General features: G+C 43.5%; 56 protein-coding genes, 2 tRNA genes, 3 rRNA genes, 1 other RNA gene and 1 other annotated feature (2 of these 63 running past the window's edge). Of the genes, 5 read left to right on the forward strand and 57 right to left on the reverse strand.

Annotated features, from left to right (window positions below):
* Positions 1–1039, reverse strand: the 5' portion of a protein-coding gene (spoIIE, locus tag MHB50_RS19700) for a stage II sporulation protein E (RefSeq protein ID WP_077111853.1). Its footprint begins 1451 nt before the window's first position; only the first 1039 of its 2490 coding nucleotides appear in the window; the start codon lies at positions 1037–1039; its stop codon lies beyond the left edge, outside the window.
* A 314-nt stretch (positions 1040–1353) separates the two neighbouring features.
* Here spoIIE and MHB50_RS19705 point away from each other — a divergent pair, with 314 nt between their 5' ends.
* Positions 1354–1476: a hypothetical protein gene (locus MHB50_RS19705; protein WP_268921005.1), complete on the forward strand. Its 123-nt coding sequence runs from the start codon at positions 1354–1356 to the stop codon at positions 1474–1476.
* A gap of 164 nt (positions 1477–1640) precedes the next feature.
* A complete protein-coding gene (locus MHB50_RS19710) occupies positions 1641–2354 on the forward strand; it encodes a DUF308 domain-containing protein (RefSeq protein ID WP_339160582.1) in 714 nt (237 codons plus the stop codon).
* A gap of 269 nt (positions 2355–2623) precedes the next feature.
* On the opposite strand, the gene MHB50_RS19715 is transcribed toward MHB50_RS19710, so the two are convergent.
* The 26 genes from MHB50_RS19715 to metG form a co-directional block, all read right to left on the reverse strand.
* Positions 2624–3040: a S1 domain-containing RNA-binding protein gene (locus MHB50_RS19715; protein WP_077111855.1), complete on the reverse strand. Its 417-nt coding sequence runs from the start codon at positions 3038–3040 to the stop codon at positions 2624–2626.
* A 77-nt stretch (positions 3041–3117) separates the two neighbouring features.
* The gene (locus tag MHB50_RS19720; RefSeq protein ID WP_077111856.1) at positions 3118–3522 is read right to left on the reverse strand and encodes a septum formation initiator family protein; all 405 of its coding nucleotides are present in this window, start codon (positions 3520–3522) and stop codon (positions 3118–3120) included.
* A gap of 17 nt (positions 3523–3539) precedes the next feature.
* Entirely contained in the window at positions 3540–4160 is a 621-nt protein-coding gene (gene yabQ, locus MHB50_RS19725; protein ID WP_339160585.1) for a spore cortex biosynthesis protein YabQ, read from the reverse strand.
* Positions 4157–4462 (reverse strand): sporulation protein YabP, encoded by a 306-nt coding sequence (gene yabP, locus MHB50_RS19730; protein WP_077111858.1) that lies wholly within the window; start codon positions 4460–4462, stop codon positions 4157–4159. Before yabP ends, yabQ begins: the two co-directional genes overlap by 4 nt.
* Before the next feature lie 92 nt (positions 4463–4554).
* Entirely contained in the window at positions 4555–4815 is a 261-nt protein-coding gene (locus MHB50_RS19735; RefSeq protein ID WP_077111904.1) for an RNA-binding S4 domain-containing protein, read from the reverse strand.
* Positions 4816–4829: 14 nt separating this feature from the next.
* Complete coding sequence (mazG, locus tag MHB50_RS19740) at positions 4830–6293, reverse strand: nucleoside triphosphate pyrophosphohydrolase (protein ID WP_339160587.1); 1464 nt, start codon at positions 6291–6293, stop codon at positions 4830–4832.
* Positions 6290–7891 carry a polysaccharide biosynthesis protein gene (locus tag MHB50_RS19745; RefSeq protein ID WP_171973902.1) on the reverse strand — a complete coding sequence of 534 codons (1602 nt, stop codon included), beginning with the start codon at positions 7889–7891 and terminating at the stop codon, positions 6290–6292. The genes mazG and MHB50_RS19745 overlap by 4 nt, the downstream gene beginning before the upstream one ends.
* Before the next feature lie 98 nt (positions 7892–7989).
* Entirely contained in the window at positions 7990–8526 is a 537-nt protein-coding gene (gene spoVT / locus MHB50_RS19750) for a stage V sporulation protein T (protein WP_077111905.1), read from the reverse strand.
* A gap of 197 nt (positions 8527–8723) precedes the next feature.
* On the reverse strand, positions 8724–12245 hold the full coding sequence (gene mfd / locus MHB50_RS19755) for a transcription-repair coupling factor (protein WP_077111861.1): 3522 nt from the start codon (positions 12243–12245) through the stop codon (positions 8724–8726).
* Positions 12246–12300: 55 nt separating this feature from the next.
* Entirely contained in the window at positions 12301–12531 is a 231-nt protein-coding gene (locus MHB50_RS19760; protein WP_077111862.1) for an anti-sigma-F factor Fin family protein, read from the reverse strand.
* Positions 12532–12593: 62 nt separating this feature from the next.
* Positions 12594–13160 (reverse strand): aminoacyl-tRNA hydrolase, encoded by a 567-nt coding sequence (pth, locus tag MHB50_RS19765; RefSeq protein ID WP_077111863.1) that lies wholly within the window; start codon positions 13158–13160, stop codon positions 12594–12596.
* A 91-nt stretch (positions 13161–13251) separates the two neighbouring features.
* The gene (locus MHB50_RS19770; protein WP_340084610.1) at positions 13252–13884 is read right to left on the reverse strand and encodes a 50S ribosomal protein L25/general stress protein Ctc; all 633 of its coding nucleotides are present in this window, start codon (positions 13882–13884) and stop codon (positions 13252–13254) included.
* A 101-nt stretch (positions 13885–13985) separates the two neighbouring features.
* Positions 13986–14945, reverse strand: coding sequence for a ribose-phosphate diphosphokinase (locus MHB50_RS19775; protein ID WP_077111865.1), 960 nt, complete (start codon positions 14943–14945; stop codon positions 13986–13988).
* 12 nt (positions 14946–14957) lie between these two features.
* Positions 14958–16331, reverse strand: coding sequence for a bifunctional UDP-N-acetylglucosamine diphosphorylase/glucosamine-1-phosphate N-acetyltransferase GlmU (gene glmU / locus MHB50_RS19780; protein WP_339160588.1), 1374 nt, complete (start codon positions 16329–16331; stop codon positions 14958–14960).
* 342 nt (positions 16332–16673) lie between these two features.
* Positions 16674–16967, reverse strand: coding sequence for a septation regulator SpoVG (spoVG, locus tag MHB50_RS19785; RefSeq protein ID WP_077111867.1), 294 nt, complete (start codon positions 16965–16967; stop codon positions 16674–16676).
* 181 nt (positions 16968–17148) lie between these two features.
* Positions 17149–17523 carry a RidA family protein gene (locus tag MHB50_RS19790; protein ID WP_077111868.1) on the reverse strand — a complete coding sequence of 125 codons (375 nt, stop codon included), beginning with the start codon at positions 17521–17523 and terminating at the stop codon, positions 17149–17151.
* Between the two features lie 14 nt (positions 17524–17537).
* Positions 17538–18371: a pur operon repressor gene (gene purR / locus MHB50_RS19795; protein WP_339160590.1), complete on the reverse strand. Its 834-nt coding sequence runs from the start codon at positions 18369–18371 to the stop codon at positions 17538–17540.
* A 78-nt stretch (positions 18372–18449) separates the two neighbouring features.
* Positions 18450–19307 (reverse strand): 4-(cytidine 5'-diphospho)-2-C-methyl-D-erythritol kinase, encoded by an 858-nt coding sequence (ispE, locus tag MHB50_RS19800; RefSeq protein ID WP_077111870.1) that lies wholly within the window; start codon positions 19305–19307, stop codon positions 18450–18452.
* 236 nt (positions 19308–19543) lie between these two features.
* A complete protein-coding gene (locus tag MHB50_RS19805) occupies positions 19544–19726 on the reverse strand; it encodes a small, acid-soluble spore protein, alpha/beta type (protein ID WP_077111871.1) in 183 nt (60 codons plus the stop codon).
* Between the two features lie 211 nt (positions 19727–19937).
* Positions 19938–20207 (reverse strand): Veg family protein, encoded by a 270-nt coding sequence (locus tag MHB50_RS19810; protein WP_077111872.1) that lies wholly within the window; start codon positions 20205–20207, stop codon positions 19938–19940.
* Positions 20208–20468: 261 nt separating this feature from the next.
* Positions 20469–21359, reverse strand: coding sequence for a sporulation peptidase YabG (gene yabG / locus MHB50_RS19815; protein ID WP_171973903.1), 891 nt, complete (start codon positions 21357–21359; stop codon positions 20469–20471).
* Between the two features lie 62 nt (positions 21360–21421).
* Positions 21422–22315, reverse strand: coding sequence for a 16S rRNA (adenine(1518)-N(6)/adenine(1519)-N(6))-dimethyltransferase RsmA (gene rsmA / locus MHB50_RS19820; RefSeq protein ID WP_339160592.1), 894 nt, complete (start codon positions 22313–22315; stop codon positions 21422–21424).
* Positions 22312–22869 carry a ribonuclease M5 gene (gene rnmV, locus MHB50_RS19825; protein WP_339160593.1) on the reverse strand — a complete coding sequence of 186 codons (558 nt, stop codon included), beginning with the start codon at positions 22867–22869 and terminating at the stop codon, positions 22312–22314. Before rnmV ends, rsmA begins: the two co-directional genes overlap by 4 nt.
* Before the next feature lie 100 nt (positions 22870–22969).
* Positions 22970–24202 (reverse strand): ubiquitin-like domain-containing protein, encoded by a 1233-nt coding sequence (locus tag MHB50_RS19830; RefSeq protein WP_339160595.1) that lies wholly within the window; start codon positions 24200–24202, stop codon positions 22970–22972.
* Positions 24203–24335: 133 nt separating this feature from the next.
* On the reverse strand, positions 24336–25106 hold the full coding sequence (locus MHB50_RS19835; protein ID WP_339160598.1) for a TatD family hydrolase: 771 nt from the start codon (positions 25104–25106) through the stop codon (positions 24336–24338).
* Between the two features lie 179 nt (positions 25107–25285).
* Complete coding sequence (gene metG / locus MHB50_RS19840) at positions 25286–27238, reverse strand: methionine--tRNA ligase (protein WP_077111876.1); 1953 nt, start codon at positions 27236–27238, stop codon at positions 25286–25288.
* A 345-nt stretch (positions 27239–27583) separates the two neighbouring features.
* Here metG and MHB50_RS19845 point away from each other — a divergent pair, with 345 nt between their 5' ends.
* Complete coding sequence (locus tag MHB50_RS19845; protein ID WP_077111877.1) at positions 27584–27877, forward strand: AbrB/MazE/SpoVT family DNA-binding domain-containing protein; 294 nt, start codon at positions 27584–27586, stop codon at positions 27875–27877.
* Positions 27878–27926: 49 nt separating this feature from the next.
* Here MHB50_RS19845 and MHB50_RS19850 read toward each other — a convergent pair whose 3' ends face one another.
* The 20 genes from MHB50_RS19850 to tadA all read right to left on the reverse strand — a co-directional run bounded on the left by MHB50_RS19850 (position 27927) and on the right by tadA (position 42327).
* A complete protein-coding gene (locus tag MHB50_RS19850; RefSeq protein WP_077111878.1) occupies positions 27927–28394 on the reverse strand; it encodes an S-ribosylhomocysteine lyase in 468 nt (155 codons plus the stop codon).
* Between the two features lie 3 nt (positions 28395–28397).
* On the reverse strand, positions 28398–29039 hold the full coding sequence (locus tag MHB50_RS19855) for a class I SAM-dependent methyltransferase (RefSeq protein ID WP_077111879.1): 642 nt from the start codon (positions 29037–29039) through the stop codon (positions 28398–28400).
* 677 nt (positions 29040–29716) lie between these two features.
* Entirely contained in the window at positions 29717–30592 is an 876-nt protein-coding gene (gene rsmI, locus MHB50_RS19860) for a 16S rRNA (cytidine(1402)-2'-O)-methyltransferase (protein ID WP_077111880.1), read from the reverse strand.
* Positions 30567–30854, reverse strand: a complete 288-nt coding sequence (locus tag MHB50_RS19865) for a GIY-YIG nuclease family protein (RefSeq protein ID WP_339160601.1) — start codon at positions 30852–30854, stop codon at positions 30567–30569. Before MHB50_RS19865 ends, rsmI begins: the two co-directional genes overlap by 26 nt.
* A complete protein-coding gene (locus tag MHB50_RS19870; RefSeq protein WP_339160602.1) occupies positions 30841–31584 on the reverse strand; it encodes a tRNA1(Val) (adenine(37)-N6)-methyltransferase in 744 nt (247 codons plus the stop codon). The genes MHB50_RS19865 and MHB50_RS19870 overlap by 14 nt, the downstream gene beginning before the upstream one ends.
* A gap of 80 nt (positions 31585–31664) precedes the next feature.
* Positions 31665–32033, reverse strand: coding sequence for a DNA replication initiation control protein YabA (yabA, locus tag MHB50_RS19875; RefSeq protein WP_077111883.1), 369 nt, complete (start codon positions 32031–32033; stop codon positions 31665–31667).
* 12 nt (positions 32034–32045) lie between these two features.
* Positions 32046–32873: a stage 0 sporulation family protein gene (locus MHB50_RS19880; protein WP_077111884.1), complete on the reverse strand. Its 828-nt coding sequence runs from the start codon at positions 32871–32873 to the stop codon at positions 32046–32048.
* Positions 32866–33873, reverse strand: coding sequence for a DNA polymerase III subunit delta' (gene holB, locus MHB50_RS19885; protein WP_077111885.1), 1008 nt, complete (start codon positions 33871–33873; stop codon positions 32866–32868). Before holB ends, MHB50_RS19880 begins: the two co-directional genes overlap by 8 nt.
* A 13-nt stretch (positions 33874–33886) precedes the next feature.
* The gene (locus MHB50_RS19890; protein WP_339160603.1) at positions 33887–34327 is read right to left on the reverse strand and encodes a YaaR family protein; all 441 of its coding nucleotides are present in this window, start codon (positions 34325–34327) and stop codon (positions 33887–33889) included.
* 8 nt (positions 34328–34335) lie between these two features.
* On the reverse strand, positions 34336–34665 hold the full coding sequence (locus MHB50_RS19895; RefSeq protein ID WP_077111887.1) for a cyclic-di-AMP receptor: 330 nt from the start codon (positions 34663–34665) through the stop codon (positions 34336–34338).
* 178 nt (positions 34666–34843) lie between these two features.
* Entirely contained in the window at positions 34844–35485 is a 642-nt protein-coding gene (gene tmk, locus MHB50_RS19900) for a dTMP kinase (protein ID WP_077111888.1), read from the reverse strand.
* A 334-nt stretch (positions 35486–35819) separates the two neighbouring features.
* Positions 35820–35993: a sigma factor G inhibitor Gin gene (locus MHB50_RS19905; protein WP_339160606.1), complete on the reverse strand. Its 174-nt coding sequence runs from the start codon at positions 35991–35993 to the stop codon at positions 35820–35822.
* Between the two features lie 177 nt (positions 35994–36170).
* On the reverse strand, positions 36171–36437 hold the full coding sequence (locus MHB50_RS19910; protein ID WP_077111890.1) for a pro-sigmaK processing inhibitor BofA family protein: 267 nt from the start codon (positions 36435–36437) through the stop codon (positions 36171–36173).
* Between the two features lie 81 nt (positions 36438–36518).
* On the reverse strand, positions 36519–36731 hold the full coding sequence (locus tag MHB50_RS19915) for a YaaL family protein (protein WP_077111891.1): 213 nt from the start codon (positions 36729–36731) through the stop codon (positions 36519–36521).
* Between the two features lie 13 nt (positions 36732–36744).
* Positions 36745–37344: a recombination mediator RecR gene (recR, locus tag MHB50_RS19920; RefSeq protein ID WP_077111892.1), complete on the reverse strand. Its 600-nt coding sequence runs from the start codon at positions 37342–37344 to the stop codon at positions 36745–36747.
* 12 nt (positions 37345–37356) lie between these two features.
* A complete protein-coding gene (locus MHB50_RS19925) occupies positions 37357–37677 on the reverse strand; it encodes a YbaB/EbfC family nucleoid-associated protein (protein ID WP_171973904.1) in 321 nt (106 codons plus the stop codon).
* A gap of 22 nt (positions 37678–37699) precedes the next feature.
* Positions 37700–39391 carry a DNA polymerase III subunit gamma/tau gene (gene dnaX, locus MHB50_RS19930; RefSeq protein ID WP_339160609.1) on the reverse strand — a complete coding sequence of 564 codons (1692 nt, stop codon included), beginning with the start codon at positions 39389–39391 and terminating at the stop codon, positions 37700–37702.
* A gap of 101 nt (positions 39392–39492) precedes the next feature.
* Positions 39493–41178 (reverse strand): DUF2207 domain-containing protein, encoded by a 1686-nt coding sequence (locus tag MHB50_RS19935; RefSeq protein WP_339160611.1) that lies wholly within the window; start codon positions 41176–41178, stop codon positions 39493–39495.
* Between the two features lie 160 nt (positions 41179–41338).
* An RNA gene (ffs, locus tag MHB50_RS19940) (signal recognition particle sRNA large type) lies at positions 41339–41604 on the reverse strand.
* Positions 41605–41862: 258 nt separating this feature from the next.
* Positions 41863–42327: a tRNA adenosine(34) deaminase TadA gene (tadA, locus tag MHB50_RS19945; RefSeq protein WP_077111895.1), complete on the reverse strand. Its 465-nt coding sequence runs from the start codon at positions 42325–42327 to the stop codon at positions 41863–41865.
* A gap of 127 nt (positions 42328–42454) precedes the next feature.
* Between tadA and MHB50_RS19950 the strand changes: the two genes are divergently transcribed.
* The gene (locus tag MHB50_RS19950; RefSeq protein WP_077111896.1) at positions 42455–43741 is read left to right on the forward strand and encodes a glycoside hydrolase family 18 protein; all 1287 of its coding nucleotides are present in this window, start codon (positions 42455–42457) and stop codon (positions 43739–43741) included.
* Positions 43742–43766: 25 nt separating this feature from the next.
* On the opposite strand, the gene serS is transcribed toward MHB50_RS19950, so the two are convergent.
* The 3 genes from serS to guaB all read right to left on the reverse strand — a co-directional run bounded on the left by serS (position 43767) and on the right by guaB (position 48368).
* Positions 43767–45041: a serine--tRNA ligase gene (gene serS / locus MHB50_RS19955; protein WP_077111897.1), complete on the reverse strand. Its 1275-nt coding sequence runs from the start codon at positions 45039–45041 to the stop codon at positions 43767–43769.
* Between the two features lie 48 nt (positions 45042–45089).
* Positions 45090–45312 (reverse strand) — a binding site (T-box leader).
* Positions 45313–45416: 104 nt separating this feature from the next.
* The gene (locus MHB50_RS19960; RefSeq protein WP_077111909.1) at positions 45417–46709 is read right to left on the reverse strand and encodes a serine hydrolase; all 1293 of its coding nucleotides are present in this window, start codon (positions 46707–46709) and stop codon (positions 45417–45419) included.
* Between the two features lie 192 nt (positions 46710–46901).
* Entirely contained in the window at positions 46902–48368 is a 1467-nt protein-coding gene (guaB, locus tag MHB50_RS19965) for an IMP dehydrogenase (RefSeq protein ID WP_077111898.1), read from the reverse strand.
* A gap of 135 nt (positions 48369–48503) precedes the next feature.
* On the opposite strand from guaB, the gene MHB50_RS19970 reads away from it, so the two are divergent.
* A complete protein-coding gene (locus MHB50_RS19970; RefSeq protein WP_077111899.1) occupies positions 48504–49445 on the forward strand; it encodes a YaaC family protein in 942 nt (313 codons plus the stop codon).
* Positions 49446–49750: 305 nt separating this feature from the next.
* Here MHB50_RS19970 and rrf read toward each other — a convergent pair.
* The 7 genes from rrf to gyrA all read right to left on the reverse strand — a co-directional run.
* A 5S ribosomal RNA gene (rrf, locus tag MHB50_RS19975) occupies positions 49751–49866 on the reverse strand.
* Positions 49867–50066: 200 nt separating this feature from the next.
* Positions 50067–52997 (reverse strand): 23S ribosomal RNA (locus tag MHB50_RS19980).
* A gap of 359 nt (positions 52998–53356) precedes the next feature.
* Positions 53357–53432: transfer RNA gene (locus tag MHB50_RS19985), tRNA-Ala, on the reverse strand.
* 41 nt (positions 53433–53473) lie between these two features.
* Positions 53474–53550: transfer RNA gene (locus MHB50_RS19990), tRNA-Ile, on the reverse strand.
* 200 nt (positions 53551–53750) lie between these two features.
* Positions 53751–55301, reverse strand: a 16S ribosomal RNA gene (locus MHB50_RS19995).
* The 16S, 23S and 5S rRNA genes sit together here with 2 tRNA genes alongside, the layout of an rRNA operon.
* 569 nt (positions 55302–55870) lie before the next feature.
* Positions 55871–56050 (reverse strand): hypothetical protein, encoded by a 180-nt coding sequence (locus tag MHB50_RS20000; protein WP_340084611.1) that lies wholly within the window; start codon positions 56048–56050, stop codon positions 55871–55873.
* Positions 56051–56672: 622 nt separating this feature from the next.
* A protein-coding gene (gyrA, locus tag MHB50_RS20005; protein ID WP_077109412.1) for a DNA gyrase subunit A crosses the window boundary here: on the reverse strand, positions 56673–57671 show its final stretch. It continues 1497 nt past the right edge of the window; 999 of the gene's 2496 nt are visible here — the last part of the coding sequence; its start codon lies off the right edge, out of view; it ends in the stop codon at positions 56673–56675.

Raw genomic sequence — 57671 nt, forward strand, 5'->3', positions numbered from 1 at the left:
CGTATTGTTGTTGATGAAGCGCATGTTCCGCAGTACCGGGGATATGGCGCGCCAATCGTTCTGTGAAAGGCAAAGGGGTTAAAAATAACAACAGCACAGCTAGAATGGACTCATACATGGAAATGCTTAACGCGCCTCCTTGGCTTCCGTACATTCCTAGAAGCAACGTGGCAATCATGAGACCAATGGCGGTTCCAGCCCGTTTCCCTTCCTTCAAAAGGCCGCCGAGCAGACCGGCAAAAGCAAGCAAACTCATCTGATAAAAGCTGGACATGTCCGCCAAGCTGAAAATCAGCCCTGTTACAACACCGACGGTCGATCCTACCGCTGCCCCCGCGGTAAAAGCAAAAACCAAAACAAGATAACGCGACATAATATGTTCAATGGACAAGTCATATATCGTCCAGCCAATCGTCCCGGTCATCACAGAAGCAAGCATAATCATCAAGCTGATCACTTCTTCCGTTTTTAAAGCTTTCGTCTTCCTTAGTGTCGTCAAAAATGGAATGCTTTGCATGAATATAAAAACGAGCACAAAGGCTAATCCCGCTTCCACGCCAGCCATCATGAGATCATAATTTTGTAAAATTTGTCCGTTCTGGAAATATGTAACTGAGCATTTGATCAAAAAAGAAATACAGAACACATAGTAAGGAACAGCCTTTATAGGTGCTTCGTGGATTTTTTCCATCATTCTGAATGAAATTAAAAATAGAATACTTGCTGTAAAAATAAAGATCACATTGCTGAGGGATATGGTCAATGCCCCGGCCATCAATCCCAGCAGGACAAGCGGCGATCTTCGCCTTCGCAACATATAGGCACAAGCGAAAAACGGGAGGGCAAATGGGCTGAGCTGCGATAATATTAAAGCTCGTCCAAGCAAAAAGCCGACCAGCACCATAGCAATCCCTTTATCCAAAAAAACGTATTCCAGCTTTTTCCGAACATTTCTTAGTCCTTTAAAAAGATCGAAGTCCGCTTTCTCCAATTCCATATTTCCAACAGTTCCGATCAGCATCTGTTCTCCCTTACCCATCTTCATCTCCCCCGATTCCAAATATTGAAGCCCATTATATAGCGGCGATGAATAAAAGTTTGTCATTTTTATGGATAACAAAGACAGAATCGTTCGACTCTTTCAGATACAAATATCCGACATTATAAAAAACCCTTTTGTCTTCTTAATGGCGCGGTTTTTTGGCTGATTTTCCCATCAAGTTTCATACGATCCTTCCGTTGTTCCGCCAAAATATGTTGTACTTTTGCCGATAATGAACACGAATTATTAAAAATAAGCAAGAAAGCAAGACAACCTTTGCCGAGTGAGATAAAGAGGAGTCGAAACAGGTTATGGAACGTAGCCGCTCACCTGGACTTCACGCCGGCATTCCACCGCCAGGCTTTCTTCAAGGGTTAAAAGGCATGATCGCAACACATGAAAGTGAATGGTCGTGGGTGAATGGGCATTGGTGAATGGATTTGAGTGGAACATATTCCAGTGTCAAAACCTATCCTCAGAATGAAAACATTTAAAAAATTTCTGGAGCATGGGGATCCAATATCGATTGGATTGAAACTCTTCGCTTTCATGTTCGTATAAGTTACTAAGATGGAAAGTGACAAGGGGATTGAAAATATTGCGAGATACAAGAGAAACAGTGATCAGTATGTCTATGGCGGAAAAGATCATATGGTACGTTATTTTCTCTGTCGGAGGTATGACGTTAGGCTATTTTTTCACTAGAATTGTACATTGGCTGATAGATTTAGAATGGTTTATGAAATGGATCGGTGATTCTAATACATTTGTGTTCCTGATGAACCTTCTTGAAAAAATACAAAGCTTTACGGGAGATTGGTCCAGTGTATTGCTGTCCGTCATAGGTTTATTATGTGGTTTGTTTCTTGTTCATTGGCTAATGGAACAGAACATTTCAATTAAGATGACAGATGCAACAGTCACTGTTCAAAATAAGTTACTGAATATGGAAATCCTTCGAAAAGACATCCAGCATGTTTTCCTTGATAATGGAGAATTGGTTATTGTCGGATTTTCGGGACATGAACTTTTACGTGAGCCGCATGATACGAGCAAACACAAGATTGAACAAGCTTTTAACAAGCATGGCTATCCTTGGAGAAGTGAGGGAGATCCGTATAAAGATCACTATCAATTATGGTTTGAGGATTCTCCAGATTTATTAATACCTGAAAACGCGCTTATGAAAGCGAGAGAAAAAGCGATTGAAAACGACGATGAAGAAGCAATGAGAGATTTGAAAAGTGAGCTGGCAAAACTAAATATCGTTGTTCGCGATGAAGATGGTTTACAATACTGGCGCAATGTTTGAGGAAGATATCGTAGATGAGCGCTTGATAAAATCAAGCGGGAGCATCCGATCAGAACCGTTGCCGTTTCTCCTTCAATTGATCGGCCAAAATGGATTGGAATGGCTTGAACAATATTCATTAGCGGAACAGGGATAACAAAAAACCCCATGGATATTATTTACATAGATCATGCTTCGCTCCAATATTTACCATAAAAAAATAGGAGGATCTCCAAGAGATTCTCCCATTTAACGTCCGTACCTGCTATATGGAAAGTGACAGCAAGTTATTAGCCACGCCTTGAGCCACGGCCGCCCCGTTTGGACTCAGTATGGCGTTTTAACGATGATAAACGATCTTCACTTTCTTTCAAAAAGCGATTCATTTTTTGTTCAAAACTTTCTTTGGTGCGAAAATCATTCATCCTGCCATGACGCGGGCGTTGACCGGAGTGAGATTGTGACTGGGGCTGATCTTTCGCTTTGCGGATAGATAATCCAATCTTTCCGTCCTTCTCAACATTTAAAACCCTGACAAGTACTTCATCACCGACTTTTAAATGCTCATTAATGTCCTTCACATAATTATCGGCCACTTCACTTATGTGGACAAGTCCGGTTGAGCCTTCGGGCAACTCCACAAAAGCCCCAAAATGAGTAATGCCTGTTACCTTACCTTGTAACTTGCTGCCTACCTCGATCGACATAAAAAAATTTTTCCTCCTTAAAGTGTATAAAAAAATAAAGCTTTACTTTATATTATAGCTAACTGCAAAAAAAAGTGTCAATATGAGCTCTTTTTCTCTTTTTCTTTCTTTTCGGAATTTGGGATATTAAAGATGATTTCTCCTTTATCAGAGAGGAAGTATTCGCTTCTGGCGAGCTTGGCAATATATTCGTCATCATTCAATTTGGCAATTTCATTTTCAAGTATGAGTTGCTCTTTTTCCAACTTGGCCAATTTTTCTTCCATTTGCACCTTTTCCATTTTTTTTTCCGCTAAACTTTCTTCTCGTGACATCAGCGTAGAAATTAATAAGGCGCTGACTGCGATGGCCATGACAAAGAAAACGGTAAGCCGCCGAAACAATAACTTTCTCCTTCTAGCTGCCGAACGGGCTGCAACCTCCTGCTGTTTTGTATAACTGTTTTCAAGAGAAGCAATAGCCTGTCTTTGCTTGGTTCCCATCCTGTCTCTGTCGCCTCCTATCTCTTTCTACGAAGAAATTCTATGATTTTACTTACTTTATTCTTCGTGTTTTGAAAAAACCCTTCTAAAGAGCTTCCCATTTTCACGACAAACTTTTCCACTTTTTTTGGAACGATCATCTTTCCGATCCATAATATTGGTCGAAAGACAGTCGTTACCAACCATTTTAACACTTTCCCAACTGTTTTTACAAGCGCTAATCCAACTGAAAGGAGAGAGATCACGATATATTTGATCAGTAAAAACAGGCCCCTGACCGGTTGATAGATGAGGAGATGAACAAGCTTTTTTATGATGTGAACGGCTGCTTTGACAAGGCGAATGACCCATTCAAGCAAACGTTCATAACTCTGCTTGAACAAAGCCTGGTAAGCGGCAAACCCAAGACAAAGGGCGAGGAGCAAATAAATCCTCAATTCACCCGAATTGACCAAAAAAAGAATGTAAAAAATAAGGATGCCTTGAATAAACCAAAATAGCAAATCATTAATAAATACGATCCAACGCTTGCGGTTTACACGGTTTAAAAAGCGCTGGTACGTATCAAGCATGGCTCCAAATAGACTTCCCATGACAATCATGGCAAGTAATGTTTGGAATTGGACGGATAAACTCATTTGAATAACTTGCCAAAGAACCCTTTAGCTTTTCCTCCGTCGTGATCATCAAGATATACGATGTCATACACTTTGCCCTTGATGGATACGACCCCTTTGGTCACATCGAGATTTTTCATTTGCAAGTTTTGACCCCGAATGGCCAGAAATCCCATGACGGTTTCCAGCAAAAATTCCTCATTATCAAAGCTTTCAACTTGCTTTACACCCGTTATATCAATCAATCTGCGGCCGCGCATAATCAAATCATGCTCTGGAGCCGGCTTCGTTCCGGTTTGCGTTGAATCATAATATTGGCTCATCTTCATCCCCTCTTTTTCATACCGTTTGTGATAAATGTATGTATCGGGGGAATGAAATAGAACAAGCCTTCTTTCCAGTTTCTACAGGTTTTTTATTGTTCCAGCCGTTCTTCATTTACCAATGTGTACATGGCGGCGGCATCTTCTTTTTTCGTAGAATCCTTTAATTCTTTCACTTTGACAGTGACAAGCTTCTGCCCGAAACGGATCGTCAGTTCATCACCCGCTTTTACGCTTGAACTTGCTTTTGCCTGCTGATCATTGATGTGGATCCTGCCCTTATCGGCCATTTCTTTCGCTACAGGCCTTCTTTTGATAAGTCGGGAAACTTTAAGAAATTTATCTAAACGCATCTCGGTCAAACCATTCACCTGCCTTGTTTTTTGGCTTCATCCCAATACTGGTCAAGTTGTTCGAGTGATACATCACTATGTGGACGCCCGCTCTCTTTCACTTTGGACTCCACATACGTAAACCGGCGATAAAACTTTTCGTTTGCCTGCTGAAGGGCTTCTTCCGGATGAATGCCGGCCAGCCTTGCTGCATTGACAACCGCAAAAAGCACATCTCCCATTTCATCAAGCTGAGCCTCTTTGTTTTCTTTCGCCAATTCATCCGCAAATTCCTGCACTTCTTCCTTTACTTTTGTTAAGGCATCTTCAGCACATTCCCAGTCAAAACCGATTTTTGCTGCCAGTTTTTGATATGTATAAGCGCGAAGCAAGGCGGGAATTCCCTTTTCAGCATGATCGAGCAAGGAAGCCCCTTCGTCCTGAGCGTTTTTTTCAGCAGCTTTAATTTGCTCCCAGTTGGCTGCAACAGCTTCAGATGTTTCTGCGTGGACATGACCAAAGACATGTGGATGGCGGCGAATCATTTTCTTGGAAATACTTTCAATGACATCTTCAATGGAAAACATTCCATCATCTTCCCCTATTTGAGCATGCAGCATCACTTGGAGCAATACATCACCAAGTTCCTCCACCATGTCATCTATATGATCGCGGTCAATCGCATCGAGCAGTTCATATGCTTCTTCAATCAAGTATTTCTTTAAAGACTTGTTTGTCTGCTTTTTATCCCATGGACAGCCATTTGGACCTCGAAGTTCGGCTATTATCTCCCTTAATGACGAAAATTCTTTTAATGTTTCCTCCCGGCACGTCAGCGGAGGGACATAAAGACTCGTCAAGTTGTCCACGGCTGCCTGCCTGTCCAATTCGTAAAGAGGAATCTCTTTGAGACTTTCCCGGCTGCTGCCCCCTGCTGTAACAATAATCACGCTATGATCATCCGGGTATTTTTCCATAAGGGTCAGTTTAACTTCGGAAGCAACGAACTGGTCGTATACTTGAGCGATGATGACATGCTGCCCGATGTTAATATCATCCCGGCGAAGCATTGTCGCATCAAGCAACTGAAATCCTGTAATCGGGTCGATTTTAACAGCTGAAAAAAGGCTATCAAGAAAGCTTTGCCCGCCGCCGATCGTAATTTGAATCCCTTGTTGCGGACCGTTTTGAAGCAACATTTGGACAGTCTTTTCGGCCACAAGCGGATGTCCCGGCACAGCATACACCAGTTCTTTTTTCCGGGCTTCATCCAGCAGCTTTTCGGTGATTTCTTCATAAACCGCCTCAAAGGTGTCATGTTTTTCATATACGTCATCAAATGCTTGAAAAACGATTCCTTCCGCTTTCAATTCATTTACAACGGGATGCTCCTTTGTTCGAAAGAAAAGCCGGTCTGTTTCTTTCAACTTTTTATAGACACCGAGCGGAAGCTGGTCAAGCTCTCCCGCTCCCAAGCCAACGACAAATATTTCGTTCATTTCCTTCTCCCTTCTTCTGTTGTTCTCCATCGGAAAGCAGTTGCTTTCGCATAAAACGGAACATGCTTTAATTCCTCATTGTCGAACAGGTTACTGTAAAGTAAAAACGATATATAAATGAATCCGCCGACTAACACTCCGCCAAGTGCCGCTACAGTACTCCACAGCCTTCCTTCAAGCCCACATACTTCAAAAAGAAACAGCCATACCTGAAGTACAGCGGTCATGGCGGTACAGGCCATCAACAATCGGGGCAAGGTTTTGAATATGACCATGTGTACAGGAAACCGTTTTTTTAACTCGTTTAACAGTAAAATGAAAATGACGCCCATCCCTATATTGGTAGCCAAAGCGGCGCCAAATGCTCCATATTGTGGAACAAGCCATGTGTTTAATACATATTTGCACGCAATTCCTACGAGTAAATACTTTGCCGGAACGAGCGCCGCTCCCATCCCTTGCAATATTCCGGTAAACGTCATAACCATAGATGCGAAGAAAATGGCGGCGGCAAGTATACCAAGTGTTAAGGAGCCATCCTGGTTTTTAAAAAGCATCATGTTGGTTGGCTTAATAATGTTCATTAACCCGATTGCCGCCCCTGCCCCTATAACAGCACTCAGTTTTATAGTTGATTCCATCTTTTTTTGGAGGATTCCTATATTTCCTTGGGACCAGGCGGCGGCTATGGCTGGAACAAGGGCTAACGACATTGCCCCTACGATAGTCGTTCCAAGCTGTATAAGCGGCTGCCCCCGGTCAAAAACGCCTTTTAACACTTTTGCATCCACACTCTCCATACCGGAATGGAGCAAAAGAGAATACATATTCAACGAATCAACAAGTTGAAATAAAATAAGCAGAAGGCCGCTAAAACAAATCGCCGTCCCGTGTACAAGAACCAATTTTCCCACCGCAACAAACTCATGAAAAGGAAGGCGGACGGCATTTATGAAGATTCTGATGTTCCTTCCGGCAAATATAGCCAGTAAGACAGCACCCGCCGCACTTCCTACAACTGCGCCTGCCCAAGTACCCCGCCCCACTTCATAAAAGGAATATCCTTTATCCACTAAAAGAAAGGAGATGAGTAAAATGGCCGCGACCCGGAAGACCTGCTCTATCACCTGGGCTAAAGCAGTTGGCACCATATTGCCGTTCCCTTGAAATATCCCCCGCCACAGAGACAGAAAGGGAAGCAGCAAAAAAGGAAACGCGGTTACTTGAATAACGGGTCCCAACAGAGGATCGCCCATCCAGCGAGCAATCATATTTGCGCCAAAGAAAAAAAAGGAAAACAAGCCGAGTCCCACAAACATTAAAACGATAAATGCGGCTTGAAGCTTATTTATGACACTTTGTTTATTTTGCTGATCTTTTGCAGCGACTATTCTTGAAATAATAACAGGAAAGCCGGTTGAAGCAAGCACATAAGCGATTCCGTATAGTGGGTAAACTTGCTGGTAAATATAAAAACCCGTGTCACCAACGATATTCTGAAAAGGGACGCGGTACACGGCACTCAATATTTTAATAAACAGCGCTGCTGCCGCCAATATAAAGGCGCCTTTGATAAATGGTCTCGTTTCTTCTGGCAAGCTACCTCTCGCCTTTCTACAAAAAATCTCCATTTATTATAGCATAAGAAAAAGGCTTGGCGGACGCCAAGCCCTCTTCCAATATTGTTTTATGAGCATTACGATTCCATTTGTCGAGCCAAAAAGCTGGCTGCCGTTTCGGCAGATTTTTGTTCAATTTCACCGATTACCTTATCTTTGGAAAAAATAATTACAGCGCCGATCGGATCGCCCCCCGCTATAATAGGGGCAATCGTATAAGAGGAAAGTTCTTCCTCATGCCCCTCGACAAGCGAAACGGAGCCCGGATTCGTTTCCAGTTTGGCCGAACGGTTCGCCATAGCCTCTTCAATCATATCGCTATTATTTTTATTCATATAGTCCTTTTTCGGCCCGCCGGCGACCGCAATAACTGCATCCCGGTCACAAATAAGGACGGGGCTCCCCAGGCTGTCAAATAAAGCTTCTCCGTATTCTTTTGCAAAATCGCCCAATTCGTTAATCGGGGAATATTTCTTTAGGATAACTTCCCCTTCGCGATCCACAAATATTTCCAGCGGATCACCTTCCCTGATTCGCAATGTTCTGCGGATTTCTTTTGGTATGACTACTCTTCCCAAATCATCAATACGACGAACAATACCTGTTGCCTTCATCATAGTTGCCTCTCTTTCATCAGATGACTGAGTTTTTTAAGTAAATGCTACTTTGTATAGGTTCCCACAAAAACGTTTTTCAATTCATTTCCATATGTGATTGAAAATAGTATCTTTCAAAATCAGGGTTTTATTCAAATGATGTGCATTTTTTGGATCAATTTCATAAAATCTTGATCGGCTGGAGAGCGCTTTTATTATGGCTGGGGAACTTTTTTGGCCTCTCCCAGTTCTTTAATCATTTCAAGCGCGATGGCAAACCACTCGTCCGTTTTCATCCGGCTCGTTTGAATCGTGATTTTCAGACGGGTTCCTTCCATGCCAAGACCCACGTTCCTTCCATGTTTGGTTGTTGCCTGGAGAACGCGCCTGCCTTCCATTTCACTTGTTCCTTCTTCCGAAAAATAAATGGAGACTTCTGTTTTAGATTGTTTTATGGCTTCCAATTTGATTTTTCGTGCATACACTTTCATTTCCGCAACTTTAAACAAGTATTCTACCTGATTGGGGTAGTCGCCGAAGCGGTCTATCATTTCTTCGCGCAGCTCTTCAAGCTCTTCCATTGTCTCAATGTTTCTAAAGCGCTTATACATCTCAATTTTTTGCTGTCCATCGGCAATATATGCATCCGGAATATAGGCATCCAATTCAAGTTCCACTTCAAACGGCGGCGGAACATTTTCGAGTAATGTCCCTTTACGCTCTTCAATTGCTTCTTTCAGCATTTGCGAATACAGATCAAAGCCGACAGAGTCAATAAAGCCATGCTGCTGGGCCCCCAGAAGATTTCCCGCTCCCCGGATAGACAAATCTCTCATGGCAATTTTAAAGCCTGATCCGAGCTCAGTAAATTCCTTAATGGCCTGCAGTCTTTTCTCCGCTACCTCTGTGAGGACTTTATCTTTTCGATACGTAAAATAGGCATACGCCACCCGGTTTGAACGGCCAACGCGCCCCCTCAACTGATACAACTGAGACAACCCCATTCGATCAGCATCGTAAACAATTAATGTATTGACACTCGGGATATCGACGCCCGTCTCAATGATCGTTGTCGTCACCAGCACATCAAACTCACCATCAAGAAAGCTCAATATGACGGCCTCAAGCTCCGTTTCCGCCATTTGCCCATGCGCGTAGGCAACACGCGCATCAGGGACAAGCATCGAAATTTCCTCCGCTTTCCTTTCAATATCTTCCACCCGATTGTAAAGATAATAAACTTGTCCCCCGCGTGCCAGTTCCCGTTCAATCGCTTCTTTCACAAAAACACCATTATATTCCATCACATACGTTTGAACCGGAAAACGGTTTTCCGGCGGCGTTTCAATGACAGACAAATCACGAACCCCAAGCATCGACATATGCAATGTCCGCGGAATGGGTGTCGCGGTTAACGTTAATACATCCACGTTTGTTTTTAACTGTTTTATTTTTTCTTTATGTGTTACACCAAAACGCTGTTCTTCATCTACAATGAGAAGGCCAAGGTCCGCAAATTGCACATCTTTTGACAAAAGTCTGTGAGTGCCGATCACAAGGTCGATCGTGCCGTTTTTTAATCCTTTGACCGTTTCGGACAATTGTTTCTTCGTGCGAAAACGACTCATAATGCTAATATTAATCGGATAGCCATTAAATCGTTCCTTAATCGTCTCATAGTGCTGTTGAGCCAAGATCGTTGTCGGAACAAGAAATGCTACTTGCTTGCCGTCCATGATAGCTTTGAAAGCAGCACGAATGGCAACTTCCGTTTTCCCGTAACCGACATCACCACATAATAAGCGATCCATTGGTCGTTCCCGCTCCATGTCGCGTTTAATTTCAGCAATGGAACGAAGTTGGTCTTCAGTCTCCTGATATGGAAAAGACATCTCAAACTCACGCTGCATATCGCTGTCGGGAGAAAACGCATACCCTTTCGTCGCTTCACGCTCTGCGTATAACTTGATTAAATCGTCCGCAATATCCTTGACAGAAGACTCTACTTTTTTCTTGACCCGCTTCCATTCACTGCCGCCGAGCTTGTACATTTTCGGATCTTTGCCCTCGGCTCCGACATATTTTTGCACAAGATCGATTTGATCAACCGGAACGTATAATTTGTCATTGCCTTTATACGTAATGTGCAAGTAATCTTTATGCACCCCGTTGATCATCAATGTTTCAATTCCCAAGTATTTACCGATCCCGTGATTTACGTGAACAACATAATCACCGGGACTCAGCTCAGAATAGCTTTTAATCCGCTCGGCATTGGAAAGTTTTTGCCTGCGCCGTGCCTTCCGTGTCTTTTTATTGAATATTTCTTCTTCTGTCACAACAACCAGTTTCAGGGCCGGAAGTTCAAAACCCGTATTCAGCGAACCCTCAATGATCTGAATCCCGGAGAAGCTTTCTGAATCACCAGCGATTCGAGCTTCTATTCCATAATCCCGCAATACCGACTCCAATTTTACACTGCGTTCCTGATCTGGTGCTAAAAACAGCACTTTCATATTGTTTTTTCGCCATCGTTCCACTTCAGACGCAAGCAAATGCATCTGTCCATGAAAGTTTTGCATGAGCTTACACGAAACATTTGCAATGTTTTGAGGATTTGTATTTGGGATATGCCGCAAAAACAAGGACAAATAAACACGTGGAAGATTGGATTCCGCCAGTAATTTGTTGAACGAATGAGCAATGGCAATATCATGGGGAATCTCCCCGTGTTCAAGAAGCGTCATAAACCATTCAGCCTCTTCTTTTTCAAGGCGTTCATTCATTTCCTGGATTCGGCTTAGTTCATCAAACACAATGAGTCCATTATAAGAAACATAGTCTAATAAACTTGTACCCGGTTTATAGGCAAACTGGAGGTATTTGAAAAATTGTTCAGGTTTTTGTCCATTTCGGAGCAACTCAATATCAGCCTTCACATTTTGAACGAGCAGTTCTTTTACCGCATCCTTTTTTATTTTCTTTAAAGAGGCGGATAAATGTTCTTCCAAACTGTCCGCAGCATCGAGCAAATGTTTCGATTCGACGGGAGACTCGGTTGCAGGACCGATCGTCACTTCTGATAACTTTTCTTTTGAGCGCTGGTCATCAACTGAGAAGGTCCGGATGGAATCTATTTCTATATCAAACAATTCGATACGAATCGGGTCAATTTCCGTTAATGGATAAATGTCCAATATTCCGCCGCGCAGACTGAATTCCCCGGGGGCGCTTACCATATCAGTCCGGTTATATCCCATTTGGATCAACCGTTCTAAAGTGTCCTCCAAATGTAATTCAGATCCTACTTTCAAATTAATCTGGTATCTTTTCCATAAACTTGGCGGAGGAAGCACTTTTCTCAATCCTGCCATTGGAACGACAAAAACACCCTGTCGTCCAGACACCATGTGATTCAGCGTCTCGATTCGTTGAGCCTTCAGCTCCGGACTGGCAATTCCCATCTCGGAAGCGATCAGCTCATTCGCAGGGTAGAGAAACAATTGGTTTTCATCAATTATTTGTAAAAGGTCTTCGTGAAGCTTTTGCGCCTGCAACAAATTATGGGTGACAATGACGACGGACTTGTTTGTATGTTCCGCCATCGCGGCCGTAAAGAGCGCCCTTACTGAGCCTGATAAACCAGCAACAAGCTGTTCGCGCAATCCTTCCCTTATTCCTGTAATGACAGATTGCAGTTCGCTCTGCTGTAATATTATATCTCGTAGACCATGCATGTCTTTCTCCTCTTTTCAAGAAATGGGGGTAGAAATCTGCCCCTCACCGTACAAACTAATGGATCAGATAATCATATTGGTGCAATTCGGGGTTTCGGGACAGTGCCTCATGGCAGTCCTCACAAATTGCTTTAATATGAATATTCCCATCCGATTCATATATTACCATTTCTTGCCTTTCTTCTTCTGTTAATTTATGCAATCCCAGCTCCTCGGAGTGCACAGAAACATCTTCTATTGTACCTAATTGTGCCGAACAGTGGCGGCAAAAATAAGAAATCAGCATAACACTCTCTCCTCGGCTTTGTAAATACACTTTATAGTATAAACGCCGAGGCCCGTACTTATTCATCCATTGGAATTAAAACGATTCATCACTTCCAAAAATGGTTTTTTCAACCATTCTTCGCAAGCATCAGCACACGTTTGGATGACGGATTGCATTGTGCCCCATTCCTCTTCCGTGAATTTTCCCAGTACATAATCCGGAACGGACATTCCGGAAGGCGGACGGTCAATTCCAATCCGAATCCGATTAAATTCATTTGTTCCAAGATGTTGAATCGTTGATTTCATCCCGTTATGTCCACCAGCAGAACCTTTTTGGCGAAGTCGGATTTTTCCCACTGGCAAATCCAAGTCATCATAGATGACGAGGAGATTTTCAGTCGGAATCCGATAGTAATCCATTATGGGCCGTATACATTCGCCTGAAAGGTTCATATAGGTAAGCGGCTTAACCAATAAGGTCTTTTCACCGTCATGATGTATTGTTCCGTACAAGCCGTTAAATTTTGATGACTGTAAGCTGATGTCAAGTCTTTCGGTCAGTTCATCAATCACTTCAAATCCGACATTATGTCTTGTTTTTTCATATCGAGAACCGGGATTTCCCAAGCCGACAATTATTTTCACTGCCTACCCCCCAATCGCACTTTTCCCAATCCTGCTGAACAAGCGGGGAAAAAGCGCAACCTTGTTGGCTGCGCCTATATTGAATCTATTTTTACTCTTCCGATTCAGTTGTTGCATTCCCTTCATCCGTTCCCGAAACCTCAGCAGCTTCACCTGCTTCTTCCGTTTCTTCTTCCGTTCTTGGTGTCAGTATTGTTGCAATTGCTTCGTCATCCCCATGATTGATTGTAATCGAGTACTTTCCGCGAATTTCGCCGATAGAAATTGTTTCTCCTATACCTAGATGAGATATATCAACCTTGATTGCTTCCGGAATTTCATCCGGTTTTGCCGTAACATTTATCTCGTGCATGATTTGCTGGAGAACGCCTCCGTCCTTGAGGCCTTCCGCATCTTCCGACAATTCTACACGGACGCTCGCTTCAATCTCCTGTGACATATCAACAGACAAAAAGTCGGCATGGATCACTTCTTTCCTGATCGGATCCTCTTGGTATTCATGCAGAATCACATTGAGTTTTTTACCTTCCAAATCAAGATCGATTACTCCGTTCCGGCCAACTTCGCGCATCGTTTTCATGAAATCGCCCATGTTGATTGCGATTGGCGTATTATCAATTCTGTAACCATACACAACAGCCGGAATGCCTCCCTGCTCGCGCAACTCCCTTACCTGTGAGCGGCGTTCGCTTGTCCTTTCTTTTGCCTTCAATACGTTAACCATAAACACCTTCTCCTGTAATAAGTAATAATGAAATAATCACTATCCTTATCTATACCTTATCATACAATAACTTAAACCTCTATTTTTGTATTTTTTCACGATCAATCAAACAAAGTGCTTACTGACTTGTTTTCATTAACGCGGATAATGGCCTCGGCAATCAAAGATGCGACGGAAAGCTCTTTGATTTTGTCGATTTTCTTTTCTTCGGGAAGGGGGATCGTGTTTGTTACGACAAGCTCTTTCAGACTGGAATTTTGAATCCGCTCAATGGCAGGTCCGGATAAAACAGGATGCGTACAGCAAGCGTACACTTCTTTGGCTCCTGCTTCCATCAATGCATTTACAGCCAGCGTAATCGTTCCGGCAGTATCAATGATATCATCAATCAAAATCGCCGTTTTTCCTTCCACGTTTCCAACGATATTCATCACTTCTGCCACATTTGGACGAGGGCGGCGTTTATCGATGATAGCGATCGGTGCTTTCAAGCGGTCAGCCAATCTTCGCGCCCGCGTTACGCCTCCATGGTCCGGCGACACGATCACAAGCCCGTCCTCCACTAACTGCTTGCTTTTAAAATAGTCCGCTAAAATCGGAACACCCATTAAATGGTCAATCGGAATATCGAAAAAGCCTTGAATTTGCGGAGCATGAAGGTCTAGTGTAATCACTCTTGTCGCGCCTGCCGTTTCGATCAGGTTGGCGACAAGCTTTGCCGTGATTGGTTCCCGGGCTCGCGCCTTCCGATCTTGGCGTGCATATCCATAATAAGGCATGACAAGATTGATGTTCTTGGCCGAAGCACGCTTTAACGCATCAGTCATGATTAACAATTCCATTAAGTGCTTGTTGACCGGATCGCTCGTTGACTGGATCACATATACATCACAGCCGCGGATGCTTTCCTCAATATTGATTGAAATTTCACCATCGCTGAACTGACTGACCGTACATTTGCCAAGCTCCACTCCGATCGTTTTGGCGATTTCTTCCGAAAGGACACGGTTTGCGTTCAATGAAAAAATTTTTAAAGACGAGTCAAGATATTCGTTAGACATGGGGAGCCTCCATTACTTTTTTAAATTTAACTTTTTAGTATAATTTTCTTTATTGACTTGCCGGGCCCGTGCAATCGCCAAAGCATCTTGTGGAACATCATCCGTAATCGTAGAACCGGCGGCAATATAGGAGCCTTTCTTAATCGTTACCGGGGCTACAAGGTTTGAATTGCATCCGACAAACACGCCGTCCTCGATCTTCGTGAGGTATTTGTTTTTCCCGTCATAATTGACTGTGATGGAACCACAACCGATGTTGACGTCTTTGCCCACTTCTGCATCCCCGATATAACTTAAATGCGATGCTTTGCTGCCTTTTCCGAATATCGATTTTTTTATTTCTACGAAATTACCTATTTTTACATCGTCATGGATAGTGGATTCAGGCCGGATATGTGCAAATGGACCAATATTTACGTTTGCCCCAACCGCACTATCGAATACAGCAGACTGGCAGATGGTCGTATTGTGAGATATTTCACAATTGTTGATTTCAGTATTCGGGCCGATCTCGCAGTTTTCCCCTATCACCGTTTTTCCACAAATGCTTGTTCCTGGAAAAATAATTGTATCCTGGCCGATGAGTACATCTTTATCAATATAAGTATTAGCCGGGTCAATCAATGTAACTCCGTTTCGCATATGGGCCTCATTGATACGCTTTCTCATAATGCGCTCTGCTTCTGAAAGAGCCACACGATCATTCACCCCAAGAGTTTCTTCGAAATCCTCCGTTTGAAAAGCAGTAATCAATTCCTTTTTAGACTTTAATATCTCAATGACATCGGGAAGATAATATTCACCTTGAGAATTGTCATTGGAAACATTTTCAAGCGCCTCAAATAAAGCTTCATTGTCGAAGCAGTATGTTCCTGTATTAATCTCATGAATGCGAAGCTCTTCTTCATTCGCATCTTTATGTTCGACAATCCGTTCGACAGCGCCTTCCGCATTGCGGATTATGCGTCCGTAACCATGCGGGTTTTCCGCAAAAGCCGTCAAAACAGTGGCTTTGGCGCCTGTTTCTTCATGCTGCTTAATCAATGCTGACATCGTTTCGGACTTAATGAGCGGAGTATCGCCGCAAATGACAAGGGTCGTTCCTTTTTTATCCCCCAAAGCATCTTTTGCCTGCATAACTGCATGGGCTGTGCCAAGTTGCTCCTCCTGAATGACGAATCGGCTTTTTCCACCCAAGTGTTGCCTGACCATATCCGCTCCAAATCCTACGACTGTAACAGTCTCGTTAACTTGAAGCTCGGATATATTGTCAACGACATGTTCAACCATTGGTTTTCCACAAACTGGATGGAGTACCTTATAAAGCTTGGATTTCATCCTTGTCCCTTGCCCCGCAGCCAATATTACCGCGAATCTATTTGACATAAACGGTCCTCCAATTATTTTTTTCCATAATGAATATAGCCTAAAAAGAGGTTTTTTTCAAGAAAATAAGAAATGCGGAGGTGCCCGGATATGTCCCGACAAGCATAAAAACACTCTCATGGAGGGAGTTCTTCGGACAAGCGGCTGCTCAATCAAACGTGATCAGCATATAGAATAAGCCCCATGTCGGATTCCCATAAAATTCCACCATTTTCTTGCCATGTATGCTTCAAAAAATGTTCACAAGAACGCCAGGGGAAAAAAGGATAGAACCGAAAAGAGAAAACATGAAAAAGAGCCTTACTATTCAGTAGGCTCTCGATGTAATAATGAGTTATATGGTTAGGAAGCGCCAGCTTCTTCTAATTCCGGCTCCTCGATGTCACCTAGACGGTGGTATTCTGCCAAAACCACTTCCTGAATTTTATTTCTGGTGTTTGAATTAATTGGATGAGCAATATCCCGAAATTCCCCATCTGGTGTTCTTTTACTTGGCATGGCTACGAACAGCCCATTGTTTCCGTCAATGACACGTATATCGTGAACAACAAATTCATCGTCAAGGGTTATTGAGGCGATTGCTCTCATTCTTCCCTCGGTGTTGACTCGCCGCAGCCTCACATCAGTCACTTCCATTGTTTGTTCACCACCTTCTCGCTCTAATTAGGTACCATAATGTAGTTATTCAACGTAACTTGCTATTCTCCTTCTAAAATTGATAACTTTTTTGAATTTTTTAATATATGAGCGATTTATTTTTATGAAGGTGAAAACGACAACCCTGAAGGGCTTAAGAAATCAAACGGCGGCCCTCATTTTATTTTACAAGTGCAATGACTTCTATTTCCAATAGGACGTCTTTTGGCAGGCGGGCAACCTCCACACATGAACGGGCCGGCTTGTGATTGGAAAAATATTGGGCATAAATATCATTGATCGTTGCGAAGTCGTCCATGTTTTTGATAAATACAGTCGTTTTTACGACAGTATCAAATGATGCTCCTGCCGCTTCTAATACTCCCTGCAAATTGCGGAACACCTGATGGGTTTGCTCCACGACACCGCCCTCAACAAGTTCCCCCTGCGGCGTGAGCGCAATTTGTCCCGAGCTGTAAAACATATTGTTTACCACGATGCCTTGAGAATAGGGGCCAATCGCAGCAGGTGCCTGATTCGTTGAAATCGTACGCATCTTCGTTCTCTCCCTCATAGAAAGTTTATTTTTTTGGAAAAATAGTTCCCTGTCACCACATTGATCTTTTTTTCTTTCATATTGACATCAGTCAATTTTACTAAAGAAATATAATCATCAACAAGCCTTTCCTCAACATGTTCGGATTCAACCAATACGGCGATCCCCGCAACAGACGCATTAAATTCCTCGAGCAAATTGATCATCCCGTTTACCGTTCCGCCGGCCTTCATAAAATCATCGACAATCAGCACGCGCGCGCCTTCCTTCAAGCTGCGCTTTGAAAGAACCATTGTTTGAATCCGTTTTGAAGAGCCGGAAACATAATTGATCGTCACGGTCGGTCCTTCGGTGACTTTCGGGTCACGTCTGACAATAACAAAAGGGGCATTCAATTGATTCGCTACAGCCTGTGCGATCGGAATGCCTTTTGTGGAAACAGTCATGATAACATCAATTTCCCGGTCTGCCACTGCGGCTGCGAGCAGCTTTCCTACTTCATTCATCATTTTTGGATTTCCCAGCAAATCGGTCATAAATAAATATTCGCCGGGTAAAAGGCGTTCTGGGTCTGCAATTAGTGAACAAAGCTTGTTGATAATCGCTTCTGCCTGATCCTCTTTCACCATTGGGTAAAATTTTACTCCGCCTGCGGCGCCGGGGATGGTTTGCAAAACGCCAATGCCCTGGTGTTTAAAAATGTCATTAATGATGACAAGATCTTCGCTGATGGATGATTTTGCAGATTGATAACGCTCGGCAAACCAAGTCAAAGAAACGAGTTCGCGAGGATGATTCATTAAGTAATGCGTCATATCAACAAGCCGCTCGCTACGGCGAAATTTCATTCTGTAACCTCCAGTAATATGTATAAGCGAATATTTTAATGCAAATATACACAATTGTACGTATTTAGGCAAGAATTGTTATGAACGGCCCAGCATCCTGACTGCAAAGACTTGATGACAGAAACCTCGCAATCCGTTATAAATTCGGTGTAGTCTTGACTCACGCCTTACGAGGCCAAAAACGGTAGGCCCGCTTCCACTCATCAGCACGGAATCTGCCCCAAATCGTTCCATCTGCTTTTTAATGTGCAATACCTCGGGATACTTGGAAAACGTGACACCCTCCAGAGCATTGCCCATATGCTGGCACACACCTTCATAATCCTTTTGCATAATGGCTTGGATCATCCCTTCCGTATCCGGGTGCTGAATACGGCTCATATCCAGATTGCCATATATTTCGGAAGTGGAAACCCCGATAGATGGCTTGGCCAAAATTACCCAGCAAGATGGAGGCGGCGGAAGCTTTGTAATTTTTTCGCCCCTGCCACGAGCCAATGCCGTGCCTCCGTGAACACAAAACGCCACATCCGAACCAATCTCCGAGCCAAGAGCAGCCAGTTCTTCCACCGAAAGACCGATCTGCCATAATTCGTTCAGACCTTTTAATGTGGCTGCTGCATCACTGCTTCCCCCTGCGAGTCCAGCCGCTACCGGAATCACCTTATTGATCGATATTTCAACGCCTTGGCGGATACTAAAGCGCTCTTTCAACAACTTGGCTGCCTGATAAGCCAAATTCCGTTCATCTCCTGGAACATATCGGCTATGGGAAAGAATCGCTATTTTGTCTTCCTTCACTTCGTTTAGTTCCAAGCGATCCGCCAGATCAATGGTTGTCATGACCATTTCTACTTCATGGTAACCATCGCTTCTTTTACCGAGCACATCTAAAGTCAAGTTGATTTTTGCCGGCGCCTTGATTAAAAGTTTCAAACTGCTTCACCTACTTCGCATTCTGACTGCAACAGACAGGAGCCTGATGTATTTGGCGCCTTTGTTCGTCTTTGGCATATTACCGTATTTTTTCCATTTTACCATGATCTTTTCTGAAAAACCATTCGATCCATCACCCTTGATAAGCCGACCATTCAGCTAAGAAAAGCCGAAGCAAATGCTCCGGCTTTTTTCGCGGGTAGTTTATTTACTTCAGGCTAGAAACACATCATTCTTCACGATTGCCTTGATTGGCCGAGTTGCCGTTCAGCCATTTCAATGGCTCTTTTCACCATGTTTCCCGCATCGCGGGCTTTAATTCCGCCCCAACCTTCCTTCTGGACGACATCGTAAAATCCCAACTCTTTCGCCAATTCTTCTTTCAATTGATCCGACATGACTCCTCTTCTCCGTCCCAAAGCGAATTCCCCCTTCGCCACCCGCCTTTATATTTTGATACAAACGTGAACGATTATAACTGCCAATGTTTGCTGAACCGAAGGCAAGCCTATTGGTTAAATTACCAGAAAAAACTGAAAAATTATCGCGTTTTCCGAGAAAAGCTGTTTTAAGAAAAAACAAAAAGCCTGTAAAGAAAAACACCCGCTTTCTCTACAAGCTGAGACTGCATTACTGTTGTCCTATTGCTATATTACCTGTCGTTTCATCATAAAAAGTAAGTTCAACCGTTTCTGTCAGAACGTCAGCATAGCTGTAAGATACACGTTCAAATGCATTTTCGTCCTGATCCAGTTCAACAACGAAAACCGATGGATAAGTTTCTGCCAATACTCCGGAACGTTCGATTGTTTTTCTTCGGCCTCCATTGGCTTTTAACATCAATCTTTTGCCCAAATTAGAATCAAGGGCTTTCTTAATGCTCGCTAATGTTTTTGGCATTTTTTCGCTCCACCTCACTGTTTCCCATTATATCACGCCTGGTAAAAAAGGTCAAACAAATTTATTATTTTATCAATGAAAACCGGGTGTTGTCAATCAATTTTTTTCTACATTATGACCTATTTTACAACAACCTTAGTATTACACCACGATATAAATATATGTGCTGTGCAGCAAAAATTTTGTATAAGCAAAAAAAGCCTCTAAAATACAGGGGCCAACTTCCTTTATTGAAAATTGACCCGCTCACAAATGTATCGTTTATTCATCATCAACTGGCCTAAACGGCATGCCTGTACGGAGGACGCCTTTCGTTTCAAGGCCACCCAATCCTTTTTGACCTGTCAATGTATTCCGCAGGACATCCCACACGTTGATTCTCTCCATAAATGGCGTAAAGCTGATTTTGGTGACGATATAGACGGGATCTAGTGCATGGATGTTGACGCGTTGCGGCGAGCTGGCAAAATTGGCTCCAGCCAGAATTAAAGATTCAAAATGCGACTGGCAAGCACCGGCAAATATAACGAGCTGGTCAAGATTTGGATTTTTCCTCCGCGCGGCCCTGACAGCTTCTACAAAATATTTGGAATGCCGGTAAGCATTTAAATCCATTTTCTTTCCCTTGGCTCTTGAATAGGCATCATGGCCTGTAATGACAAGGATATGAGGGTGGTATTCATCGATGAGAATGGGAATTTTTCTATACATCTCTTTTTCATCACAATGAACTCCTCTGACAGATACCCCAAATTTTTTGTATAAGTCCAGACACCTGTTCAAATAATTCGGGTCTCCATCCATATGAAGGACACGTCCGGGTATTTGAAAATAATTATACTCCCTCTTATAGCCGTCCGTAGCCGTATATTCCTGCTTAGACCTAATCAGCTCCAAATCCTGTCGAAAAAGCTTCAACGACTGTTCCTCCAGTAAACGGACTGCCGATGATCTTGTCAGCCTTTCTTCTTCGGAAAATGGGACAAGATCTTCAATCGGCGCATCTGCCACCAGCCGATAATCCTCTCCATAGAGAACAGCTGTTGTTTGACCGTCAATCTCCATGATGTCAATGACCCGAAATAAAAGATCACATTGATAGGATAAGCGGCCGACAATCGTATTAATTGATATCACGGTCGTCAACTCCATAAACAGCGCAAATTAAATTCCTTTGCCATAGGCTATGCGCCCTTCCTGTTCAATGTGTCTGTTTATTGTTCTCCTTCGCCAAACTCTTCAAAGAGCGCGTCACTTAATACTCCAAACTCTTCGACAGACAGCGTTTCACCACGCCTTCCAGGATCGATTCCGGCCGCTGTAAGTGCCGCCAATATCTCCGCTTTTTTTGATTTTCCTCCCGGCAAACCGCCAGCCAAATTATTCATAATGGTTTTTCGCCTTTGTAAAAAACCCATTTTCACAACTTGGAAAAAGAATGATTCATTTTTAACCTCAACAGCCGGTTTTTCCCGCAATATCATTTTGACAACGGCCGATTCCACATTCGGTTGGGGCATAAACACCGATTTAGGCACGATCATCGCTGTTTCCGCCAACGTATAGTATTGTATCATGATGGAAAGTGAGCCATATTCTTTTGTGCCAGGGCGCGCAGAAATGCGGTCAGCGACTTCCTTTTGCAACATGACGACTATCCCGCGGATCGGCAAGTTTTCTTCAAGCAGCTTAAAAATGATTGGCGTTGTGACGTAATACGGCAAATTAGCAACAACCATTATTTCTGTTGACTCTGTAAATTTTGTCTGGATCATTTGTTGAATATCCGCTTTTAAAATATCTTCATGAATAATATGGACATTGTCATAAGGGGAAAGCGTGTCTTCCAAGATAGGAAAAAGCCGTTGATCGATTTCATAAGCAACGACTTTTTGGGCACTTTTCGCCAGTTGTTCCGTCAAAGCGCCGATTCCCGGACCAATCTCTATCACCCCTGTATCTTTCGTCAAACCCGCATGTTCAACAATCTTCCTTAAAATATTCGCATCAATCAAGAAGTTTTGCCCCAAACTTTTTTTAAAGGAAAACCCATATTTCCGCAAAATTTCTCTCGTCCTTATTGGGGTGGCAATATCTTTCTGCGTCATTGGCCTTCCTCCTGTCGCACCTTTTCCAGGGCTTTTAAAAAATCTTTACGGGACACTTGAAACATCATTAATCGTTTATGAAGCTGCTTACCGTTCGTGTAACCAATTTTAAGCAACTGACCAAGTTGCGCCCGCCGCCTTGCGGCATGCATTCCACCGATGAGCCCCGCATCGAGCAACTCTTTTTTTGTAATAACCTCCTTAACTTCTTCTGTCAGCGTGTGCGTTGCTTTTATGGCAAGGCAAATTGCTTCAGGAGAGGCATGCTCCACACCGACACCTTTCCCGCCTTTTCCCATTGCTTCTTCCTTATCGATAAAAGCATGCTTGCAGCCAGGCACATTGTCACTGACTGTTTTACGGATTTTTTCTCCCGGAAAATCAGGGTCCGTTAATATGATTACGCCCCTTTTCCGCTGGGCATGCCTGATTTTTTCAATCGTTTCCTTGGATACGGCAGAACCATTCGTTTCAATCGTATCGGCATCAAGCGCCCGTCTGATTGCCTTTGTATCATCTTTTCCTTCCACAACGATAATTTCTTTTATTTTCATTTTTCCTCCATATAGTGAATCGCCAAAGATCTTTTTATCTTAATTTTATTATAACCCGCCTTATGAGAAAAAAGAAAAAGCAGAGGATCGACTCCCCCGCTTAGTCCAAAATTTTCACTTTGACTTTTTTGCTTCCAAAGCTGTGTGCCTCGCCACTCGTTTGAACATGCACATCAATTTTATTCCCTTTAATGGCACCGCCTGTGTCGCCGGCCACAGCATAACCATAACCTTCAACCCAAACTTTTGTACCGAGTGGTATGACATTCGGGTCAACCGCAATCACTTTGGCACTCGGATTGGCCTTTAAGTCAATTCCAGTAGCCGTGACACCTGAACAGCCATTGCATGTTGCCGTATAGGCCGTTGCGCTCACGTATATTTCTTTTCCGCCGCTATCTTTTTCCACTGTTTGTATAATTTGTGGCGTTTTTTCCTTGGTGTTCTGTTTAGTGATCTGCGGGGGCGGGGTGCTCTGTTTCGTTCCCGTTCCGACAGCCACAACCTTTTGGACGCTTTCTCTTATTTTCTTTTCTGAAATAAGCGTCCGGTTCACTTCCTTGCCGTTTTCAACTGTCACTTCGTACTCTTTTTTTACAAGACCTTGTTTACCTTCCTGGATCACTTTCTCCGTGCCATTGGGCAAAGAAGGATCTTTCTGCGTAATAACTTCAAAATCAATCGGTTCTTCCACTACATCAGTGACTTTTTGACCGCGAATGATATGTACCTCGCTATTAGGAGAAATATTTTCTTCTAGCCGAGGCTGCACCTTGTCCAATGGTCCGAAAGTGATTCCTTGTTGTTTTACAAAGTCGGCGACTGTCGTTGAAGTAGTCCACACTTCTTTCACGTTGCCGCCATCATTGAGAACAAGAGGAAAAGCCCGTTCTATTTGAATGTCCATACCGGCAACAACGGGGGCGGTTAGAGACATGTTCACCTGATCTTGTTCTTTCAATTCAATCTGATTTTCTTCCAAAAGCTGTTTTACTGTTTTCGCAGTCGTCCAAACAACCTGTGAATTGCTGCCGTCCGTGATCTCAACTTTTTTCGCCGGTTCCCAAACAAGAGAGAGTTCATCAATTAAAGCTGTTTCTGGATGATGTGATAAATAGTCCGATTCTTTTATATCGATATTTAATTCATTTAGCATATCCTGAATCGTGTCGGCATGTGTTTTGACAACAACTTTTTCTCCGTCTAGAGTTAAAGCCACTGTTTTTTTTGTTCCCTCGTTAATCAAAGTAATGAGGGTTGCTGTAAAAACGAGAAAGCTCGCAACGGCGAGTCCCATTTTTTTTCGTTTTTCCATCTGCATGAAACTGGCCATGGAACGACTCCTCCTTTTCGTCTCATGAATGAGCGTTTTCTATATTTGAGCCATTCCTTTACGGGAATTGCTTCGATTTACTTTCATTCAATGTTTATCAGGAAGAGTTTGTAAAGTTTAGGGGTATGAAGGATTATTCATGTATGCCAAATAATTTTTTCGCATTTTCTGTTGTCGCCCGGGCGACTTCTTCATAGGATATTCCTTTTAATTCGGCAATTTGTTCAGCCACAAGCTTTACATACGCCGGTTCATTCCTTTTTCCCCGGTACGGATGCGGCGCCAAGTAAGGACAGTCCGTTTCGATCAGCAGCTTGTCCAGCGGAACTTGCTCGGCTACTCTCTTTGGTTTTTTGGCATTTTTAAACGTAACGGGACCGCCTAAAGAGATGAGAAAATTAAGTCTTAAACATTCTTTGGCAGATTCTGCGCTTCCGCTAAAACAATGCATAATACCGCCGATTTCCTTGGCATCTTCTTCCTTCAGGATCTGAATGATATCCTCTGTCGCTTCACGATTATGTATAATCAGCGGCAAGCGCAACTTCTTTGCGAGCCTGATCTGTTTGCGAAATACTTCTTGCTGAATATTTTTCGGCGACTTATCCCAATGATAATCAAGCCCAATTTCCCCATAAGCAACTACTTTCGGATGGCGGGCCTTTTCTTCAAGCCACACCAAATCCTCTTCCGTCATGTCGATGGCATCAACTGGATGCCAACCGATGCTTGCATATAAAAAATCATATTTATCAACTATTTGGAGAGCTCTTTCGATCGTTTCCCGATTAAAACCGACAACAACCATATGCTCTACCCCTGCTTCTTGTGCCCGTTTCATAACCTCTTCCAAATCATCGTTAAATTGTTCGTCATTTAAATGGACATGCGTATCAAATAACATAGGCTCTTCTCTCCTTTAACGAGTATAAAGTATTTAAAAGTAACATAAGTCACAACAAGATAACATTTATATTACAAAAAAAGAACATAGGGAGTCGGGCTGAAATAGGGACCTAATCAGCCTTTCTCTCTATGCCCCCAATACTTTGGTCATTTTCTGAATTTTTATTTACATTAAGTTTATTTTACAATAGCACCATTTTGTAATCTTTGATCAACAGATGCTACCGACAAAACACCATTTTCTTCTCCGGCCAAAATCATTCCCTGCGACAATTCGCCACGAAGTTTGACAGGTTTTAAGTTGGCCACCACAATCACTTTTCGACCGATTAAATCTTCAGGCTTGTAAAATTCCGCAATGCCGGAAACGACCTGCCGCTTTTCATATCCGAGATCCAGCTGTAATTTTAACAGCTTATTCGCTTTTTTAACCGGCTCACAGTCAATCACTTCCGCCACTCTTAACTCCACTTTCATAAAATCATCGATCGTAATTTCAGGTGATTGTTCCGGCTTTTCTACAGGTTCCTTTGCCGGCTGGGGTCCTCTCATTTCGCGTTGGATATAGCTGACCTCTTCTTCCAGTTCAAGCCGCGGAAAAATAGGTTCCCCCTTTTCAACAACTTTCGTCCCTTCCGGGATATTACCGAACGTTTCCAAGCTTTCCCACGATGTAAATTGGTCATCGGCGATATTTAATTGGGAAAATATCTTTTTCGGTGTTTCTGTTAAAAACGGTTGTAATAAAACCGCCGCCCTGCGAAGTGACTCGGCCAAATGCACCATGACACTGCCTAATTCCCGGCGCTTTTCTTCATCTTTCGCCAAAATCCACGGTTGTGTTTCATCAATATATTTATTCGTCCGGTTGATCATATGCCAGATAGACGAAAGGGCTACGGAAAACTCCATATGATCCATCGCTTTTTCATAATTTTGAATGGTTTCTTTATGCTCATCAAGCAATTCATTGTCAAAAGGAGTAATAGACCCTTCATAAGCTGGTATGACACCGTTAAAATATTTATTGATCATCGCGATCGTTCTGTTTAATAAATTTCCCAGATCATTTGCAAGATCGAAATTGATTCTTTCAATGAACCCTTCCGGAGTAAAAACGCCATCAGAACCAAACGGCACTTCCCGCAGTAGATAATATCTAACAGCATCGAGACCGTAACGTTTCACAAGCATAACCGGGTCGACGACATTTCCTTTCGATTTGGACATTTTGCCGTCTTTCATGAGCAGCCATCCATGGGCAAACACTTTTTTGGGTAGCGGCAAATCCAAAGCCATCAGCATAATCGGCCAATAGATCGTATGGAAACGGACAATTTCTTTTCCTACAAGATGTACATCTGCCGGCCAATATTTTACGTATTTTGAATCGTCGTCCGAGCCGTATCCAAGAGCGGTTATGTAGTTCGTCAACGCATCGATCCATACGTAAATGACATGCTTCGGGTCACCAGGAACGGGAATCCCCCAGTCAAATGTCGTCCTTGATACGGCCAAATCCTCAAGGCCTGGCTTAATGAAGTTGTTGATCATTTCATTTTTTCTTGATTCGGGCTGAATAAATTCAGGATTTTCCTCGTAATATTGAAGAAGCCTGTCGACATACTTACTCATTCTGAAAAAGTACGACTCTTCTTTCACCTTTTCCACCGGGCGGCCGCAATCCGGGCAATTGCCGTCTTCAAGCTGGCGCTCCGTAAAAAATGACTCGCAGGGCGTACAATAAAAACCTTCATATTCATCTAAATATATATCGCCTTGATCCAGAAGGCGCTTGAATATTTTTTGAACGACTTCTTTATGGCGCGGCTGTGTTGTGCGGATAAAATCATCATATGATATATCCAGCAACTTCCACAGCTCCTGGATGCCGCTCACCATTCGATCTACGTATTCCTTCGGCGTAATGTTTTCCTTTTCCGCCTGCTTCTGTATTTTTTGTCCATGCTCGTCCGTTCCCGTCAAATACATCACATCATAACCGCGCATTCTTTTATAACGAGCCATCGCATCTCCGGCCACCGTCGTATACGCATGGCCGATGTGCAAGTTGCCGCTCGGATAATAAATCGGTGTTGTTAAGTAAAAAGTTTTCAGTTTCTCCTTCACACTATTTTCCTCCCTCTCATCATTGCCTCTACTAATGGACTATATATTAAACGGTTTTTGCCATCATCATGTCCTCTTCTACAGTAAAAATATACGTGAAATATAACAATCCTGCAACTTGAGGGCTATTATAACAAATAGAAATTCTTATTTAATTACCAATATTGACAAAACTAGTCAACTTTTCATAGGCCATTATATTCAATAAATTTACAAATTCTTTATTTAATAATTGACGGATATGGGAAAGACTGGTACTATTGATGTAGCTACATAGGCTATAAAACACGATCGTTTTGATATAAATGGGTGAAAGAGAGAAGAGAAATTGGGGAGGGCAATGTAATGAAATCTACCGGAATAGTGCGAAAAGTGGATGAACTTGGACGGGTTGTCATCCCGATTGAGCTTAGGCGGACACTTGGCATTGAAGAAAAAGACGCGTTGGAAATATATGTTGATGATGAGAAAATTATTTTGAAAAAGTACAAGCCAACCATGACCTGCCATATAACAGGAAATGTTTCAGATGACAACGTGCTGCTCGCAGGGGGAAAATTGGTATTAAGCAAGGAAGGCGCGGACCAGCTCATCAATGAAATTCAGGAAGCTTTTAAAGCGAAAGAACTAGGAGTATAACGATAAAAAAGCCGCATCCTTAAGGAAACGGCTTTTTTCACGTAGTGATTCAAAAAACTTCCTTCCATTCATCTTTATGATCCAGCATCTTCCGAGCGATTTCTTTGGCGCCCTCCAAACTATGACTAGCAGCCCATCCGCATTGAACCTCGTTACAAGCCGGTACTTCTGTCGCTTCCAACACATCGTTCAATGTTTTCTCTAAAATGTGTAACACTTCTTCATAATCATCATGGTTCACAAGAGACATATAATAGCCAGTTTGACACCCCATTGGACTGATATCCACTATTTTGTCGGAATGGTTCCGGCTGTATTCGGCCATCATATGTTCCAATGAATGCAGTGCCGGCATCTTCATATGTTCCTTGTTCGGCTGACAGAAACGGATATCATATTTCTTGATGATATCTCCTTTCTCTCCCTTGATGACACCTGCAAGCCTGACATATGGGGCTTTCACCTTCGTATGATCCAAATTAAAACTTTCAACATTCATCTTTTGATTTGCCATCATCGCTCACTCCTTTTTAGTCGCTTCCATAAGCCATACAAAACGATTTTTTTGTGTAAAGGTTACAGCAAAGCCTGCTTCGCCAAATAGATGATTCATTGTGGAAATAGTCGGATAAAACTCTGTCTTCAAATCGGCTGCCAGGCGATTAAATTGTTTGCTTTCCGCTTCCTTAATCATATCCTGTTTCACTTCAATACTCACGAAAATTGTATCAGCAAAAACAATTCGGCCTCCTTCTCCGAGCATTTTTCCAAAGTTTTGAATGGCATCCGCTTTTTCCGCATCTGTCAAATGATGGAATGCATATGTGCTGACAATTGTATCCGGATTTCGTTCCGGCATTGGAAATTCGAGAAAATCTCCTTCAACAATTGTCGCCCCAGGCAATTTATGGCGAGCAATGTTTCTCATTCCTTTGGAAGGTTCAATGCCATATACCTCTTTCTCCATCTTGATCATTTTTTCTGTCAAGTTTCCCGTACCTACCCCAAATTCAAATATATACCCTTTTGCTTTTTTTGCAACCTCCAAAAGAATGTCATCATATCCTTCGAATACTTCTTTATATTCAATGTCACGGCCACTAACCGTTTGATCATATGTTTTTGACCAGTCGTCAAACAACTTATCAAATTTTCGCGTCAACCCCATTTCCCCCTTTTCTTATAAAAATACTATGAATTAATGTATAATTACTGTACCATCTGATTTTTAAAAAAGCAATGGGCCTTTAGCGTATTCTTCAAGCAAAAAAGAGACTGGAACATAAGCAAATACGAAATAGCAAAAGGGCCGGGACAAAACCCTGTGAAAATGAAATAAACCGCATGGAATCAAGTTTAAAAACCTTGATTTCACGCGGCTTTATTCTCACGATTTTTACGAATATCTATCAGCTTTTAACCTATGTTCCAGCCCTTATTTGTGTAAAAAAATCCCCATCATCGCTTTCCGCAGGTCTCTTCAGCTTCCTCGGAAAGCAAAGGTCGCTTTCCTGCGGGATCTTCAGCTCGAGCTATTCCCTCAGGGGTCTACCTATTTTGACTACGCTAAAAGCTTGCGTATGATACACTGGGACAATTTATCCCGCATATAAGGTGCCCAATTGGTTCAACTAACATTCAGTAGAAGCCCTACTGAATGAAGTTTCACTTTATTGTTCGTTTTTTCATTAGCTGATTTAGTTGTGTCCCAGCATAAAGAAGCTCGATGATCCAAATTTACATTTTTGAATCATCAAGCTTTTTTGTCATGCCTAATTTTCACTGAGAAAATGGATAGAATTCACCAATAACAGTATTGACTTTATATAGTTAGCCTCATTATGATTCACCGATATGATAAGCTTGATAAATTTCTCGTTTGGGCACCTTCCGGTCTTTTGCAACAAGTTTGATGGCTTCTTTGGCCTGAATTCCTTTCTCTGATATATACTGATTCACATGATCCTTTATCGTGAGTGGCGCCCACCATGATGGTTCTTCTTCTTTCTCTTCTCTGCTTCCTTCAACGACCAAACAAAATTCTCCGCGAATTTCTTCGGTTTTCGTCCAATCAAGCGCTTCTTGGATCGTCCCGCGCAAAAATTCCTCATACTTCTTTGTCAGTTCCCGGGAAAGGACTATTTTCCGGTTTCCCCATATATCCAGCATATGCTGGAGTGTTTCTTTCAAACGGTGGGGCGCTTCGTAGATAAGGATCGCTCCTTGTTGAAACTTCAAACGTTCCAGCGCTTTTTTCTTCTCTTTTTTCCCCCGCGGCAAAAAACCGAAAAAATAAAATGGCTGCGGCGGCAGTCCCGAAGCAATAAGCGCTGTAATCGCAGCATTGGCCCCTGGCAAAGGAATGACCGAAATTCCTTTTTCAATCGCAGCTTTGACCATTTCAAAACCGGGATCGGAAATGCAGGGCGTTCCGGCGTCGCTTACAAGCGCCACTTTTTCCCCTTTCATTAATCGATCAACGATCTGGCGGCCGCTTAATTCTTTATTATGCTCGTGATAACTTACGAGGGGAGTATCAATTTCAAAGTAATGGCATAATTTTTTTGTATTCCTCGTATCTTCGGCAGCGATGACATCCGCTTCCTTCATGAGCCGAATGGCCCGGAACGTCATATCTTCCAAGTTTCCAATCGGAGTAGGTATTAAATAAAGGATTCCTTCGACACTTTCATGATTGCTTTTCTGACTGCGCATCTTGTTCACCAGCCTTTAAAAATTGCTCTTTTTGGTGCCGCGACAGACGCTTGAAAGCATATTCGGCCCGCAATGCTTCCCCTTTTTCCCCAAACTCCTCAAGATAAATCATGCTCACCGGCACTCTTGTCCTTGTGTATTTTGCCCCCTTGCCAGCATTATGCTCCGCCAGCCTGCGCTTGGGGTCCACCGTATAGCCGCCATAATATGATCCGTCGCCGCATTCAAGTACGTAAAAATAATGTTTATTATTGTTCTCCATATAAAATCTCTCTAATTTCAGGCGTATATTCGTTATTTTCGTCATAGACAAACAAAGGAGGCAGCGTCTTTAAACCGGCATTCCCGTTTTTTGTCCCTTCCACCAAAATCGTATTCGCCTCTTTTCCGCTTTTCGGATATACAAAGCGCAGGCGCTTGGGCTCAAGCCGATATTGCCTCATCAGCGTTAAAATATCGAGCAACCTTTCGGGCCTGTGGACAAAAGCCGCCTTGCCCCCCTGGCGCAACAGCTGGCTGCTCACACGAATGACGTCTTCCAACGAACAAAGAATCTCATGGCGGGCGATGGCCAAATATTGATTTTCATTCATAACATGTGGGGAGGGAGAGGCGAAATAAGGAGGATTACATGTGACAACATCGAACTTGCCGTAACCGACTGTTTCGGTGATTTCCTTTAAATCACCATGAATCATTCGAATTCGATCCTCAAGCCGGTTGTATCGAATGCTCCTGACAGCCATTTGATAGAGGCGCTCTTGAATTTCCACACCTGTAATGGCGGCTTTCGTTTTACTGCTTAGTAAAAGCGGCACAACCCCATTACCACTGCATAAATCAATAATATTTCCCTTTTGAATCGGGATATAAGCAAAGCGGGCCAGCAAGACAGCATCAAGTGAAAAAGCGAACACTGTCGGGCTTTGAATGATTTTAAGATTTTCGGCCAAAAGATAATCCAGCCGTTCGTCTTCGTATAACTCTATCACGTTTTCTCACTCCATTACAGCAGACATCTTGCCGCACTTGAAAATAGCCTTCCCAAATATAGGAAGGCCTTTGTTCGTCTTTATTTTTTATTCAAGAAGGATAGGCAAAATAGGCAATCTTCATCCCTGCGCGGGCTTCCAAAATGGATATTGCAAATATGGAAGCCTTCCTGATACAAGCGGGCCAAATTATCATAGCCCTCACCAATTTCTTTCATTCGATCATATTCAACGTGCTCGTCCTTTTTTTTGTCGGCCGATAAGAAATTTTCCTGATCCATTTCTTGATTCAAATGTCTACGCAAATGGTCGTTTTCCAGTTTTAGGGCATGATTTTCTTCAATCAGCTCCCCCAAATACTGCTTTAATTCGCCAAGTTGCTGATATAACTGGCCGATTTGCATTTCCATATTACTGACTGAATCATAGAGTTCCTTCTTATCTTTCATCATACCACCCCATTAGTCCGAGGCCTGAACAGACGTCACACTCTTAGCTGTAATCTCTTCTAACGTATATTCTAAAATCCGCTCCTGACCGGACATTTCCACTTGCAAAATTCTTTCCAAAATATTTAAGCCAATCACTTTTCCCGAGCCATTCGGCGTACGAATAACATCCCCTACATCAGGAAGTTCTGCTTTAGCCGCTTCATATTCGTCGTTTTCATATTTCAAACAACACATAAGCCGGCCGCATAATCCGGAAATCTTTGTTGGGTTTAACGATAAATTTTGGTCTTTTGCCATTTTGATCGAAACAGGCTCAAAATCACCCAGAAAAGTGGAACAGCAGAGCATACGCCCGCACGGTCCAATCCCTCCAAGCATTTTGGCCTCATCTCTTACGCCAATTTGCCTCAATTCGATTCTTGTACGGAAAATAGAGGCCAGGTCTTTTACCAACTCCCGAAAATCAATCCGTCCGTCCGCGGTAAAATAAAAAATGACTTTGTTGCGGTCAAACGTATATTCAACATCGACGAGCTTCATATCAAGTTGATGCTCGGTGATTTTTTTTGAACAGATTTCATATGCTTCTTTTGCTTGTATTTTATTTTCTTCAACGTTTTGCTTATCTTCCTGATCGGCAATCCTGACAATTTTTTTAAGCGGCAACACAACATCATGTTCGCTTACTTGTTTCTTGTCTGTAACGGCTTTTCCAAATTCTATTCCCCTTGCCGTTTCAACAATGACATAGTCATTCCTGACAACAGGATGATCCTGGGGATCAAAATAATATATTTTACCGGCTTTTTTAAACCGGACACCCACTACATTATACAAAAGAAGGTCCCCCCTGCAAATTCAGCACAAGCTGTTCCATTAACAGCTGAGGATTCATATTTGCGTGTATTTTTTTCTTGGCTTCCAAAATGGCTGTTATTTGTTCCGAAATCCTTCTTAGCGACGTTTGCAGCGCATCTTTTTCCAGTTTTTCCTTTATATCCGGATAAACTAGTTGCCGATCCTTCCCCAAGTGTATATAAAACAAATCTTTATATAAAAGCAGTAAAAGCGATAAGCCTAAATCAAGCTGAGACCTATCTTTAAAATGGCTCAACCAATCATTTTGTAATGCGGTCATTGCATAGAGCGGATTTTCTTTTAAGATGTCATATAATTTTAACACTATCATTCGGGCTTGTGCAAACCAATCTTCGTCATTCAGCCTGACGGCTTCTTCCAAATCATTCGTTACAGCGGCCAACAGCACCGCTTTTGTTTCATGAACCCCCGAATGCAATAGCTTTTCCAAAAGCTGTTCCCGGCTTAATGGGTGAAATGGTACTTTTTGACACCTTGACATAATGGTCGGCAACATTTGCTGTGGCTGCTCTGTAACGAGGATTGCCATCGTTTGCACATGCGGCTCCTCCAAAAATTTGAGCAGACTGTTGGCCGCTTGTACGGTCATTTTTTCTGCATCAATGAGAATGTATATTTTCCTCTTTGATTCCATACCCGACTTGCTGAATTCAGTCCGCAATGAGCGTATTTGATCTATTTTAATGGAAGCACCGTCCGGCTCCACGACATGAACATCAGGGTGGTTGCTGCTTTCAATTCTTCTACAGTTGCTGCAGCGGCCGCATGGATTCATATGATCACGACTATCCTCACAGAACATGCTGGATGCGAGCAACATGCTTGCCGCGCGTTTCCCTGTGCCCTGTTCGCCTTCAAATAAATATGCATGGGCAATACGGCCGTATTGAATGCTATTTTTTAACAGTCTAGCCGCGACGGGCTGTTCGCGTGTAAATTGTTCCCAGTTTTTGGCCACCGGTAACTCACCCTTACGTGTATAAATGAATGAGCAGCCCTTTTATTTCGCCAATCTTATCCAAAATATAAATGGACTGCTGTTCTTCTTTCAGTATGTCATTCGTTAACTCAATCAATTTTTCATCTATCGTCTCAACAATCTGAAGCGTTCTTCCGTCAGAAAATCGATTCCAACTATGAGATTGTTTTAAGTTCATGCCGAATTCAACAGCTTCCTGAACAAACCTTTTAACAAGCTGTTTATATTTAGCCAAGTCTTGGAAACTCCGCGTCTTTCCAAGCCGTTCGCCAGCTGCGGATAAATCGGCCATTAACGTGGCAAGCTGCTCCTCTTGCAGTTTCATCCCTTGAAAGGAAATCATCTCGGAAAATCTGGGGTTGTCCGTACGTTTTATTTTTTGCCCGGTCACGAAGTGTCCTGATCTTGATTTGGATGTCTCGTTAATTTTCATAAGCTACCCTAAAATTGATGAAATTGCTCGATTGGCAGGACAAAAACCGTGGCTCCCCCAACGGACACTTCAACTGGATAAGGAATGTAGGAGTCGGCATTTCCTCCCATTGGTGAAACCGGAGCCATTAATTGCTCCCGAGATTTGCAATTTTCCCTAATGACTTCGAGCGCCTTTTCCACACGGATATCTTCTGTCCCAATCATGAATGTTGTATTTCCCGATTTTAAAAACCCGCCTGTTGTCGCAAGTTTAGTAGCTCTAAAATTATGTTCAACCAACGCGTTCATCAACCGGTTGCTGTCCTGGTCTTGAACTACGGCCATTATCAACTTCATGTATATCACCCCTTTAAAAAAGTGAAAAACAAATATTTGTTATTATCATTATTATATCAGTTAAACGAATATGTGACATCGTTATATGATCCATTATATCCAAACATCTTCTATTTCGAATCAACCATATTTCTACATTGTTGTTCAATAATATTCTTTGCAGCCATAAAAAGTACCATTACTTTGTTTCGTATGATTTCAATTGTTCTTCAATAATATTCTTTGCAGCCTCGTAAACATTATCCAGCGGTTGGCTCGCATCAATTTCCATCATACGCTCAGGAAAACGGTTTAACAGCAATTTATAACCTTCTCGTACTTTTTGGTGAAATTCAATCGTTTCCAAATCAAGGCGGTTAATCTCCCTTCCCGCGTGTTTGGCAATTCGTTTCAGCCCCGCCTCAGGTTCAATATCAAAATATAGCGTTATATCAGGCATCAAGCCATTGACGGCAAACTGATTAATCGCATATACCTCATCAATCCCAAGCCCCCTGGCAAATCCTTGGTAAGCAAGGGAGCTGTCAATAAAACGATCACATAATACAAGCGTGCCGCGTCGAAGTGCCGGTATAATTTTTTCCGTTAAATGCTGACGGCGCGCGGCCGCATATAACAAAGCTTCCGTTCTTCCGTCCATCATCGTATGTTCTTTGTCCAAAATAATCGTTCGGATCTTCTCGGCAATTTCTATTCCTCCCGGTTCACGGGTAGCAAGAACAGGTACCCCGGAAGCGGAAAAATCCATACGCAGTCTTTCAATAATAGTCGTTTTTCCCGCTCCCTCAGGACCTTCCACAGTAATAAACAATCCACACATCCCTTTACCTCCGCAAACTATATATGTCGTTTAGTATAACGTTCTTTTTACCGGAAATGAACCTTTTGCTGTTTCCCTTGAAACCTGTCATGATTCACACCAGATCTTTCATTGGTCACTCATCCCCCAGCAAGAAGGAAGCGAACTGCCTCCCCCGCATCATATTTTACTATAAAGCGAAACTTGTTGTTAGTTAAGCCATTTGGGCTTACTGATAGTTGATCCCCCGTACATTCTCAACTTCCAGCGATTTCTTGCAGTGGGGGCATACTGCCAGTTAATTCGGGGTGGAAAAAACAAAAAAAACCGGGCTGTATCCGCAAAAGCCTGGTTTTTATGTCACGATTTTCGTTTCTTTAATAACCTTCATTTGTTCAATGTAAAACTTATATTTTGGATCATCCGTGTCCGTTTTGACCATTTCTCTCTCACATTCCGTACAGATAAACGATGTATAAAGATGTATACCGATTTTTTTCGGCTGCTCGCAAATAATGCACTTTTCCATCTCTCCACCTCCACACAAAGTAGTGTACCCAGCTGGATAAATTGTATACACAATTTATAAGATTTGTTAGTTTTTAAAATCATTGCTTTGTAAATTCTATGCAGGGTAGACAGTTACTGTGTTTGTCTTTTAAAAAACAGAAAAAAACGAAACACCCGCCACGGTTTGGCGAATGTTTCATGGAATCACATATAGTTGAATGAGAGACAAAGCTGCAACACCCGGCAATCCTAGAAAACCTGAAATTGCGGCGGTGATCCAATTAATTGGGACGTACAAACCAAATTGATTGCCAAAGGCATTTAAAAAAAATAAAAATAGCGCTCCGATGACCAGCTTCATTGCTGATTGACCAATGAATCGAATCAGCCGACCGGGCCTTCCCGATATGAGCAAAAAAATGATAAGACCAGCCAATGATGAAATAATGATAATGGACTCCAAGCTTTCCCCTCCTGTTCTCCCGTCCTATATTATTTATTGTATGAACGGTCTGTCCAAAAAGAACGGCAGGCGGCTTGGTAGTTATTTTTTTATTGATACTTTTCTTAATTTCGCTTCACGTAAAAGATAAATATATTTTGCTTTTGCCATGAGCGCTTTGTATTTTAATTCATCATGCTCCCCATAACTTAAATGCATCAATTGTTTTAAATGAAGCCAATTATTTTTTGTCTCTTCAATCAGTTCAACAAATTTTTGATCATATTCTTTCCGGAGTTTTTTTCTCTGAAACATGCGGCGCCTCTCCTTACAAAACTTCTCTTCTGCCTTCCAATGCCTTTGATAAAGTGACTTCATCCGCATATTCAAGATCGCCGCCAACCGGAAGTCCGTGGGCAATTCTTGTCACTTTAAGGCCGGATGGCTTTAGAAGCCGGGAAATGTACATGGCTGTCGCTTCCCCTTCTATATTGGGATTCGTCGCCAAAATCACTTCTTGAACGGTTTCGTCTTGAAGCCTTTTAAGCAAATCCGGAATGTTGATATCTTCCGGTCCAATTCCTTCCATAGGAGAAATAGATCCGTGCAAGACATGATAAAGACCTGTATATTCTTTCATTTTTTCCATGGCAATCACATCTTTCGGCTCCTGAACAACACAAATGACGCTGCGGTCACGCCGTTCTTCTTTACAAATATAACAAGGGTCCTGATCAGTAATATGCCCGCAAACCGAGCAGTATCCAAGATCCCTTTTTGCATTGACCAATGCTTTCGCAAAATCAAGGACGGTGTCTTCTTTCATGCCAAGAACGAAAAACGCCAGGCGGGCAGCTGTTTTCGGCCCGATTCCCGGCAGTTTCATAAAGCTGTCGATCAGCTTGGATATTGGTTCTGGATAGTGCATGTTGTTAACCTCCTAAAAGCCAGGAAGGTTTAATCCTTTTGTAAATTGTCCCATCGTCTGGCTCGTTAATTCTTCGGCCTTTTTAAGCGCATCGTTTGTCGCGGCCAATACAAGGTCTTGAAGCATTTCAATGTCGTCGGGATCGACAACTTCTTCATCAATTTTGACTTCAAGCACTTCCTTATGGCCGGAAACAATAACGGTGACCATACCGCCGCCAGCTGTGCCTTCTATCTTCTTTTCACCAAGCTCTTCCTGGGCTTTCGCCATTTTCTTTTGCATTTTTTGCATTTGCTTCATCATGCCTTGCATATTTCCCATTCCTCGCATCATTAAAAACCTCCAAGATAGAAAATTAGTTTTTGATTTCGAGAAGATCTTCCCCAACAAGCTTGAGCGCCTCGGCAACGAGAGGATCTTCTTCATTCGTTTTCACCTGGTCGCCATCCGGCTTTTTCTTTTCTATGAATTCCCGGCGGATTTCCGACCATTGCTTTTCGGGAACCGCGATAATTTGATAAGCTGTACCGGCCAGTTCTTCCAACGTTTGAGACAGCGTTTGAAAATATGTTTCATTTTCCATGGCCATCCGGCAATGTATATCATGTTTAAATTTTAGTACAAACGCATTCGATGAAGCGGCGGATGGTTCTGCATCGTGGAGAAGTGCCGCCAGTTGCACCATTTTTTGACCGTTCAACGATTCAAGCAAGTCTCCCCAGCAGCTTTTAATGGCATTTAAATCCTGGCGTGTTGCATTCTCCAAAACCTGCATGATGGGTCGGGCATTGACCCGAAAATCTTTTGCATTGCTTCGGACCGCTTTTCTTGGAGCCGGATCGCTTTTTGCTTCTGCCGATCTTTTGGTTGATTGTTCTTTCAACAATGTTATCTCTTTTTCAAGCGCCTCGATCTTTTTATACAGTTCTGTCACTTCAGGCGCGTCATTTGGGAAAGATTTCACTTGCGTTTGGCATAGTTTCACAAGGCAAACCTCTAAATAAGTGCGTGCATGATTTGAAAATCGCATTTCCTGCTGTGTTTTGCTTAATATATCGATGTATTCATAAATCTGCTCAGGAAGCATTGATTCAGATAACTGTTTAAAATCCTCGTCCAATTGGGCGCGGACCATTGCTTCTTCCAACTCGGGTGCCGTCTTGTAAAGCAAAAGGTCGCGAAAGTATAAAATAAAATCTTCCGAAAACCGAGCTGGATCCTTCCCCTGCAAAAGCAACTCCTCAAGGGCGCCCAAAGCAACAGCAACTTCTTTCTCGTGAATGGCCTTCGCCAACTTGTTCAAACTGCTTTGGGAAATGGAGCCGGTTACCGTCAGTGCGTCTTCCACCGTTACCATATCCGTGCTGAAGGAAATCGCTTGATCGAGCAGACTCAAAGCGTCCCTCATGCCTCCCTCGGCAGCAGCGCCGATTACGTGTAATGCCTTTTCATCATATTTCAAACCTGTTTCATTTGCAATATGAACCATTCTTTTTACAATATCATGCGCGGTGATTCTTTTAAAATCAAAACGCTGACATCTAGAAATGATCGTTAACGGAATCTTGTGGGGCTCTGTCGTTGCCAAAATGAAAATCACGTGTCGGGGCGGCTCCTCCAATGTTTTTAATAATGCATTGAAGGCTCCGATGGACAGCATATGCACCTCGTCAATAATGTATACTTTGTAGGATACGGCATTGGGCGCATACTTTACTTTATCACGAATATCGCGGATTTCTTCAACTCCATTGTTGGATGCGGCATCAATTTCAATCACATCAGAGATGGACCCGTCCATGATGCCTTGACAGGCCGCACATTCATTACACGGTTCAGATACCGGCATGCGTTCACAATTTACTGCCTTTGCCAGTATTTTGGCCGCACTTGTTTTTCCAGTTCCTCTGGGACCGGAAAATAAATAAGCATGGGATATTTTTTGTTGGAGGAGAGCATTTTGCAACGTTTTGGTGACATGTTCCTGGCCGACTACATCTATAAAAGCCTGTGGGCGCCAAACTCGATACAATGCTTGGTAACTCAATGCCTCTCCCCCTTTCTTTGCCATTTTAGTGAATTTCGCTGTTTATATTATACCTTAATTAGGCAAGAAATTACAGAAACAATCCGTAATGACGAATGTCTTTAAAAAGCACCTGAGCCTCCTCCGCCGCCGTCAACGCCACCTCCGGAATAGCTGGTGTCGGAACTGTCAGCAGAAGCCGTATTCATTATATGTTCATCTGCTAATGCAAATGAAGAAGCAGTGTTCAACCCTGAATAGAAGAAAACGTCCACCGTAGAGTAGCTGGCCACGCTTGTTTCATTCTTTTGAATAACTTGGCTAAAATAATCCGCCAGACGGTTCTTTTTCGTCCCCATACTATATATTAGCAAACGCTTTTTATCATCCTCGCTTGATTGTTCCCATTCGGAGACAGGAATTTGCTCATACTCTTTTTCGAGCTTGTTCCACTCCTCCTTTAAAAGCATACCTTCATATGAGATAGGCTTATAAAATATAGCCAAACATAAGCTGGCGAGTCCCAATGCCCCTGCCTGGAACATGAGTCCATATAGGTCATAGATGATGAAAAAAGCAGAAGCAATAAGCATAGCCGTACCCGTCGTTCCAAGCGTCCATTTTAATAATGGATTGTTTTCATGGAGATTTGATTGATCGATCTCTTTTTTGATTGCATCTTTCCATCGGCTTATTTCTTCCTCATATCGATCATGGTTCGATTCCAACTGTATGTACTGTTCCAAATCATTCAGGGTAAATGTTTTATTCCCCCCCACCTTTTCAAAGAGCAAACGAAGCAAAATCTTTTCATGAGCTTTTTCCGCTTCCCCATCCAGCAGCAAAAACCGGTCCTCTGAAACCTGCCGGACATATCCTTTTCGTACAAGATCCATTAAAGCTGCCGCCAGCAGTTCCGGTGAAAATTGATATAAAAAATAAAGAATAGCCGGCATGCTCAACTTTTGTTTTGGAATCATATATTTCCTGCTATTAATTTCATTTTTGGCTGCTCGTTTTCTTTGTTTACTCTTCATTGCCTCAGATGCGATCACCCCAATAAAAAGAGCACCAAATATCAATAAGAACCATTTTCCAACTGATGAGGTTTTCTCCCTGTTTTCCGCAAATGTTTGTGCTTTGTCAATCAACTTTTGTTGCTCATCCAGCAATGTTTCGCGCATTTCTTGATCAGAGGTTTCAGTCAAGTCCGGAAATAATGCCGAATCATATGCCACCCGAATATCCCCATTTTCACCAGCTTCCACTTTATGTAACTGGAATGTAACAGCACCGCTATTTCCAACCTTCTCCTTACCGAACGATTCATCATACCCAAAGGCAATCACATCATCCGTTTCAGCAGGGGGATGGACCGTGATAGTCATGTTCCCATAATCCGCTTCATTGCGTTTATCAAAAAAAGGCCAATAAAACTCTGTTATATCAGGATGCTTAGAAAGACCGTTTTTAATCATATAATGGAGTTCTACACTAATATTCTCATCGCTCCCGCTTCGAGACACTTTATATAAATCTTTTTCTTTCTTTACTTTTAGCTCTTTTTCGCCTTCATTCGCTGTAAAATCGGTTATTTCCGCACCTTTCTTCGGAATTATTTCCCGGGTAATTCCGCGAAATTTGTCATCAAAAGAATAAGATTGGACTTCAGTCACTCGCACATCCCCATTTTTTTGCAAATAGGCATCGATGGTTACATCCGTTATCGAAAATTCCACTGCCATAGTCTGAATAGGCCATGCCCCAATCATAAACAAAATCAATATGAAAACAAGCTTTTTCTTCATCACAAACACCTCACTTTCCTCTTATACGGGATATAGGAGGAAAAAGTTTCAGATAGCAATCCCTCGAATCGAATACACATACACTCCGATATACTTTTTTTTCACTGAAAACTAAAAAATCCATCTGCCATTGCAGATGGATTTGATATTGAATGGATTGCCGTGCACCTTCCGTCGACAGTGTTTCATAAGTGTTACTCTAGCAGTTAGCTCGATCCAGGCTGCCCCGCGGCACATGGGATGGCCCACTTAATGCTGCTTCCTTCCGGACCTGACATGGTTCATGGGTTCCCATTGCGCAGGACCCAGATGTCCACACCACTTACTTGAGGCAGATCCTTACAAAACAACAGCCTCGGGAAGGGATTCAACCCCGCTGGAGCGGATTGCGGGTACAGGGCTCCGCTATTTCCCCGTCTAGCACGGTAAGAATTATTGTACCACTTTTTCAGCATAAAATCAATGTTTACTAAAGGAAAGTTTGTCCGGCATTAACTGGCAGTAAAATCACCTTTTTAAAAAATTGTGAGTGAAATGACATTGGATATCGACTGCCAGTATATGCCCGATTGGTTCTACTAACAATCAGTCGGATACAGTTAACTGGCAAGCTAAGAACATATCCTATGGCAATGTCTGCATGGTCCACCTTCTGTGGAACTATCCGGCTATTGAAGCTTCACTTTATCCCTTCTTTTTCCTGCGAAGTTCACGAAAAAATTGGCTTAGAAGCTCTCCGCATTCATCCGCCAATACTCCGCCGACCACTTCACTTTGATGATTAAAGCGGGCATCAGAAAGCAAATTCATAAGTGTTCCCGCACAACCGGCCTTTGGATCAGAAGCTCCGTATACGACTTTTTTTATACGCGATAAAATGATAGCGCCACTGCACATCGGACATGGCTCCAACGTTACATATAGTTCCGCATTTTCAAGACGCCATGTCCCTAGTGTCCGGCAAGCTTCCTGAATGGCGATGATTTCGGCATGCGCTACGGCATTTTGCTCCGTTTCCCGTCGGTTTGATGCTTTAGCGATGATTTTCCCATTTAAGACAATGATAGCCCCGATGGGAACTTCACCAATTGAGCGGGCCTTCTTCGCTTCTTCAATTGCAACATTCATATATTTCTCTTCATTTTCCATCGTTTTTCTCCTCATTTTTGCTACATATGATTGTACCAAAATTTTTTATTAGAGGTCTTTAATTTTCCTGGCATGCATACAATGGGACAAGATAAACGTTTGACTAAGGTGGTTAAGGAGGGTAAACATGCAAATCCATGTCGTCGAGCCCAATCAGACTTTGTCCTCGATCGCTTCCTTGTACGGGATAGCTCCAGCTATCATAACGGAAGCCAATGATTTACAAAATCCCGATCGGCTTGTGGTCGGGCAAGCGATTGTCATTCCGATTATCGGCAGGTTTTATTGGGTACAGCCTGGTGACAGCCTCTATACAATCGCGAGAAGATTTGGCATTTCTTATCAAGAGCTTGCCCGAATCAATGGGATTAGTGTCAACCAGCCTATTCGGGTTGGCTTGCGGCTCTATATCCCACAGGGACCAAAGCGAGAAGGAGAGTTTTTAGCTTATGTCGAGCCGAGGCGTACGGGGACCGTATCCCCCGTTTTGGAGTCGAGTGCGAGAGAAGCATCTCCTTACTTAACATATTTGGCTCCATTTGCTTACTTGCCAAAACGTGACGGAACATTAGATCCCCCCCAGTTAAATCGTTTTCCCGAAATTGCCCGCGCAAACAACACATCTCTCGCCATGGTCTTGGCCAACCAGGAAGAAGGACAATTTAATACTGAACTTGTTCATATTTTGCTTACAAATGAACAAGTGCAAACAACTTTTTTGGAAAATATTGCAACAGAAGCCAAAAGGGTCGGCTTTACCGATATTCACTTTGATTTTGAAAGGATTGCAGCGGAAGATCGTGAAGCTTATAACCAATTTCTTCGAAAAGCACGCGACCGTTTCCATGCGGAAGGCTATATCATTTCCACGGCACTTGCTCCCAAAACAAGTGCTACACAGGTGGGGGAATGGTATGCGGGGCATGATTATCGGGCGCACGGCGAAATTGTCGATTACTCTTTGATCATGACATATGAATGGGGCTACAGCGGCGGTCCCGCAATGGCTGTTTCCCCCATTGGACCAGTTCGGGATGTATTGGAGTACGCGCTAACCGAAATGCCTTCACGTAAAATCATGATGGGACAAAATCTGTATGGCTATGATTGGACGCTTCCGTTCGTCAAGGGAACGACGGCAAAAGCTGTAAGCCCCCAGGAGGCCATTCGGATTGCCCTTGAAAACAATGTAGCCATCGAATACGATACAACTGCACAAGCCCCTTTTTTTCATTATACGGACGGAGAAGGGAACAGGCATGAAGTTTGGTTTGAAGATGCGCGTTCCATCCAGGCAAAATTTGATTTGGTTAAAGAGCTCGATCTTCGGGGTGTCGGCTATTGGAAACTTGGGCTGTCTTTTCCACAAAACTGGCTCTTGATTACTGACAATTTTAATGTAGTGAAAAAATAAAAGCGGCTCATTTGAACCGCTTCTTTCAGTTAATGACTTCTTTATTTCTCATATAAGGGCGCAACACTTCCGGAATTTCAACACTTCCGTCTTCTCGTTGGTAGTTTTCCAAGATTGCCGCCACCGTTCTTCCTACTGCCAAGCCAGATCCGTTCAGCGTGTGCACATGTTGCGGTTTGGCTTTTGGTTCAGTGCGGAAACGGATATTGGCTCTTCTTGCCTGAAACGTTTCAAAGTTTGAACAAGAAGAAATTTCTCTGTATGTTTTATAGCTCGGAATCCATACTTCAAGATCATATTTCTTGGCTGCTGTAAAACCAAGATCCGCTGTACACATGCTCATGACGCGATACGGCAAATTCAAAAGCTGTAATACTTTTTCCGCGTGGTTTGTCAGTTTCTCAAGTTCGGCATAAGAATCTTCCGGTTTTACAAATTTAACTAATTCCACTTTATTAAATTGATGTTGGCGGATCAAGCCGCGCGTATCTCGCCCCGCAGACCCGGCCTCTGAACGAAAACATGCACTGTAAGCCACATAGTTAATCGGCAAGCGATCGCCGTCCAATATTTCATCTCGATGGTAGTTGGTCACTGAGACTTCCGCAGTCGGGATAAGGAAAAAATCATCACTTTCAACATGAAACGCATCCTCCGCAAACTTCGGCAATTGTCCCGTTCCCGTCATACTTGCACGATTCACAAGGTATGGCGGCAACATCTCCTCATACCCGTGTTCTTCCACGTGAAGATCCATCATGAAATTAATGAGAGCCCGTTCAAGCCTGGCTCCAAGGCCTTTATAAAAGACAAATCGACTTCCAGTAACTTTTGCCGCCCGTTCAAAGTCCAATATATTCAAGTCATCGGCCAATTCCCAGTGCGGTTTCGGCTCAAATGTAAATTGTGGAACATTACCCCATCTTCTTATCTCTACATTATCATCTTCCGTCTCTCCTACCGGAACACTTTCATGAGGAATATTGGGAATAGCTAAAAGTAATTGCTGCAACTCTTCTTCAATCACACGGAGTTCTCTATCCAATTCCTTTACTTGCTGGCTGACTTGCCGCATTTCACTAATCAAATGATCGGCATTTTGCTTTTCTTTTTTTAACTGGGCGATTCTTTCTGAAACTTCATTTCTGTTATTTTTTAACTGTTCCGATTGAACAATCATTTCCCTCCGTTTTTGATCAAGTTGTTCAAACTTATCTAAATCAGCCAAATCCTCGCCGCGATGCTGCAATTTTTTCTTGATTTCATCTACATTCCCTCGAAGAACCTTCATATCCAGCATACGATTACCTCCCAAAATATTTTATTTAAACAAAAAAACTCCCGATCCCAAAGGGACGAGAGTTTACCCGCGTTGCCACCCAAATTGAAAGCCTGAGCTTTCCTCTTTGCCTGATAACGGGGTGATCCCGAAAATGCTTACTTGCCCGAAATGATCGGCGGTTCGGCATTTTGCTCAAGGACGGATTCACAGGCAGTGCCGCCAGTTTTCACCAAACACCGGCTCTCTTAAAGGACACTGTTCCGCTACTATTTCCTCTCAACGCATTCGCTCGTATTTTGTTGATAATATACTACATATCCAAGTGGAATGCAAATGTACTGTCTTATCTATATAATTGTCATCTGTCCGCTTTTCTAAACCAACAGATATTTTTTAAAACCAACCTTTGACTGTTTTAACCGAGCTATCCCAAACATCGCCGAAAAAGCCGCCTATTCCGCGCATCATTAGAACAAACCAATTGGCTTTCTCCACTTTTTCTCCTGTCACCATATTGACAGATGCCGTTTTGCTTTTTGATAAAAAGCCGTAAGGATCTTCTCCCTCATATGCGGCTTCCAGAACGCCCACTTTTTCACCTTTTTTAATCGGTGCGGTCAATTTCCCTTCTTTATTCAATTTCTTCTTATCTATTTTAACACGAGGTTTGTACATTTTTTCTTCCCCGTTTTTCACTACCACTTTTAAAGGGGATTCAGACTGAATGGAGACAGATTTTTCTTTTCCGCTTATGACAGGTATCGTTTTATTATTTTTTACTTGATAACCTTTCGGATATATTTCTTTTACAGAGAAGTTTGTAAAAGCATAGTCCATCATTTTTTTGGATTCATTAAATCTGGATTTGTAATCACCTTGGCCGTTTTTTCCTTTCGCGTTCATGACAACCGTAATAACCCTTAAACCATCCCGTTTAGCCGTCCCGGTAAAACAGTACCCAGCAAAGTCTGTTGTCCCGGTTTTTAATCCATCTACGCCTTCATAGCTAAAATCTAGAGATGGGAGCATCCAGTTCCAGTTCACCATTTTTCCAGGCTTACCAGGGAATTCTTTCTCAGGTATGCTCGTTGTTTCCAATACTTCGGGATAATCATTCATCAGACGGGAAGCCAGTTTTGCCATTGATCGTGCAGACATGATATTTTCATCTTCTGGCTTGGTTCCCTCTGGATGTTTGCCTTTTAAATCCTTATTGTTTAGACCGGTGGAATTGACAAACTTATAGTTTTCAAGACCCAGTTCTTCCGCTTTTTTGTTCATTAAGTCGACAAACTTCTTCTCGGAACCGGCAATGGCTTCGGCAATGGCGATCGTGGCGCCATTTGCCGAGTAAATCGCCATCGCTTCATATAATTGTCGAATCGTATATTTTTTCCCCGCTTCAAGCGGTACATTTGAAAGATTTGTATCAATAGAAACCTGATGAACATAATCGCTGATGGTTTGTTCCTGTTCCCAAGATATTTTTTTATCCTTAATCGCTTCGAACATTAGATACTCAGTCATCATTTTGGACATTGAGGCAATGCCGAGCGCAGTATCTTCATTTTTTGCGTACAGTACCTTTCCTGTACTTGCTTCAACGAGGATTGCCGCATCCGCGTTAATATCGAGCGCATCCTCAGCGGAAGCACGTTCAGGAACAGTGATCATGCTAACGAACATAAGTAACGACAGAAAAAACGCTAAAAATGGTATCTTTTTCCGAATTATCACAAGTTTACCCTCCAAATTATATGTACACCTTTGTCATTTTAACATAGAAAAACATCGTTGAGTAGGCTGTCTTCTTTTCAGTTTCATAACAAAAAAAAGCAAAGCCCATTCACTGGATTCATCAGGGCTTTTGCCATTTTTTTATGATAATGAGTAGTTTGGCGCTTCTTTCGTAATCTGCACATCATGCGGATGGCTCTCACGAAGTCCGGCACCGGTCATTTTGATAAATTGGGCATTTTCACGGAAATACTCCAAGTCGGCGGCACCGCAGTAACCCATTCCGGCTCGAAGACCTCCAGTCAGTTGATAAAGGGTATCTGCGAGCGGCCCTTTATAAGGAACGCGTCCTTCGATTCCTTCTGGGACAAACTTTTTCGCATCTTCTTGGAAATAACGGTCCTTCGATCCTTTTTGCATGGCGCCTTCCGATCCCATGCCACGATATACTTTAAAACGACGACCTTGGAAAATTTCTGTTTCTCCTGGACTTTCCGACGTTCCGGCAAGCAAGCTTCCGAGCATGACAGCATGTCCTCCTGCAGCAAGAGCCTTCACGATATCGCCGGAATATTTAACGCCCCCGTCAGCAATGATCGTTTTTCCATGCTTCCTCGCTTCTGTCGCGCAATCATAAATAGCTGTAATTTGCGGGACACCAATTCCTGCTACAACGCGGGTTGTACATATGGAACCCGGTCCAATGCCCACTTTTACAACATCCGCACCCGCTTCATATAATTCCCTCGTCGCTTCTGCTGTTGCAACGTTACCAGCAATCAAGTTCAAATGGGGATATAGCTTACGAATTTCCCGGACAGTTTTTAACACACCGGCTGAATGGCCATGGGCCGTGTCAACAACGATGGCATCAACCTGTGAATTGACAAGCGCTTCTACCCGCTTATATGTGTCTGCCGCAATCCCGACTGCAGCGCCTGCAAGCAGACGGCCTTTTTCGTCCTTTGCGGAATTTGGATATTCGATCACTTTTTCTATATCTTTGATAGTAATTAATCCTTTCAGGACTCCTTTATCATCAATCAAAGGTAATTTTTCAATACGATGTTCCTGAAGTATTTTTTCCGCTTCGGCAAGGGAAGTTCCGACAGATGCCGTAACAAGATTTTCTTTCGTCATGACTTCGGTAATTGGAAGAGAGTAATCCTGAATAAAACGCATATCCCTGTTTGTAATAATGCCGACCAATATTTTGTCTTCTTCATTATTAACAATCGGGACTCCTGAAATCCGATATTTCCCCATTAAGTGCTCGGCATCATACACTTGATGTTCCGGGGTCAAGAAGAACGGATCAGTTATCACGCCACTTTCAGACCGTTTTACCTTATCGACTTGTTCGGCCTGTTGTTCAATGCTCATATTTTTGTGAATGACACCCAGACCGCCCTGGCGTGCCATGGAAATGGCCATGTCTGACTCGGTAACAGTATCCATTCCTGCACTGATAATAGGGATGTTCAGCTTTAGGCTGTCTGTCAGGCTTGTACTCAAATCAACTTCTTTCGGCAAGACCTCAGATTTAGCCGGGATTAACAACACATCATCAAATGTTAATCCTTCTTTTACAAACTTTGACTCCCACATTTTTTTTCGTCCCCCTGCCCAAAATATTATTAGTAGGTTATCAATTGGTTAAAATACTGTCAAGGTTAATGGGTGATGTTCAATTTTTCTAATTATTCGGAGGTGTTTTGTCTGTCAACATACAAAAAAATATGGATGCAATTCAATTTTTTTCGGTCGGCAACTACAGTTCAAACTTATTTAAAAAGAAAATATGAAAACCACCATATAGAGGATGCCGAAAGAAAAAGCTATGATAATTGTTACCCATTTATGTACTATTTAGAACAAGGCGAAACATACTACACCCAAGCTGACCAATCGCCATTTTCCATCAGACCTATATTGCTTTATTATGGATTAATTCATTTATTAAAGGCATGCCTTCTTACAGTGGACCCAAACTATCCCGGCACAACCTCTGTTTTGGCTCACGGCGTTTCTGCACGAAAAAGGAAAAAGCGGAACTATCAATTTCTGGAAGATGAAGTAAAAGTTCAAAAAAACGGCTTATGCACCTATTTTTCAGAGCAAATGTATCAACTAAAACACTTGGAAGGAGAGAAATATAAAATGGGGGAGTTACTGGCTCAAGTTCCGGAACTGGACGACCTGTACTTATTTACGAGTGGTAAAAGCAATTTTATGCTACTGAAGCAACTCCCCGGCAATATTTGGACAATCCCTGCTGAATTAGCGCTGAACTATCATATAAGTGTTCAGAGGTTAAAACAATTTTTAGATAGCAAGCATCCTGAAATGATTTATTGGCTTGAAAACAAAGAGAAGGAAACAGAGATTCTCATTGACGGCAAGCGGACGAACTTCTTTCCGCCTTTTCGTTATCACATATTTAAAGAGAAATTTGGACTTGGCTCCTCCTTACAAGCCGCCATTCTTCTTCCCGACCTTTTGATTCACTATTTGCTCCTATTTAATTTAAGCATGATCGCCCGTTATGAAACGGAGTGGTGGATGGACCTCATAAAAACGGCATCTGATCTTGATTATCCATTCATCCATGCTTTTTTAAATATTACGGCTGAAAAAAGTCCACAAATGATTCTTGATTATTTAACGGGTAATGAAAAAACATAGAGCGTATCCACTCTATGTTTTCGCTTGCCCGGCAACGTCCTGCTCTCACAAGGGGAAGCCCCTCATTACCATCGGCGCGCGAACTTAACTTCCGTGTTCGGGCTGCGGATCATGATGACCGGCGAATCTCTTCGTCATCTGCACTCGCTCGATTCTCATGGGCATTGCCCATTGCGAGTCTCTCTCCCTTGATTCCTTGATCTTCTTGGTCCTTCTGATCCTCGCTTACATTGAGTTTCTTTATATCTTTCAATACTTTTTAAATAAACTAAAATAAGACATCCATTAATATGGATGTCCTGTTTGCCCGGCAACGTCCTGCTCTCACAAGGGGAAACCCCTCATTACCATCGGCGCTGAAGAACTTAACTTCCGTGTTCGGGATGGGAACGGGTGTTGCCTCTTCGCTATCGTCACCAGACATATGTTGTTGTGAGATTCATTCTCTCAAAACCGGGATACATGAGAAGAAGTCCGAGAACCGTTTTGCGCTTCGTGTTCAATCCAGCTCCGGACGCTATCGCTTTGCGTCACTTCGCTTCTTCTGGCAAAGTCGATTGACTTTTCCGCCAGAAGCTCCAGTGAGCTACAGCGATGGACGAGCGTCCTACGCTTTTTCGTTTGATTAAGTCCTCGATCGATTAGTATCCGTCAGCTCCATGTGTCGCCACACTTCCACACCGGACCTATCTACCTGATCATCTTTCAGGGATCTTACGTTGCCTGGCAAGCCAGACAATGGGAAATCTCATCTTGAGGGGGGCTTCATGCTTAGATGCTTTCAGCACTTATCCCTTCCGCACATAGCTACCCAGCTATGCCTCTGGCGAGACAACTGGTACACCAGCGGTGCGTCCATCCCGGTCCTCTCGTACTAAGGACAGCTCCTCTCAAATTTCCTGCGCCCGCGACGGATAGGGACCGAACTGTCTCACGACGTTCTGAACCCAGCTCGCGTACCGCTTTAATGGGCGAACAGCCCAACCCTTGGGACCGACTACAGCCCCAGGATGCGATGAGCCGACATCGAGGTGCCAAACCTCCCCGTCGATGTGAACTCTTGGGGGAGATAAGCCTGTTATCCCCGGGGTAGCTTTTATCCGTTGAGCGATGGCCCTTCCATGCGGAACCACCGGATCACTAAGCCCGACTTTCGTCCCTGCTCGACTTGTAGGTCTCGCAGTCAAGCTCCCTTCTGCCTTTACACTCTGCGAATGATTTCCAACCATTCTGAGGGAACCTTTGGGCGCCTCCGTTACCTTTTAGGAGGCGACCGCCCCAGTCAAACTGCCTGCCTGACACTGTCTCCCAACCCGATCAGGGTCGCGGGTTAGACGGTCCATACAGCCAGGGTAGTATCCCACCGTTGCCTCCACGGAAGCTGGCGCTCCCGTTTCCATGGCTCCTACCTATCCTGTACAAGCTGCACAGACAGTCAATATCAAGCTACAGTAAAGCTCCACGGGGTCTTTCCGTCCTGTCGCGGGTAACCTGCATCTTCACAGGTACTATAATTTCACCGAGTCTCTCGTTGAGACAGTGCCCAGATCGTTGCGCCTTTCGTGCGGGTCGGAACTTACCCGACAAGGAATTTCGCTACCTTAGGACCGTTATAGTTACGGCCGCCGTTTACTGGGGCTTCAATTCGAAGCTTCGCCTAAGCTGACCTCTCCTCTTAACCTTCCAGCACCGGGCAGGCGTCAGCCCCTATACTTCGCCTTACGGCTTCGCAGAGACCTGTGTTTTTGCTAAACAGTCGCCTGGGCCTATTCACTGCGGCTTCTCAGGGCTATTCACCCTAAAAAGCACCCCTTCTCCCGAAGTTACGGGGTCATTTTGCCGAGTTCCTTAACGAGAGTTCTCTCGCTCACCTTAGGATTCTCTCCTCGCCTACCTGTGTCGGTTTGCGGTACGGGCGCCTATTGCCTCGCTAGAAGCTTTTCTCGGCAGTGTGGAATCAGGAACTTCGGTACTTTTTTTCCCTCGCCATCACAGCTCAGCCTACACGGTAAGCGGATTTGCCTACTTACCGGCCTTACTGCTTGGACGCGCTTTTCCAGCTGCGCGCTTGCCTTATCCTCCTGCGTCCCTCCATCACTCAAACGGCAATGAGGCGGTACAGGAATCTCAACCTGTTATCCATCGCCTACGCCTTTCGGCCTCGGCTTAGGTCCCGACTTACCCTGAGCGGACGAGCCTTCCTCAGGAAACCTTAGGCTTTCGGTGGAAGGGATTCTCACCCTTCTTTCGCTACTCATACCGGCATTCTCACTTCCAAGCACTCCACCGCCTCTTTCAAGACGACTTCGCCGCGCTTGGAACGCTCTCCTACCATTGCTATTGCAATCCACAGCTTCGGTGATACGTTTAGCCCCGGTACATTTTCGGCGCAGAGTCACTCGACCAGTGAGCTATTACGCACTCTTTGAATGGTGGCTGCTTCTAAGCCAACATCCTGGTTGTCTAAGCAACTCCACATCCTTTTCCACTTAACGTATACTTGGGGACCTTAGCTGGTGGTCTGGGTTGTTTCCCTCTCGACTACGGATCTTATCACTCGCAGTCTGACTCCCAAGGATAAGTATTTGGCATTCGGAGTTTGTCTGAAGTCGGTAACCCGATGAGGGCCCCTCGTCCAAACAGTGCTCTACCTCCAATACTCTCACCTTGAGGCTAGCCCTAAAGCTATTTCGGAGAGAACCAGCTATCTCCAGGTTCGATTGGAATTTCACCCCTACCCACACCTCATCCCCGCATTTTTCAACATACGTGGGTTCGGGCCTCCAGTCAGTGTTACCTGACCTTCACCCTGGACATGGGTAGATCACCTGGTTTCGGGTCTGCGACCTCATACTCTTGCGCCCTATTCAGACTCGCTTTCGCTGCGGCTCCGTCTTTTCAACTTAACCTTGCATGAAATCGCAACTCGCCGGTTCATTCTACAAAAGGCACGCCATCACACTTATTGTGCTCTGACTACTTGTAGGCACACGGTTTCAGGTTCTATTTCACTCCCCTCCCGGGGTGCTTTTCACCTTTCCCTCACGGTACTGGTTCACTATCGGTCACTAGGGAGTATTTAGCCTTGGGAGATGGTCCTCCCGGATTCCGACGGGATTTCTCGTGTCCCGCCGTACTCAGGATCCACTCGGGAGGGAACGACGTTTCAACTACAGGGCTGTTACCTTCTTTGGCCGGCCTTTCCAGGCCGCTTCGTCTACGCCGTTCCTTTATCACTCCACTTTGAGTGTCCTACAACCCCGAAAGGCAAGCCTTTCGGTTTGGGCTCTTCCCGTTTCGCTCGCCGCTACTGGGGGAATCGATTTTTCTTTCTCTTCCTCCGGGTACTTAGATGTTTCAGTTCCCCGGGTATGCCTTCCATTCCCTATGGATTCAGAAATGGATACTGCCTCATTACTGGCAGTGGGTTTCCCCATTCGGAAATCTCCGGATCAGCTTGCTTACAGCTCCCCGAAGCATATCGGTGTTCGTCCCGTCCTTCATCGGCTCCTAGTGCCAAGGCATTCACCGTGCGCCCTTATTAACTTAATCTTTTTTCGGTCAACGATTAGCATCGAATCTCTATGTCAGCTCCCTCATTCACGTCATTACGCACTTCATGTGCGCTCCGGTGCTCATTCGGTCGCTTCCTTGATCTTCCCGCTTCTCGTTGCCCTTGGTTGAGTGATACTGACACTCAAACCTAAAGGTTTTACACTTCTCATGGTTGCTCCATAATGGATCATCCATAAGGTGAACGATTCTCGGTTTGTTTCTTCTCATGTTATCCGGTTTTCAAAGAACAAAGTAGGCTGAACCCAATCACATGGTGTGATTCATCAGCACATTTATGCAATTTTGCGGCTAATAGCAACCAAGTCCTCGGCTACAAAATCGCAAAGGCACAAATATGGTGGAGCCTAGCGGGATCGAACCGCTGACCTCCTGCGTGCAAAGCAGGCGCTCTCCCAGCTGAGCTAAGGCCCCATAAAGTAGAAAAATCCCCATTTTTATTACCAAATGTGGGATGGTGGGCCTGAGTGGACTCGAACCACCGACCTCACGCTTATCAGGCGTGCGCTCTAACCAGCTGAGCTACAGGCCCACTTGGGATTTAAAGAGTTTGACCTCTCAAAACTAAACGAAACGAAAGCGTCAATGTTGTATCTATTGGAAATGTCCAGTTGCGGCTCCTGGCTGCTCGAGATCGCTTCGCTTCTTCTGTAAAGTCCTGCGGACTTTTCGTCAGAAGCTACAGCGCCGGTCGCAGCCGAGCAGTCGCCTCCACATTTCAATTATCCTTAGAAAGGAGGTGATCCAGCCGCACCTTCCGATACGGCTACCTTGTTACGACTTCACCCCAATCATCTGTCCCACCTTCGGCGGCTGGCTCCAAATGGTTACCCCACCGACTTCGGGTGTTACAAACTCTCGTGGTGTGACGGGCGGTGTGTACAAGGCCCGGGAACGTATTCACCGCGGCATGCTGATCCGCGATTACTAGCGATTCCGGCTTCATGCAGGCGAGTTGCAGCCTGCAATCCGAACTGAGAATGGTTTTATGGGATTCGCTCCACCTCGCGGTCTCGCGGCCCTTTGTACCATCCATTGTAGCACGTGTGTAGCCCAGGTCATAAGGGGCATGATGATTTGACGTCATCCCCACCTTCCTCCGGTTTGTCACCGGCAGTCACCTTAGAGTGCCCAACTTAATGCTGGCAACTAAGATCAAGGGTTGCGCTCGTTGCGGGACTTAACCCAACATCTCACGACACGAGCTGACGACAACCATGCACCACCTGTCACCGATGTCCCCGAAGGGAAAACTTTATCTCTAAAGCGGTCATCGGGATGTCAAGACCTGGTAAGGTTCTTCGCGTTGCTTCGAATTAAACCACATGCTCCACCGCTTGTGCGGGCCCCCGTCAATTCCTTTGAGTTTCAGCCTTGCGGCCGTACTCCCCAGGCGGAGTGCTTAATGCGTTTGCTGCAGCACTAAGGGGCGGAAACCCCCTAACACTTAGCACTCATCGTTTACGGCGTGGACTACCAGGGTATCTAATCCTGTTCGCTACCCACGCTTTCGCGCCTCAGCGTCAGTTACAGACCAGAGAGCCGCCTTCGCCACTGGTGTTCCTCCACATCTCTACGCATTTCACCGCTACACGTGGAATTCCGCTCTCCTCTTCTGCACTCAAGCCTCCCAGTTTCCAATGACCCTCCACGGTTGAGCCGTGGGCTTTCACATCAGACTTAAGAAGCCGCCTGCGCGCGCTTTACGCCCAATAATTCCGGACAACGCTTGCCACCTACGTATTACCGCGGCTGCTGGCACGTAGTTAGCCGTGGCTTTCTGGTCAGGTACCGTCAACGCACCGGCAGTTACTCCGATGCGGGTTCTTCCCTGATAACAGAGTTTTACGATCCGAAGACCTTCATCACTCACGCGGCGTTGCTCCGTCAGACTTGCGTCCATTGCGGAAGATTCCCTACTGCTGCCTCCCGTAGGAGTCTGGGCCGTGTCTCAGTCCCAGTGTGGCCGATCACCCTCTCAGGTCGGCTACGCATCGTTGCCTTGGTAGGCCGTTACCCCACCAACTAGCTAATGCGCCGCGGGCCCATCTGTAAGTGACAGCAGAGCCGTCTTTTATCCTTTCTCCATGCGGAAAAAGAAATTATCCGGTATTAGCCCCGGTTTCCCGGAGTTATCCCAGTCTTACAGGCAGGTTGCCCACGTGTTACTCACCCGTCCGCCGCTGACTAAAAAGGAGCAAGCTCCTCTTTTGTCCGCTCGACTTGCATGTATTAGGCACGCCGCCAGCGTTCGTCCTGAGCCAGGATCAAACTCTCATGTAAAGTTTGGTTAGCTCATAATTAAAGCTGACTAATCAATTATTGATTGACGTTTCGTTTCGTTCAGTTTTCAAAGATCAAACTTGGCGCCGCTCTTTTGAGCGACTTTATTAGTATATCAATCTGACGAGAAGATGTCAACAACTTTTTAAAATCTTTTTTATCGCGACGCTCTCGCTCGTTCAGACAACGATTATTAATATAACACCTTTTTACTGGCTTGGCAATAGGTTTTTTAAAATTTTTATGGGATTAAAATTTAGAGGAGGATAAGATGTTTCCACTTGCCAAAACGTGCGCTCTGCCGAGGGCTAAGACCGTGGCGAAGCCGCACCGAAGGGGAATTAATTCCCCATTGACCCTCCCTCTAATGCTCGCCGAGCAAAAAAACAAAATAAAAAGATACGAAAAATTCCCTCGCATCTCTTGTATTTCATTTCGTTTATTTTGCCATTATCATTTTTCTCAAATCATCAAGTTCAAATTCGCCATCAACATACCTGTCAGTTTAAGCTCCGATTTTCTTTTGTTAATGGTTTGAATTTACCGCCAAAATTTCTTACTATCCATCTTTATCTGTTATTAAAAATATTTTCCCCTAATTTCATTTTAGTGTAATCATATAGAAAACCCTTTTTTCTCTTTTTAATAACATCAATATTTCTAGTAAGAATCATTGAAATTAATAAATTTATCAACTTTACACCGACAAAAATAAATACTAAAAAACTTACTAATTCCAAATTACTCATATTGATTACCACCCTTTTGCTGCACAAAAAGTTTTAAAGATTTTAGGTGCCTTTGGACTGTTTTTCCACTTTTTACAAGTAGCATAAGCCCCTAGATCTTTTGATTGATATAGTGTTCGGATCATAAAAGCACGTGTTTTTTCACACAACATGTGCTGGTTGTAAGAGATGTCAATCTTATTAACGGCCACTTCATCAATTGTTTGCATGTACCCAATTAAATTTTTTGCGGTTTTTTATATTTCGCTAAACGATTAAAACCTTGAGCGATTGCTTTCAAACTTTTGCCTAAATCCTCGCCATCATAGATATTATTCACTGATAACCCTTACAGTCCGTTCCAAACCATTGTCAAGATGTCGCTATCCAATCCACAATGTCCGTTTGGGCCCGTTTTGCAATCTGTTCCGTAGCCTGTAGTTGCAATTGTTGCCTTGCGCCTGGTTTTTTATGTCACTTTTCAATTTACTCTTGATAAGTAGCTAGTCAAAATGATAAACGTACGAACTAATATTTACAATTGAACATCAAAAATATTTCTTAATAATCCAAATACAAGCAGCCCGTATATCCATTTTTTCAAAAAAAGAACATCGGGGAATGATCCGATGCTCCGCATTGCTTATTCGTACAATTCTTCACCTGTGATTTCTTCATCACTCGGCGTTGTTGATATTTCTTCAATTCCTTCGGCTTTTTCTACTTTTGCGACCGTGGCGACAGATTCCTCTTCATCAAGCCTGATCAGAATGACACCTTGTGTATTACGGCCCATGACGGAAATATCTTCAACCGCCATACGAATTAAAATGCCGCCGGCAGTGATCAACATCAGGTCTTCATCACCTTTAACCGTTTCTACAGCAACGACACTTCCCGTTTTCTCGGTAATATGGCAAGTAATTAGACCTTTTCCACCGCGGGATTGTATCCGGTAATCAGCTGCTGGCGTCCGCTTGCCGTAGCCATTTTTTGTTACGACAAGAACATCGTGGTCCTCCTCGAGAATTTCCATTCCAACAACTTCATCGTTTTCGGTTAAATTAATCCCTTTTACGCCAGTTGCCGTTCTTCCCATTGGGCGTACATCTGTTTCAGGAAAGCGGATGAGCAGTCCGTTCTTCGTTCCAATCACGATATCTTTATCGTTATCCGTTAGTTTTACCGAAATAAGTTCGTCGTTTTCCCGAAGGTTCAGGGCGATCAGTCCATTATTTCGGATGTTGGCAAAGGCTGATACCGGCGTTCTTTTAACAATTCCTTCTTTTGTCGCAAAGAACAAGAACCAGTCTTCCAGGACTTCTTCCACGGCGATGATTGTATTGATCCACTCACCTTTATCGATCTCCAGCATATTAATGATCGGCAGTCCCTTGGCCGTCCGGCTGTACTCGGGAATCTCATAACCTTTCTTCCTATACACTTTTCCTTTGTTTGTAAAGAAAAGGATGGTGTCATGAGTAGACGTCGTAAGTAAATGTTCTACGAAATCATCTTCATTTGTTCCCATTCCTTGAACACCCCGGCCGCCCCGTCTTTGGCTACGGTATGTGGAAATGGGCAGCCGCTTGATATAACCGTTATGGGTTAACGTGATGACAACATTTTCCCTTGGAATCAA

It is taken from the genome of Siminovitchia sp. FSL H7-0308, from assembly GCF_037980985.1.
Classification (GTDB): Bacteria; Bacillota; Bacilli; order Bacillales; family Bacillaceae_C; genus Siminovitchia; species Siminovitchia thermophila.

Excerpts from the sequence above, each read along its gene's own strand:
- MHB50_RS19705 (WP_268921005.1), top strand. The coding sequence starts at position 1,354 with ATGGAACGTAGCCGCTCACCTGGACTTCACGCCGGCATTCCACCGCCA.
- MHB50_RS19715 (WP_077111855.1), bottom strand. The coding sequence starts at position 3,040 with ATGTCGATCGAGGTAGGCAGCAAGTTACAAGGTAAGGTAACAGGCATT.
- MHB50_RS19720 (WP_077111856.1), bottom strand. The coding sequence starts at position 3,522 with ATGGGAACCAAGCAAAGACAGGCTATTGCTTCTCTTGAAAACAGTTAT.
- yabQ (WP_339160585.1), bottom strand. The coding sequence starts at position 4,160 with ATGAGTTTATCCGTCCAATTCCAAACATTACTTGCCATGATTGTCATG.
- yabP (WP_077111858.1), bottom strand. The coding sequence starts at position 4,462 with ATGAGCCAATATTATGATTCAACGCAAACCGGAACGAAGCCGGCTCCA.
- MHB50_RS19735 (WP_077111904.1), bottom strand. The coding sequence starts at position 4,815 with ATGCGTTTAGATAAATTTCTTAAAGTTTCCCGACTTATCAAAAGAAGG.
- mazG (WP_339160587.1), bottom strand. The coding sequence starts at position 6,293 with ATGAACGAAATATTTGTCGTTGGCTTGGGAGCGGGAGAGCTTGACCAG.
- spoVT (WP_077111905.1), bottom strand. The coding sequence starts at position 8,526 with ATGAAGGCAACAGGTATTGTTCGTCGTATTGATGATTTGGGAAGAGTA.
- mfd (WP_077111861.1), bottom strand. The coding sequence starts at position 12,245 with ATGCATGGTCTACGAGATATAATATTACAGCAGAGCGAACTGCAATCT.
- MHB50_RS19760 (WP_077111862.1), bottom strand. The coding sequence starts at position 12,531 with ATGCTGATTTCTTATTTTTGCCGCCACTGTTCGGCACAATTAGGTACA.
- MHB50_RS19770 (WP_340084610.1), bottom strand. The coding sequence starts at position 13,884 with ATGGTTAACGTATTGAAGGCAAAAGAAAGGACAAGCGAACGCCGCTCA.
- MHB50_RS19775 (WP_077111865.1), bottom strand. The coding sequence starts at position 14,945 with ATGTCTAACGAATATCTTGACTCGTCTTTAAAAATTTTTTCATTGAAC.
- glmU (WP_339160588.1), bottom strand. The coding sequence starts at position 16,331 with ATGTCAAATAGATTCGCGGTAATATTGGCTGCGGGGCAAGGGACAAGG.
- spoVG (WP_077111867.1), bottom strand. The coding sequence starts at position 16,967 with ATGGAAGTGACTGATGTGAGGCTGCGGCGAGTCAACACCGAGGGAAGA.
- MHB50_RS19790 (WP_077111868.1), bottom strand. The coding sequence starts at position 17,523 with ATGCGTACGATTTCAACGAATCAGGCACCTGCTGCGATTGGCCCCTAT.
- purR (WP_339160590.1), bottom strand. The coding sequence starts at position 18,371 with ATGAAATTTCGCCGTAGCGAGCGGCTTGTTGATATGACGCATTACTTA.
- MHB50_RS19810 (WP_077111872.1), bottom strand. The coding sequence starts at position 20,207 with ATGCCAAAAACATTAGCGAGCATTAAGAAAGCCCTTGATTCTAATTTG.
- yabG (WP_171973903.1), bottom strand. The coding sequence starts at position 21,359 with ATGGAGTTGACGACCGTGATATCAATTAATACGATTGTCGGCCGCTTA.
- rsmA (WP_339160592.1), bottom strand. The coding sequence starts at position 22,315 with ATGACGCAGAAAGATATTGCCACCCCAATAAGGACGAGAGAAATTTTG.
- rnmV (WP_339160593.1), bottom strand. The coding sequence starts at position 22,869 with ATGAAAATAAAAGAAATTATCGTTGTGGAAGGAAAAGATGATACAAAG.
- MHB50_RS19830 (WP_339160595.1), bottom strand. The coding sequence starts at position 24,202 with ATGGCCAGTTTCATGCAGATGGAAAAACGAAAAAAAATGGGACTCGCC.
- MHB50_RS19835 (WP_339160598.1), bottom strand. The coding sequence starts at position 25,106 with ATGTTATTTGATACGCATGTCCATTTAAATGACGAACAATTTAACGAT.
- MHB50_RS19845 (WP_077111877.1), top strand. The coding sequence starts at position 27,584 with ATGAAATCTACCGGAATAGTGCGAAAAGTGGATGAACTTGGACGGGTT.
- MHB50_RS19850 (WP_077111878.1), bottom strand. The coding sequence starts at position 28,394 with ATGATGGCAAATCAAAAGATGAATGTTGAAAGTTTTAATTTGGATCAT.
- rsmI (WP_077111880.1), bottom strand. The coding sequence starts at position 30,592 with ATGCGCAGTCAGAAAAGCAATCATGAAAGTGTCGAAGGAATCCTTTAT.
- MHB50_RS19865 (WP_339160601.1), bottom strand. The coding sequence starts at position 30,854 with ATGGAGAACAATAATAAACATTATTTTTACGTACTTGAATGCGGCGAC.
- yabA (WP_077111883.1), bottom strand. The coding sequence starts at position 32,033 with ATGAAAGATAAGAAGGAACTCTATGATTCAGTCAGTAATATGGAAATG.
- MHB50_RS19890 (WP_339160603.1), bottom strand. The coding sequence starts at position 34,327 with ATGAAAATTAACGAGACATCCAAATCAAGATCAGGACACTTCGTGACC.
- MHB50_RS19895 (WP_077111887.1), bottom strand. The coding sequence starts at position 34,665 with ATGAAGTTGATAATGGCCGTAGTTCAAGACCAGGACAGCAACCGGTTG.
- tmk (WP_077111888.1), bottom strand. The coding sequence starts at position 35,485 with ATGTGTGGATTGTTTATTACTGTGGAAGGTCCTGAGGGAGCGGGAAAA.
- MHB50_RS19905 (WP_339160606.1), bottom strand. The coding sequence starts at position 35,993 with ATGGAAAAGTGCATTATTTGCGAGCAGCCGAAAAAAATCGGTATACAT.
- MHB50_RS19915 (WP_077111891.1), bottom strand. The coding sequence starts at position 36,731 with ATGTTTCAGAGAAAAAAACTCCGGAAAGAATATGATCAAAAATTTGTT.
- recR (WP_077111892.1), bottom strand. The coding sequence starts at position 37,344 with ATGCACTATCCAGAACCAATATCCAAGCTGATCGACAGCTTTATGAAA.
- MHB50_RS19925 (WP_171973904.1), bottom strand. The coding sequence starts at position 37,677 with ATGATGCGAGGAATGGGAAATATGCAAGGCATGATGAAGCAAATGCAA.
- MHB50_RS19935 (WP_339160611.1), bottom strand. The coding sequence starts at position 41,178 with ATGAAGAAAAAGCTTGTTTTCATATTGATTTTGTTTATGATTGGGGCA.
- tadA (WP_077111895.1), bottom strand. The coding sequence starts at position 42,327 with ATGGAAAATGAAGAGAAATATATGAATGTTGCAATTGAAGAAGCGAAG.
- MHB50_RS19950 (WP_077111896.1), top strand. The coding sequence starts at position 42,455 with ATGCAAATCCATGTCGTCGAGCCCAATCAGACTTTGTCCTCGATCGCT.
- serS (WP_077111897.1), bottom strand. The coding sequence starts at position 45,041 with ATGCTGGATATGAAGGTTCTTCGAGGGAATGTAGATGAAATCAAGAAA.
- MHB50_RS19960 (WP_077111909.1), bottom strand. The coding sequence starts at position 46,709 with ATGTTCGTTAGCATGATCACTGTTCCTGAACGTGCTTCCGCTGAGGAT.
- guaB (WP_077111898.1), bottom strand. The coding sequence starts at position 48,368 with ATGTGGGAGTCAAAGTTTGTAAAAGAAGGATTAACATTTGATGATGTG.
- MHB50_RS19970 (WP_077111899.1), top strand. The coding sequence starts at position 48,504 with ATGCAATTCAATTTTTTTCGGTCGGCAACTACAGTTCAAACTTATTTA.
- MHB50_RS20000 (WP_340084611.1), bottom strand. The coding sequence starts at position 56,050 with ATGAGTAATTTGGAATTAGTAAGTTTTTTAGTATTTATTTTTGTCGGT.